General features: G+C 59.4%; 54 protein-coding genes (2 of these 54 running past the window's edge). 24 read left to right on the top strand and 30 right to left on the bottom strand.

The genetic code is table 11. The features are described 5' to 3' along the window. The 4 genes from rlmN to ACR0DX_RS13475 all read right to left on the bottom strand — a co-directional run. Positions 1 to 1096, bottom strand: the 5' portion of a protein-coding gene (gene rlmN, locus ACR0DX_RS13460; protein ID WP_170355448.1) for a dual-specificity RNA methyltransferase RlmN. Its footprint begins 95 nt before the window's first position; only the first 1096 of its 1191 coding nucleotides appear in the window; it begins with the start codon at positions 1094 to 1096; its stop codon lies off the left edge, out of view. Positions 1097 to 1175: 79 nt separating this feature from the next. Continuing rightward, positions 1176 to 1553 (bottom strand): lysozyme inhibitor LprI family protein, encoded by a 378-nt coding sequence (locus tag ACR0DX_RS13465; RefSeq protein ID WP_170355449.1) that lies wholly within the window; start codon positions 1551 to 1553, stop codon positions 1176 to 1178. A 110-nt stretch (positions 1554 to 1663) separates the two neighbouring features. Beyond that, positions 1664 to 1831: a hypothetical protein gene (locus ACR0DX_RS13470; protein ID WP_170355450.1), complete on the bottom strand. Its 168-nt coding sequence runs from the start codon at positions 1829 to 1831 to the stop codon at positions 1664 to 1666. Positions 1832 to 2003: 172 nt separating this feature from the next. Continuing rightward, a complete protein-coding gene (locus tag ACR0DX_RS13475; protein WP_170355451.1) occupies positions 2004 to 2537 on the bottom strand; it encodes an invasion associated locus B family protein in 534 nt (177 codons plus the stop codon). 177 nt (positions 2538 to 2714) lie between these two features. Here ACR0DX_RS13475 and ACR0DX_RS13480 point away from each other — a divergent pair, with 177 nt between their 5' ends. Beyond that, the gene (locus ACR0DX_RS13480; RefSeq protein WP_170355452.1) at positions 2715 to 3713 is read left to right on the top strand and encodes an asparaginase; all 999 of its coding nucleotides are present in this window, start codon (positions 2715 to 2717) and stop codon (positions 3711 to 3713) included. A gap of 3 nt (positions 3714 to 3716) precedes the next feature. Here ACR0DX_RS13480 and ACR0DX_RS13485 read toward each other — a convergent pair whose 3' ends face one another. From ACR0DX_RS13485 to hutI, 8 genes are all read right to left on the bottom strand, one after another. After that, positions 3717 to 4037, bottom strand: a complete 321-nt coding sequence (locus ACR0DX_RS13485; protein ID WP_170355453.1) for a YciI family protein — start codon at positions 4035 to 4037, stop codon at positions 3717 to 3719. Between the two features lie 33 nt (positions 4038 to 4070). After that, positions 4071 to 4499, bottom strand: a complete 429-nt coding sequence (locus tag ACR0DX_RS13490; RefSeq protein ID WP_170355454.1) for an SRPBCC family protein — start codon at positions 4497 to 4499, stop codon at positions 4071 to 4073. Further along, positions 4487 to 4816 (bottom strand): ArsR/SmtB family transcription factor, encoded by a 330-nt coding sequence (locus tag ACR0DX_RS13495; protein ID WP_170355455.1) that lies wholly within the window; start codon positions 4814 to 4816, stop codon positions 4487 to 4489. Before ACR0DX_RS13495 ends, ACR0DX_RS13490 begins: the two co-directional genes overlap by 13 nt. Before the next feature lie 46 nt (positions 4817 to 4862). After that, positions 4863 to 5741 carry a phosphoserine phosphatase SerB gene (gene serB, locus ACR0DX_RS13500; RefSeq protein ID WP_170355456.1) on the bottom strand — a complete coding sequence of 293 codons (879 nt, stop codon included), beginning with the start codon at positions 5739 to 5741 and terminating at the stop codon, positions 4863 to 4865. Between the two features lie 70 nt (positions 5742 to 5811). Beyond that, on the bottom strand, positions 5812 to 7494 hold the full coding sequence (gene hutU / locus ACR0DX_RS13505; protein ID WP_170355457.1) for a urocanate hydratase: 1683 nt from the start codon (positions 7492 to 7494) through the stop codon (positions 5812 to 5814). Further along, positions 7491 to 8288, bottom strand: a complete 798-nt coding sequence (gene hutG, locus ACR0DX_RS13510; protein WP_480846411.1) for an N-formylglutamate deformylase — start codon at positions 8286 to 8288, stop codon at positions 7491 to 7493. Before hutG ends, hutU begins: the two co-directional genes overlap by 4 nt. Next, positions 8288 to 9817, bottom strand: coding sequence for a histidine ammonia-lyase (gene hutH, locus ACR0DX_RS13515; protein ID WP_170355459.1), 1530 nt, complete (start codon positions 9815 to 9817; stop codon positions 8288 to 8290). The genes hutG and hutH overlap by 1 nt, the downstream gene beginning before the upstream one ends. Then, complete coding sequence (gene hutI / locus ACR0DX_RS13520; RefSeq protein WP_170355460.1) at positions 9817 to 11022, bottom strand: imidazolonepropionase; 1206 nt, start codon at positions 11020 to 11022, stop codon at positions 9817 to 9819. The genes hutH and hutI overlap by 1 nt, the downstream gene beginning before the upstream one ends. A gap of 81 nt (positions 11023 to 11103) precedes the next feature. Between hutI and ACR0DX_RS13525 the strand changes: the two genes are divergently transcribed. From ACR0DX_RS13525 to ACR0DX_RS13535, 3 genes are all read left to right on the top strand, one after another. Then, complete coding sequence (locus ACR0DX_RS13525; RefSeq protein ID WP_170527401.1) at positions 11104 to 12456, top strand: formimidoylglutamate deiminase; 1353 nt, start codon at positions 11104 to 11106, stop codon at positions 12454 to 12456. 26 nt (positions 12457 to 12482) lie between these two features. Continuing rightward, on the top strand, positions 12483 to 13187 hold the full coding sequence (locus tag ACR0DX_RS13530) for a GntR family transcriptional regulator (RefSeq protein ID WP_170355462.1): 705 nt from the start codon (positions 12483 to 12485) through the stop codon (positions 13185 to 13187). 81 nt (positions 13188 to 13268) lie between these two features. After that, positions 13269 to 14780, top strand: a complete 1512-nt coding sequence (locus ACR0DX_RS13535) for a malonate--CoA ligase (protein WP_170355463.1) — start codon at positions 13269 to 13271, stop codon at positions 14778 to 14780. Here the strand turns inward: ACR0DX_RS13535 and ACR0DX_RS13540 are convergent. The 3 genes from ACR0DX_RS13540 to ACR0DX_RS13550 all read right to left on the bottom strand — a co-directional run bounded on the left by ACR0DX_RS13540 (position 14773) and on the right by ACR0DX_RS13550 (position 18441). After that, on the bottom strand, positions 14773 to 15498 hold the full coding sequence (locus ACR0DX_RS13540; protein ID WP_170355464.1) for a metallophosphoesterase family protein: 726 nt from the start codon (positions 15496 to 15498) through the stop codon (positions 14773 to 14775). The genes ACR0DX_RS13535 and ACR0DX_RS13540 overlap by 8 nt on opposite strands. A gap of 120 nt (positions 15499 to 15618) precedes the next feature. Then, a complete protein-coding gene (gene serA / locus ACR0DX_RS13545; RefSeq protein ID WP_170355465.1) occupies positions 15619 to 17214 on the bottom strand; it encodes a phosphoglycerate dehydrogenase in 1596 nt (531 codons plus the stop codon). A 72-nt stretch (positions 17215 to 17286) separates the two neighbouring features. Beyond that, entirely contained in the window at positions 17287 to 18441 is a 1155-nt protein-coding gene (locus tag ACR0DX_RS13550; RefSeq protein WP_480846416.1) for a phosphoserine transaminase, read from the bottom strand. A 285-nt stretch (positions 18442 to 18726) separates the two neighbouring features. On the opposite strand from ACR0DX_RS13550, the gene ACR0DX_RS13555 reads away from it, so the two are divergent. The 8 genes from ACR0DX_RS13555 to ACR0DX_RS13590 all read left to right on the top strand — a co-directional run bounded on the left by ACR0DX_RS13555 (position 18727) and on the right by ACR0DX_RS13590 (position 30384). Beyond that, positions 18727 to 19311: an ANTAR domain-containing response regulator gene (locus ACR0DX_RS13555; RefSeq protein ID WP_170355467.1), complete on the top strand. Its 585-nt coding sequence runs from the start codon at positions 18727 to 18729 to the stop codon at positions 19309 to 19311. Next, the gene (locus ACR0DX_RS13560; RefSeq protein ID WP_170355468.1) at positions 19308 to 20480 is read left to right on the top strand and encodes an ABC transporter substrate-binding protein; all 1173 of its coding nucleotides are present in this window, start codon (positions 19308 to 19310) and stop codon (positions 20478 to 20480) included. The genes ACR0DX_RS13555 and ACR0DX_RS13560 overlap by 4 nt, the downstream gene beginning before the upstream one ends. 272 nt (positions 20481 to 20752) lie before the next feature. Beyond that, positions 20753 to 22120 carry a CmpA/NrtA family ABC transporter substrate-binding protein gene (locus ACR0DX_RS13565; RefSeq protein ID WP_170355469.1) on the top strand — a complete coding sequence of 456 codons (1368 nt, stop codon included), beginning with the start codon at positions 20753 to 20755 and terminating at the stop codon, positions 22118 to 22120. A 98-nt stretch (positions 22121 to 22218) separates the two neighbouring features. After that, positions 22219 to 23304: an ABC transporter permease gene (locus ACR0DX_RS13570; RefSeq protein ID WP_170355470.1), complete on the top strand. Its 1086-nt coding sequence runs from the start codon at positions 22219 to 22221 to the stop codon at positions 23302 to 23304. Between the two features lie 5 nt (positions 23305 to 23309). Next, a complete protein-coding gene (locus tag ACR0DX_RS13575) occupies positions 23310 to 24995 on the top strand; it encodes an ABC transporter ATP-binding protein (RefSeq protein WP_170355471.1) in 1686 nt (561 codons plus the stop codon). Positions 24996 to 25001: 6 nt separating this feature from the next. Then, the gene (nirB, locus tag ACR0DX_RS13580; RefSeq protein ID WP_480846420.1) at positions 25002 to 27434 is read left to right on the top strand and encodes a nitrite reductase large subunit NirB; all 2433 of its coding nucleotides are present in this window, start codon (positions 25002 to 25004) and stop codon (positions 27432 to 27434) included. Beyond that, positions 27431 to 27763 (top strand): nitrite reductase small subunit NirD, encoded by a 333-nt coding sequence (gene nirD, locus ACR0DX_RS13585; RefSeq protein WP_170355473.1) that lies wholly within the window; start codon positions 27431 to 27433, stop codon positions 27761 to 27763. The genes nirB and nirD overlap by 4 nt, the downstream gene beginning before the upstream one ends. Further along, positions 27760 to 30384 carry a molybdopterin-dependent oxidoreductase gene (locus tag ACR0DX_RS13590; RefSeq protein ID WP_480846422.1) on the top strand — a complete coding sequence of 875 codons (2625 nt, stop codon included), beginning with the start codon at positions 27760 to 27762 and terminating at the stop codon, positions 30382 to 30384. The genes nirD and ACR0DX_RS13590 overlap by 4 nt, the downstream gene beginning before the upstream one ends. Positions 30385 to 30386: 2 nt before the next feature. Here the strand turns inward: ACR0DX_RS13590 and ACR0DX_RS13595 are convergent, their stop codons facing one another. Further along, on the bottom strand, positions 30387 to 31478 hold the full coding sequence (locus tag ACR0DX_RS13595; protein WP_170355474.1) for a Gfo/Idh/MocA family protein: 1092 nt from the start codon (positions 31476 to 31478) through the stop codon (positions 30387 to 30389). A 12-nt stretch (positions 31479 to 31490) separates the two neighbouring features. Next, positions 31491 to 32201, bottom strand: a complete 711-nt coding sequence (locus tag ACR0DX_RS13600) for a GntR family transcriptional regulator (RefSeq protein ID WP_170355475.1) — start codon at positions 32199 to 32201, stop codon at positions 31491 to 31493. Positions 32202 to 32309: 108 nt separating this feature from the next. On the opposite strand from ACR0DX_RS13600, the gene ACR0DX_RS13605 reads away from it, so the two are divergent. From ACR0DX_RS13605 to ACR0DX_RS13630, 6 genes are read left to right on the top strand one after another with little or no spacing between them, the layout of a single operon-like run. Further along, positions 32310 to 33464, top strand: a complete 1155-nt coding sequence (locus tag ACR0DX_RS13605; RefSeq protein WP_170355476.1) for an LLM class flavin-dependent oxidoreductase — start codon at positions 32310 to 32312, stop codon at positions 33462 to 33464. Beyond that, complete coding sequence (locus ACR0DX_RS13610; protein ID WP_170355477.1) at positions 33464 to 34354, top strand: aldo/keto reductase; 891 nt, start codon at positions 33464 to 33466, stop codon at positions 34352 to 34354. Before ACR0DX_RS13605 ends, ACR0DX_RS13610 begins: the two co-directional genes overlap by 1 nt. Next, positions 34354 to 34869: a flavin reductase family protein gene (locus ACR0DX_RS13615; protein ID WP_170355478.1), complete on the top strand. Its 516-nt coding sequence runs from the start codon at positions 34354 to 34356 to the stop codon at positions 34867 to 34869. The genes ACR0DX_RS13610 and ACR0DX_RS13615 overlap by 1 nt, the downstream gene beginning before the upstream one ends. Before the next feature lie 53 nt (positions 34870 to 34922). Further along, a complete protein-coding gene (locus ACR0DX_RS13620; RefSeq protein WP_170355479.1) occupies positions 34923 to 35510 on the top strand; it encodes a TRAP transporter small permease in 588 nt (195 codons plus the stop codon). Then, positions 35511 to 36800 (top strand): TRAP transporter large permease, encoded by a 1290-nt coding sequence (locus ACR0DX_RS13625; RefSeq protein ID WP_170355480.1) that lies wholly within the window; start codon positions 35511 to 35513, stop codon positions 36798 to 36800. It begins immediately after the preceding gene. A 25-nt stretch (positions 36801 to 36825) separates the two neighbouring features. Further along, entirely contained in the window at positions 36826 to 37887 is a 1062-nt protein-coding gene (locus tag ACR0DX_RS13630; RefSeq protein ID WP_170355481.1) for a TRAP transporter substrate-binding protein, read from the top strand. A 30-nt stretch (positions 37888 to 37917) separates the two neighbouring features. On the opposite strand, the gene ACR0DX_RS13635 is transcribed toward ACR0DX_RS13630, so the two are convergent. Next, positions 37918 to 38388, bottom strand: a complete 471-nt coding sequence (locus tag ACR0DX_RS13635) for a tetratricopeptide repeat protein (RefSeq protein ID WP_170355482.1) — start codon at positions 38386 to 38388, stop codon at positions 37918 to 37920. Positions 38389 to 38472: 84 nt separating this feature from the next. Here ACR0DX_RS13635 and ACR0DX_RS13640 point away from each other — a divergent pair, with 84 nt between their 5' ends. Next, positions 38473 to 39672, top strand: a complete 1200-nt coding sequence (locus ACR0DX_RS13640; protein WP_480846428.1) for a cytochrome-c peroxidase — start codon at positions 38473 to 38475, stop codon at positions 39670 to 39672. 32 nt (positions 39673 to 39704) lie between these two features. Here ACR0DX_RS13640 and gcvP read toward each other — a convergent pair whose 3' ends face one another. The 3 genes from gcvP to gcvT all read right to left on the bottom strand — a co-directional run bounded on the left by gcvP (position 39705) and on the right by gcvT (position 44147). Further along, on the bottom strand, positions 39705 to 42560 hold the full coding sequence (gene gcvP, locus ACR0DX_RS13645) for an aminomethyl-transferring glycine dehydrogenase (protein WP_170724582.1): 2856 nt from the start codon (positions 42558 to 42560) through the stop codon (positions 39705 to 39707). Between the two features lie 108 nt (positions 42561 to 42668). Beyond that, positions 42669 to 43034 carry a glycine cleavage system protein GcvH gene (gene gcvH, locus ACR0DX_RS13650; protein WP_170355485.1) on the bottom strand — a complete coding sequence of 122 codons (366 nt, stop codon included), beginning with the start codon at positions 43032 to 43034 and terminating at the stop codon, positions 42669 to 42671. A gap of 18 nt (positions 43035 to 43052) precedes the next feature. Next, positions 43053 to 44147 carry a glycine cleavage system aminomethyltransferase GcvT gene (gene gcvT / locus ACR0DX_RS13655; RefSeq protein WP_170355486.1) on the bottom strand — a complete coding sequence of 365 codons (1095 nt, stop codon included), beginning with the start codon at positions 44145 to 44147 and terminating at the stop codon, positions 43053 to 43055. Positions 44148 to 44500: 353 nt separating this feature from the next. Between gcvT and ACR0DX_RS13660 the strand changes: the two genes are divergently transcribed. From ACR0DX_RS13660 to ACR0DX_RS13675, 4 genes are read left to right on the top strand one after another with little or no spacing between them, the layout of a single operon-like run. Beyond that, a complete protein-coding gene (locus tag ACR0DX_RS13660; RefSeq protein ID WP_170355487.1) occupies positions 44501 to 45151 on the top strand; it encodes a histidine phosphatase family protein in 651 nt (216 codons plus the stop codon). Between the two features lie 10 nt (positions 45152 to 45161). After that, the gene (locus ACR0DX_RS13665) at positions 45162 to 45776 is read left to right on the top strand and encodes a glutathione S-transferase family protein (protein WP_170355488.1); all 615 of its coding nucleotides are present in this window, start codon (positions 45162 to 45164) and stop codon (positions 45774 to 45776) included. 15 nt (positions 45777 to 45791) lie between these two features. Beyond that, complete coding sequence (locus ACR0DX_RS13670; protein ID WP_170355489.1) at positions 45792 to 46844, top strand: saccharopine dehydrogenase; 1053 nt, start codon at positions 45792 to 45794, stop codon at positions 46842 to 46844. A gap of 3 nt (positions 46845 to 46847) precedes the next feature. After that, entirely contained in the window at positions 46848 to 47990 is a 1143-nt protein-coding gene (locus ACR0DX_RS13675; RefSeq protein ID WP_170355490.1) for a saccharopine dehydrogenase C-terminal domain-containing protein, read from the top strand. A 109-nt stretch (positions 47991 to 48099) separates the two neighbouring features. Here the strand turns inward: ACR0DX_RS13675 and ACR0DX_RS13680 are convergent, their stop codons facing one another. From ACR0DX_RS13680 to ACR0DX_RS13710, 7 genes are all read right to left on the bottom strand, one after another. After that, positions 48100 to 48300 carry a DUF1127 domain-containing protein gene (locus ACR0DX_RS13680; protein ID WP_170355491.1) on the bottom strand — a complete coding sequence of 67 codons (201 nt, stop codon included), beginning with the start codon at positions 48298 to 48300 and terminating at the stop codon, positions 48100 to 48102. Between the two features lie 42 nt (positions 48301 to 48342). Then, positions 48343 to 48579, bottom strand: a complete 237-nt coding sequence (locus ACR0DX_RS13685; RefSeq protein ID WP_170355492.1) for a DUF1127 domain-containing protein — start codon at positions 48577 to 48579, stop codon at positions 48343 to 48345. 403 nt (positions 48580 to 48982) lie between these two features. Next, positions 48983 to 50188 carry an acyl-CoA dehydrogenase family protein gene (locus ACR0DX_RS13690; RefSeq protein ID WP_170355493.1) on the bottom strand — a complete coding sequence of 402 codons (1206 nt, stop codon included), beginning with the start codon at positions 50186 to 50188 and terminating at the stop codon, positions 48983 to 48985. Positions 50189 to 50358: 170 nt separating this feature from the next. Continuing rightward, positions 50359 to 51387 (bottom strand): AraC family transcriptional regulator, encoded by a 1029-nt coding sequence (locus ACR0DX_RS13695; RefSeq protein WP_170355494.1) that lies wholly within the window; start codon positions 51385 to 51387, stop codon positions 50359 to 50361. A 61-nt stretch (positions 51388 to 51448) separates the two neighbouring features. After that, positions 51449 to 52087, bottom strand: a complete 639-nt coding sequence (parA, locus tag ACR0DX_RS13700; RefSeq protein ID WP_170355495.1) for a ParA family partition ATPase — start codon at positions 52085 to 52087, stop codon at positions 51449 to 51451. A gap of 541 nt (positions 52088 to 52628) precedes the next feature. Next, complete coding sequence (locus ACR0DX_RS13705; protein ID WP_170355496.1) at positions 52629 to 53036, bottom strand: universal stress protein; 408 nt, start codon at positions 53034 to 53036, stop codon at positions 52629 to 52631. Positions 53037 to 53093: 57 nt separating this feature from the next. Beyond that, on the bottom strand, positions 53094 to 53543 hold the full coding sequence (locus tag ACR0DX_RS13710) for a phasin family protein (protein WP_170355497.1): 450 nt from the start codon (positions 53541 to 53543) through the stop codon (positions 53094 to 53096). A gap of 216 nt (positions 53544 to 53759) precedes the next feature. On the opposite strand from ACR0DX_RS13710, the gene ACR0DX_RS13715 reads away from it, so the two are divergent. Then, a complete protein-coding gene (locus ACR0DX_RS13715; RefSeq protein WP_480846436.1) occupies positions 53760 to 54899 on the top strand; it encodes a cation:proton antiporter in 1140 nt (379 codons plus the stop codon). Between the two features lie 15 nt (positions 54900 to 54914). Here the strand turns inward: ACR0DX_RS13715 and ACR0DX_RS13720 are convergent, their stop codons facing one another. Further along, positions 54915 to 55322 (bottom strand): c-type cytochrome, encoded by a 408-nt coding sequence (locus ACR0DX_RS13720; protein ID WP_170355499.1) that lies wholly within the window; start codon positions 55320 to 55322, stop codon positions 54915 to 54917. A gap of 160 nt (positions 55323 to 55482) precedes the next feature. Beyond that, positions 55483 to 56564 carry the 3' portion of a Na/Pi symporter gene (locus ACR0DX_RS13725; protein ID WP_170355530.1) on the bottom strand. 523 nt of this gene lie beyond the right edge of the window, so 1082 of the gene's 1605 nt are visible here — the last part of the coding sequence; its start codon lies off the right edge, out of view; its stop codon occupies positions 55483 to 55485.

Raw genomic sequence — 56564 nt, forward strand, 5'->3', positions numbered from 1 at the left:
TGTCCTCGCCCCGAGTCTTGCGGATGGGTGAAGCATAGCCCGCCTGATAGATGATATTCGCAAAAGCCCGGATTCTGTTGTTCGAGCTACGCTTGTACGGCGCACCGGGCCATTCGTTGAACGGGATCAGGTTGATCTTGGCCGGGATCTTGTGGCGCTTGATATGGTCGATCAAGCGATGCGCGTCAGCGTCGCTGTCATTCACACCATCCAGCATCACGTATTCAAACGTGATCCGTTCGGAGTTCGAGACTTTAGGATAGCTGGCCAGCGCCTGAAGCAGTTCCTCAATGTTCCAACGCTTGTTGATGGGGACCAGCACATCGCGGGTCTCATCCGTTGTCGCATGGAAGGAGATTGCCAGCAGACAGCCGATTTCCTCGGCGGTGCGGGCGATTTCAGGGACAACGCCGGACGTGGACAGGGTGATCCGGCGGCGCGACAGAGAAATCCCTTCGGGGTCCATGGCGATCTTCATCGCGTCGCGGACGTTTTCAAAGTTATAGAGCGGCTCGCCCATGCCCATCAGAACGATGTTCGAAAGCAAACGGGTTTCATCCTTGGGCGCACCGGGGGTGGGCCATTCGTCCAGATCATCGCGCGCCATCATCACCTGACCGACGATTTCCGCCGCTGTCAGGTTGCGCACCAGTTTCTGCGTGCCCGTGTGGCAGAAGGAACAGGTCAGCGTGCAGCCCACCTGCGAGGAAATACACAGCGTGCCGCGATCTTCCTCGGGGATATAGACCACCTCGACCTCATGCCCGCCGGCGATGCGGCACAGGTATTTGCGGGTGCCGTCCTCGGACACTTGCCGCGTCACGACCTCGGGGATTTCGATAACGAAATTCTCGGCCAGTTGGGCACGATAGGCTTTGGCAAGGTTCGTCATATCCGCAAAGTCGCGCTTGCCCCATTGATAGATCCACTGCCAGATCTGACCGGTGCGCATCTTGGCCTGCTTTTCCGGCGTGCCATGTTCGATCAAATCCGCACGCATCTGGTCGCGGGTCAAGCCGACAAGGTTCACCTTTCCCTCGGGCAGTTTGCGAGGGAGGGTCAGGACGTCTTGAGTGATCGGCGCTTTGGGCGACATGGGGCTATCTCGGCAGATTCTGGCTTGGGATGCGCCTCTATATAGGACCTAGCGCAAAGATCAAAAGAAATCGTCGCGTTTAATTCGCGTAGCGCAGCAATTCGTCCACACGTGCCCGGCCCAACTCTACCCGACAGGCGGTAATGCCAATGCCGGTACCTGACCCACCACCGAACGACGCGCCAACAGCCTCGCATTGGGCATCGCGGTAAGCCAGCCACGCGGTCTGAGCGCTGTCCAACGCGGGCACCGCCACAACACGTCCGGTAACATCATCCAGTTCTTTGGCCGATTGCATGGCGATGTCGTAACTTGCATCTATCGCCTGATTGACGCGGTCCTCCATCGCGCCCACGCATGCGCCGATCTCTACCTGAGACCCAGCATCCAGACATTCTAGTGCTGGATCGGCACTGGCAGCGGAGGACAGAAACAAAATCAAAAATGCAAAGCGCATCAGGCAGCTCCCTGTTGGTTGCCCAATACTAGCACAGGCCCGGTTTCATCCCAAAGCTACGAAGCCCCAGGCACGACGACATGGCCGTGCCACGATGGGACCCGCATGCGTCAAATGCCCGGTGGCAGGATATTGCAATCCGTTGCGTCCAGCGTTTGAACCGGATCATTCGGCCCGCATTGCTCGCCCGTGACCGGATATGTATCGGCCTCTTTCTCGCAGGCACTCAGGATAAGGGCGGCCATCATCAAGACGGTGGTGAGTAATTTCGTTGGCATTTCGGGCTCCTTCACTAGTTCAGAGCCTTATACATGCAGATATTTGCATTCATTTCTTTGACCGGAATCAAGTCCTGAACACGGGTGCCGCCTCCAGAACGCTGCACAATGCCTTGTCACAATGCAAAAACCCCGCCGAACTGGCGGGGCAGCGGTCAGGCAAAAGCCCAGTTTAGCTAGTGCAGCGCTTTTCCGCGTCTTCAATCGCCGCAGTGAACCCCAGCAATGAGAACGTGTCCTTGGTCTGCGTGCCACGCTCAGAGCGCGCAGTCAGTACAGCCTCGGTCCCGCGTTTCATCGCGGCAACAACCTTCAGATCTTCGCCTTCGGTCGCGGGCCAAGCCCATTCGCCTTCGGTGATCAGCTCGAACTTGCTGCCATCGACATCAAGACTCACGGTTGACCCTGCCGCGAAAGGATAGCCACCCGTAAAGGTAACCTGACCTTTAACCTCGGCGTTGGGGCGGTAGAACACGAACAGCAAAATATCACTGCGGCGCACCGAGACTACGCGACCGCCACGGGTATTCACTGTTTCCTTAGGTGCAGAAACGCTCCAGCACTCGGTCGGGTCGTCTTCGACGAAAACGCTCCAATCGGTTTTGGCGGCCACCCTGTTGGTGCTTGTTGCCTGTTGAGCGGTTGCAGTTGTGGCCAGCCCCGCCACGCAAAGGCCCGCGATTACGCGGACAAGCTTTGATCCCATCGTCCAGCCTCCTAGCTCGACTATTACCTCATACCCACCATCGTCGCGCGCGAACCCTGCCTGGTTCGTCTGTAAGTTGCGTCTTCTGGTGTTTGCCGACATACACACTGTAACGCAGGTTTCGCCACAGGCGAAAGGGCGATTGGCAGAATTTTGCGCATGTTTAGGAGGGTTCGCATGACACAAGCCGTACCAATGACAGAACTGTGGCGTGGACCCCTGTTGGAAAGCCTACATCTTGGGCATGCGGTGATCTGCGACGATACCGGTCAGATCGTTCAAAGTTGGGGGGACTCGAACGCCGTGATCTATCCGCGATCCTCGGCCAAGATGATTCAGGGGCTGCCGCTGATCACCTCGGGTGCTGCGGCGAAATACGGGCTGAATTCGGAACATCTTGCGCTGGCCTGCGCCTCGCATAGCGGTGCACATATCCACACGGATCGCGTCTCGGCCTGGTTGGACCATCTAGGTCTGGCGGAACCCGATCTTCGCTGTGGCCCGCAAGAGCCACAGGACATGGCTGCGCGCGACGGGTTAATTTTGGCCGACGACACGCCCTGTCAGATTCACAACAACTGTTCGGGCAAGCATTGCGGGTTTCTGACCGTTGCTCAGCATATGGGCGCCGGACCGGAATATCTGGAAATCGACCACCCCGTACAACAGGCCTGCCTGTCCGCGCTTGAGGAAACAACGGGCGAGACCAGTCCCGCCTATGGGATTGACGGCTGCTCGGCCCCGAACTTTGCGACCTCGCTGGTGGGGCTGGCGCGGTCGATGGCGTGGTTTGCCAGCGCCGCAGATCGGTCGGACCGGGCCAGCGATGCGGCGCAACAGCTGACGGCCGCAATGATGAAACACCCCGAGCTGGTCGCCGGTGAAACCCGCGCCTGCACCGAACTGATGCGCGCCATGGGTGGTCGCGTTGCCATCAAAACCGGTGCCGAGGCTGTGTTTATCGCAATCCTACCGGAAAAGCGCATGGGCGTGGCACTGAAAATCACCGACGGCGCCACCCGCGCCAGCGAATGTGCCATTGCCGCGATTCTGGTCAGCTTGGGCGTGCTGGAGGCCGACCATCCGGCCACCCGCAAATTTCTGAACGCCACGCAATACAGCCGTCGCGGGCTGGAATGCGGCGTGATCAAACCCGCACCGGGGTTCCCCAGCTAAAGGCTACATCTCAATCTCGTGAATCTCGGCCACTTCGACCGAACCGGATCCGTTCACAACCATCGGGCAGCCCTTGGCCATCTCGGTCGCAGCATCCATGCTGTCGGCTTTGACAACTGTGAAGCCCGAGGCCGGATTTGCGCCGCCATTGTCGACAACACCGCTGCTGCTGACGGTGTAAGACTGGCCAACCGGGTTTCCGGGGATGTCCAGTGCTTCGCCCATTCCGCCAAACCAAGCGCCCCAGGCGGCCATGGTCGCTTCGATTTCTGCGGGGTCGGTCGGGGTATGACCGCCGTGATAGACAAATAGAAACTGTGGCATTTCTTTCCTCCCTTATGCCTTCGTGATGAAAAACTAGGCCAGCTGTGCCGCCAGCTTGTTCAGCGTCGACGTCCAGCCTTTGCTGTGGTTCGCTGCGATTTCGTCATCGCCCAGCTCGCGGTGGTCGATGATCAACTTTGCACCCTCTTCTGCTGCCTCAACTACCAGCGTCACATGGCTTTCGGCTCCGCGCTGGTCCTGATCGTCATGCCAGCCCCATGTGAACCCAACCGATTTGGGCGGATCCACATGCGTCACATGACCCGAAACCTTAAACCGCTGCCCTTCGCCATTTTGCATCACCGAATACCACGGCCCCGTGCGAGAGAAATCCAGGTTGTGCTCGGGCACATGCATCCCTTCGGGTCCCCACCACTGCAGAAGCCTGTCGGGGGTGCTGATCCACGCATACAGATCGTCCGGTGCAAGCGGGTAAGCGCGCTCCAGTTTCAAATCGGCCATGAGGTCTCCTTTTCGATTGCATCACCCAAGCGGTCCAGGCTGCTTTCCCAGAATTGACGTTTCGAGATGGTCCATTCCGCAATCGCCCGCAGCCCCTCGGGGCGGATCGAATACATCCGCTGGCTGCCCTGCACGCGCTGATTTATTAGCCCCGCTTCCCGCAGCAGTTTCAAATGGCGCGAGATCGCAGCGCCGGACATGCCGCGCCCTTCGATCAGGTCTCCGGCGGGCAATTCGCCATCCTGCATAAGCTGCTCGACGATCGAGAACCGTGTGGCGTCAGACAACGCGGAAAATGTGGTCAGAAGAGTGTTCATAACCACTGTTTAACAGTTTTGTTAAATAAAGGAAAGCCGCGTTGTGTTAACCGGCCGCAAACTCAGATCGTGCATAGCCCTGCAGGAACAGCAAAGCCGAAAGATCCCCGTGGTTTACCCGCACTTCACACTGTTCCGCGACCGAGGGCTTGGCGTGCAGCGCCACCCCGGTTCCAGCCCGGCCCAGCATACCCAGATCATTCGCGCCATCGCCCACGGCGATCACATCCGATTCGGACAGACCCAACCGCGCGGTAATCTGCTCCAGAGCATCCACCTTGGCCTGACGTCCCAGAATGGGACGCGCGACATCGCCGGTCAGCTTACCGCCCTCGGCCAGCAGCGTGTTGGCGCGGTTCTCATCAAAACCCAATTCGGCCCCGACCTTGGCCGTAAACGCCGTGAACCCGCCCGAGACCAATGCGGCATAACCACCATTGGCCCGCATCGCACCGACCAGCTCCCTACCGCCGGGCATCAGGGTAATACGCTCGGCCAGCACCTTGTCGATCACGGCCTCGTCCAAACCTTTCAGCAACCCGACACGTTCGGTCAGAGCGCCCTCGAAATCCAGCTCGCCGTTCATGGCGCGTGCGGTGATATCCTTGACGCGTTCGCCAACGCCCGCCTCATCGGCCAGTTCGTCGATGCATTCTTGCTGAATCATGGTGCTGTCCATATCGGCCAGCAGCATCTTTTTGCGGCGACCGTCGGCGGGTTGGACCACCAGATCGACACCCATGTTCTGCAAATCAGCCCACACGTCCCACTGATTATCCGGCAGGCCCGCCAGAGAAAACTCTGCGGCCTCATCCGGGCTCAACCACTTCACATCGCCGCCGCCCCAGGCATTACGCAAGGAATCGACCAACGCCTGATCAAACGTGTTCTTCTCGGGGTTGGTCAAAAGGGTGGCAACGTACATCTTCAATCTCCGGCAAGCTCACCTGCGGGATATCGCAGGTGCAGCATTTTCACCAGAGGACAGATGCGCCCTAGCCCAGAATACCCGGCAACCGCAGCCCATGCGCACGGGCGCAATCCTTCGCCGCCTCATACCCGGCATCCGCATGACGCCACACGCCCGAGGCCGGATCGTTCCACAACACCCGCTCGAGCCGCCGCGCGGCGTCCTTGGTCCCGTCAGCGCAGATCACCACACCCGCGTGCTGACTGAAGCCCATGCCAACGCCGCCGCCATGATGCAGCGACACCCATGTCGCCCCGCTGGCCGTATTGATCAACGCATTCAGCAAAGGCCAGTCACTGACCGCATCCGAGCCATCCAGCATCGCCTCGGTCTCGCGGTTCGGGCTGGCGACCGAGCCGCTGTCCAAGTGATCCCGCCCGATCACAACTGGGGCCTTCAACTCACCATTGGCCACCATCTCATTGAAGGCCAGCCCAGCACGATGCCGATCCCCAAGCCCGATCCAGCAGATGCGCGCGGGCAAACCCTGAAACGCGATGCGGTCCTGCGCCATATCGAGCCAGCGGTGCAGGTGCTCGTTCTCGGGGAACAGCTCTTTCATCTTGGCGTCGGTCTTGTAGATATCTTCGGGGTCGCCAGACAGGGCGCACCAGCGGAACGGGCCGATCCCTTTGCAGAACAGCGGACGGATATACGCAGGGACAAAACCGGGGAAGGCAAAGGCGTTTTCCAGCCCCTCATCCTGCGCCACCTGGCGGATGTTGTTGCCGTAATCCAGTGTCGGGACGCCTGCATTCCAGAAATCAACCATGGCCGCGACATGCTGTTTCATAGACGCACGTGCGGCTTTTTCCACCGACTTAGGCTCTGTTTCGCGCTTTTCCCGCCACTGTGCCATGGACCAGCCGATAGGCAGGTATCCATTGATCGGGTCATGGGCGCTGGTCTGATCGGTAACGATATCGGGGCGCATGCCACCCTCGGCCATGCGACGGTAGATCTCAGGGAAAACCTCGGCGGCATTGCCCAGCAGACCGACGGATTTCGCCTCACCGGCTTTGGTCCAGCGGTCGATCATCTCAAGCGCTTCGTCCAGCGTCCCGGCCTTTTCATCCAGGTATTTGGTGCGCAGGCGGAAGTCGATACTGTCGGGGTTGCATTCCACCGCCAGACAACAAGCCCCGGCAAAGACGGCCGCCAGAGGTTGCGCGCCTCCCATACCACCCAAGCCGCCGGTCAGAATCCACTTGCCGGTCAGGTCGCCGCCATAGTGCTGGCGTCCGGCCTCGGCAAAGGTCTCATACGTGCCCTGAACGATGCCCTGCGTGCCGATATAGATCCACGAACCGGCCGTCATCTGGCCGTACATCATCAGGCCCTTCTTATCGAGTTCGTTGAAGTGATCCCAGTTGGCCCAATGCGGCACGATGTTGGAATTGGCGATCAGAACGCGTGGTGCGTCCTTATGGGTGCGGATGATGGCCACGGGCTTGCCGGACTGGACAATCAGAGTCTCGTCCTCTTCCAGATCCTTCAAGCCCTCTACAATAGTGTCGAAATCCTGCCATGTACGTGCGGCGCGACCAATCCCGCCATAAACCACCAACTCATGCGGATTCTCGGCCACGTCCGGGTGCAGGTTGTTCATCAGCATCCGCAAAGGCGCTTCGGTCATCCAGCTTTTAGCGTTCAGCTCTGGCCCAGTCGGCGGATAGATATCTCGCGTGTTCTTACGGGGATCGTTCATGGCGTAAGCTCCAATACTGTGTCTTGGATGGCATCCAGAATATCGCGCAACCACTGGCGCAGACGGTCGGCCTTGGCAGTGTCATAGCGCCACGGCGCGCGCTCGGCGGTTAAGTACGCGGACTGCGCAATCTCCATTTGAATGGCGTGTACACATTCGCTCGGTCGACCGTAGTGCCGAGTGGTCCACCCGCCGCGAAAACGTCCGTTCAAAACGGTGCTATACGGCGACGAATCCGCAAATTCGTACGCAACAGCCTCGATTTCCGGCGCGCAGGTCGTTCCGCCGTCTGTTCCAATGTTCAAGTCTGGCTGAACACCGTCAAACAGGAACGGAATACGACTGCGGATCGAATGGCAATCAAACAGGACCGCCACGCCATGTTTGGCCCTGACGCGATCCAGCTCTGCCGCAAGCGCCGCGTGGTACGGCGCGTGGTATGCGCTGCACCTTTTCTGGACCTCATCGGCTGAGGGCACCTGACCGGCTTGCCAGATCGGCTGACCGTCAAAACCCGTCTCGGGCACGAGCGTTGTCGTATTCTGCCCAGGATAAAGCGAGGCACCTTCGGGATCGCGATTTGCATCAACGACATAGCGGTGGATATGAGATTGCACCACGGTCGCGCCCGGCAATAGCCCGTCATAGAGCCTGTTTATATGCCAATCCGTATCTGTCAGCGCAGCGCCCGCTGCGTTCAATCGCCCAGCTATTTCGTTCGGAACAAACGTCCCGCCGTGTGGTTGGCCCAGCACAACCGGGCTGTCACCTTGTTGGACACCAACAACCTGCATCAGCGCAACTCTGGCATCGGGTTGCCAGCCGCCTTCAGAATGTCACCGCACGATACCAGTGCTTTCGCGGTCTCAAGGTCTGGCGCCATATAGCGATCCTGATCCAATGTAGGCACCTCGCGGCGTAGTCGGTTGATGACTTGCTGCAGCGGGGCGCTGGTCGCCAACGGCGCGCGAAACTCGACGCCCTGCGCGGCGCACAACAATTCTACCCCAAGGATGTAGGTCAGGTTTTCGACCATCTGTCCCAACCGCCGCGCCCCATGCGCAGCCATCGAAACGTGATCTTCCTGATTTGCAGAGGTCGGCGTGCTGTCGGTGACGCATGGGTTGGCGAGATGCTTGTTCTCGCTCATCAATGCGGCGGTGGTAACTTCGGCGATCATAAGGCCCGAGTTCAAGCCCGGATCGGGTGTCAGGAAGGGTGGCAGATCAAAGCTCAGCGCAGGGTCCACCATGAGGGCAATCCTGCGTTGCGCGATCGCGCCGATCTCGGACAGCGCCAACGCGATCATGTCAGCGGCAAATCCAACGGGTTCAGCGTGGAAATTCCCACCAGAGACTATCGCATCTTCAAGAACCAATGGGTTGTCAGTGGCGGCATTTGCCTCGATTTCCAAAGTCGCAGCGGCCTGACGTATGACGTCCATCGCCGCCCCCGTGACCTGTGGCTGGCATCTGATGCAATAGGGATCCTGCACGCGACTGTCTCCCTCGCGATGACTTTCGCGAATCTCTGACCCGGCCAGCACAGCGCGCATGGCGCTAGCGGCTTCGGTCTGGCCGCGATGTCCGCGCAGGGTGTGGATTTCGGGCCGCAAAGGGGCCGTAGATCCCATGATCGCATCAGTAGATAAGGCCGAAATGACGAGCGCAGTTTGCGCCGCTTGCCAGGCTTCGAACATGCCCGCCAAAGCGTAGGCTGTCGAAAACTGAGTGCCGTTGATCAAGGCCAACCCTTCTTTTGGGCCCAGCGCAACAGGTTCTAACCCTGCCGCTTTCAACGCGTCACGCCCCGGCATCATCTTGCCGTTCCAGTCGGCCTCACCCTCGCCAATCAGGACTGCAGCCATATGGGCCAAGGGTGCCAGATCACCAGACGCGCCGACCGACCCCTGCGCCGGAACGACCGGGATAACATTGTGTGCCAGCATGTCTTGCAACAGCGCAATCAGTTGCCATCGAACGCCCGACGCGCCGCGGCCGAAGGACAGCAGTTTCAGCGACATCATAAGCCGAACGATACGGCGCGGGACAGACGGCCCAACACCGCAACAATGGCTGAGGATCAGGTTGCGCTGCAAAACCGCAGTATCCTTGGAGGCGATCTTATGGCTGGCCAGCTTCCCGAACCCGGTGTTGACGCCATAGACGGCCACGTCGCCCTCGGCGGCGTGCTGAACGCGCTGTGATGCGCGCTGCACGGCGGCTTCGCAGGCAGGGTCCAGTCGCACAGATGGCTGGCTCCAGTAGATCTCGGCCAATTCCGCAAGGGTTACGCTTCCGGGTGTTACGGTGAGGTGCGCCATCACATCCCTCCGAAGATTCGCTGGTGGAGGGGATTGAACCCGATCCGATACGCCAGTTCAGCCGGGTGCCGCACATCCCAGACAGCCAGATCCGCCCGTTTGCCCACAGTGATTTCGCCCGTGTCCTGTAAGCCCAGCGCACGCGCCGCATTCCGGGTCACACCAGCCAGCGCCTCTTCGGGCGTCAGGCGGAACATGGTGCACCCCATATTCATCGTCAGCAACAAAGAAGTCAGCGGAGACGACCCCGGATTGCAATCTGTCGCCAATGCCATCGGCACGGATTTGTCTCGGAGTCTGTTCACGGGCGGAACCTGAGTTTCGCGTAGCGTGTAAAACGCGCCCGGCAAAAGCACGGCAACCGTGCCCGCCTCCGCCATGGCCGCGACACCGTCCTCATCCAGATACTCCACATGATCAGCCGACAGGGCTCCGTAACTGGCAGCCAATCTGGCCCCGCCAAGATTGGACAGTTGTTCAGCATGCAGCTTGACCGGCAGACCAAGAGATTGCGCCTCATCAAAGACAAGCGCCATCTGGGCGGGGGTGAATGCAATACCCTCACAGAAACCGTCAACCGCATCCACGAGCCCTTCGGCGTGGGCTGCGTGCAGGGTCGGGATGCAAACCTCGGTCAAATAGTCTTTGGGGCGGGACTTGTACTCGGGCGGAACAGCATGCGCGCCCAGAAAGGTAGTCTTCACGCGCATCGGGCGCAGTTTTTCTATTTTTCGTGCAACCCGAAGCATTTTCAGTTCGGTTTCTACGTCCAAACCGTATCCCGATTTCACCTCGACACAGCTGACACCTTCAGACACCAAAGCATCAGTACGGGTCAAAGCGTCGGACAACAGCACCTCTTCGGATGCTTCACGGGTGGCGCTCACAGTCGACAGAATGCCCCCTCCGGCGCGCGCGATCTGTTCATACGATGCACCGTTCAACCGCATCTCGAATTCAGCCGCCCTGTTGCCCCCGAACACCAGATGCGTATGCGCGTCGATCAAGGCCGGGGTCACCAGCCTTTCACCATAATCCGTGACCTCCCAACCCGAGAATCGCTCGGGCAACTCATTTTTCGATCCGACCCAGACAATTCGACCACCCTCGATCGCGATCGCTGCGTCCACGCACAAACCGTAGGGCTCCCGGTCGCACTCCATGGTTGCGACATTTCCCGCAAAAATGACCATATTTGTCATCATCGAAGCTCTTTTCGGTTTCCGTGGTTGTTTATTTTTAAGTATACTTATAAAAATTTAAAGTCTACACAAATTGGATATGCCATGACGATCCACGCGAAGACAGCCTTGTTGGGAACGGGATGGGCTAAGAACATACGAGTCCACGTTCGGAATCGCCGGATATCCGGACTTGAAACCGGCGCGGCAGTCTCTGGGGATACCTGCGTCGACCTTTTGCTGCCGGCGCCGGGAAACCTGCATAGCCATGCGTTTCAACGCGCCATGGCCGGCATGACCGAAACCCGAGCAGCAGGGCGCGAAAGTTTTTGGACCTGGCGCACCTTGATGTATCGATTTCTCGACAGGCTAACGCCCGATCAATTCCAGGCCATAGCTGCGCTGACGTATGTGGAGATGCAAGAGGCCGGCTTTGCCGCAGTTGGTGAGTTCCACTATGTCCATCACCAGCCCGGCGGGCAGCCCTATGACACGCTGTCCGAACTGAGCCAACGAATCTTTGCCGCAGCGGATCAAACTGGGATCGGCTTGACGCACCTGCCGGTCCTTTATTCCTACGGGGGCGTACAGCAACAGGCTTTAGAGGGCGGGCAGTTGCGATTTGGGAACAGCTTGGACCGCTATAGTGACCTGACCGAAGAGTGCCGCACGATCCTGCCGCATGCAGACAGCAGGATCGGTGTTGCGCCTCATTCGCTGAGGGCGACCGCGCCCGGTGACCTGAAACAGCTGATGCAACTGGACCCAACTGGCCCGGTCCACATCCACATCGCTGAACAGGTACAAGAGGTTACCGATGTCGAGGCCGCATTAGGCCAACGCCCTGTGGCTTGGCTGTTGGACAATATGGATGTCGACCAAAGATGGTGTCTGATCCACGCCACCCACATGACCGATGCCGAAACCCGCATGCTGGCGCGATCCGGGGCTATTGCAGGGCTGTGTCCGATAACCGAGGCGAACCTTGGCGACGGTATTTTCAACGGCTCCGCCTTTATCAACGAAGGGGGTCGGTTTGGTGTTGGTTCCGACTCTAACATCAGAATTTCACTGCCCGCAGAACTGCGAACGTTGGAGTATTCACAACGCCTGCGCGACCGCGAACGCTCTGTTCTGGTTCGCGGAGAAGGGTCCGTGGGCCATGCGCTTTATACAAGCGCCACCAGCGGAGCAGCGCAGGCGTTGGATCGGGATTCTGGTTCGATAGCCATTGGTAAGTTGGCCGATCTTGTGGCCTTTGATCGTTCTCATCCGTCCTTATGGCCGCTGACCGATGATCAGGTACTGGACGGGCTGTGTTTTGCCGGCCCCGATGGCTTGGTCACGGATCTTTGGTCCGCCGGGCGGCACATGGTGCGCGAAGGCCGCCATGTCGCACGCGACCGCATTGTAAATACCTACCGCGCTGCAATTGCCGAGCTGCTGGCTGACGTCTAAAACGAATCCCTGAAAGCAGGACGCATATGACCCGGACATCCGAGACCACCAGCTACAAGGACATCAAGAGCACGGTCCTGTCTCGTATTCGGTCCGGGGATTGGGGGCCGGATTCTCTGCTGCCCAACGAACAGGATCTGGCCGCCGAGTTTTCATGCACCCGCACCACAGTGAACCGTGCCCTGCGCGAACTGGCCGACGAAGGATATCTTGAGCGTCGTCGCAAAGCAGGCACGCGGGTTCTGAGCGCCCCTCAAAGGCAAGCCAGATTTACCATTCCGATGGTCCGAGACGAGGTTGAGGCCCTTGGCGGGACCTATCGCTATGCGTTGGTCTCTTCGGCACGGGAAAACGCGCCCGACTGGCTGGCGGCCCGGCTGGCATTGCGTACAGGGCAACCGGTGATGCATGTCAGGTGCATGCACTTTTCAGGCAACACGCCATTTCAACACGAAGACCGTTGGATCGTCGTCGATAGCGTTCCGCAAGTGATGCAAGCGGATTTCTCGCAGATCGGACCTAATGAGTGGCTGATCCAGACAGTACCTTTCACAAACGTCGAACTGACGTTCCTGGCCAGCCGTGCCGACACAACGGTTGCCGGATTTCTGGACGTCCCTGAAGGCGAGCCCGTTTTCACCGGTGAGCGCATCACCTGGCTGGAAGGCCAGCCTGTAACCTTCGCAAAGTTGTATTTCGCGGCCGGCTACCGCATGACGACGCAGTTCTGACTTCGTCAAGAATTGGCTTTACCGTCCTGCCGATCCGCGCCAGATTTCCACGAAATTGATCTGGCGAAAGGAACATCTGTCATGAGCAACCCGCTTTACGATCGCTTGTTCGGCATTCACGCGGGCAAAGACACACCGTTCCTGCATCTTCCGAACGGTCAGACTGTGACTCATGCCGATTTTCTGGACATGGCAGCCCGGCTGGCCAATGCGCTGATCGGGTATGAGCTTGAGCCAGGTGACCGTGTGGCCGTTCAGGTCGAAAAATCCCCCGAGGCACTGGCGCTGTACGCCGCCTGCGCGCAGGCAGGACTGATCTTTTTGCCTCTCAATACCGGCTACACCACGGCCGAGCTGCAATATTTCATCGAAAACAGCGAAGCCGCGCTGGTGGTTTGCGATGACGCGAAATCCAAGGGTCTGGCCCCCATTGCCGCTGCCCAAAACGCCCGGCTGGAAACACTGAACGCCGATGGATCAGGCAGTTTGATGCGACGCGCGCTTGGGATGCTGCCCGCGTTTGAACCCGTGCGCCGGTCCGAGGAAGATCTGACCGCCTTACTGTATACCTCAGGGACAACCGGGCGCTCCAAGGGAGCGATGCTGTCGCAGGCCAACCTGCTGTCGAACGCGGAAACGCTGGTGCGGGAATGGCGGTTCAGCGCAGATGATGTGCTGCTGCACGCCTTGCCGATTTTCCACACGCACGGGCTGTTTGTGGCGACGAATGTGGTGCTGGCCTCGGGTGGGTCTATGATCTTTCTGCCGAAGTTCGATCTGGATGACATGCTGCGCCTGATGCCGCAGGCGACGTCAATGATGGGGGTGCCGACCTTCTACACCCGCCTGTTGGGGGATGATCGGTTCACCGGTGATCTGGCCCGGCATATGCGACTGTTCATCTCGGGCTCGGCCCCCTTGCTGGCGGAAACCCATGAGCGGTTCGAAACCCGTACCGGCCACCGCATCCTTGAACGCTATGGCATGACTGAAACCAACATGAACACCTCGAACCCCTATGACGGCGAGCGCCGCGCGGGCACAGTTGGCTTCCCCCTGCCCGATGTCGAATTGAAAGTGACCGACCCCGAAAGCGGAGAGACCCTGCCGCAGGGTGAGATCGGCATGATCGAGGTGCGCGGTCCGAACGTCTTTCAGGGTTATTGGCAAATGCCCGAGAAAACCACCGCTGAGCTGCGCGAGGATGGGTTTTTCATCACCGGCGATCTGGGTCGAGTGGACGCCGATGGCTATGTCCATATCGTCGGGCGCGGCAAAGATCTGATCATCTCGGGCGGGTTCAACATCTATCCAAAGGAACTTGAGATGCTGCTGGACGATCAGCCCGGCGTGTTGGAAAGCGCGGTGATCGGCGTGCCACACCCGGACTTTGGCGAAACGCCTGTCGGCCTGCTGGTGGCGGAACCCGGCGCAACACCTGATCTGGACGCGATCATGGCCCGTGCGCAGGCCGAGTTGGCGCGGTTCAAACATCCCCGCAAGCTGATCCTTCTGGACGCGTTGCCGCGCAACACGATGGGAAAGGTGCAGAAAAACGCCCTGCGCGAGCGTTTCGCCGAACTCTTCACCTAAGCGGCACGCGTCCCGTCGGGGTCAAAAGCCGGCACTTGCGATCCTCAAATACCGCCGTGGCCAAGGGGCGGCCATAGCCTGCGCCCGCATCCAGATTTACCCGGTTGCCGCAATGCTCGGCCTGATCGACGGGCGTGTGGCCATGGACAATCAGCCACGGATGCGGCGCGGCTTCGATCAGGAATTCGTTGCGGATCCAGATCAGGTCATTCTCGGATTGCTGCTCCAGCGGAAGGCCCGGCCGGATACCCGCGTGAACGAACAGCATTTCGCCCTCTTGGTGATAGTTCGGCAGAGCATTGAGGAAATCCAGATGCTGCGGTGGAACAGCTTCGACCGCGCGTTGATGGACATGGACGATGCGGTCATTGTCGGTGACATCCACACCGTAAGAGGCCAATGTCTCGCGCCCGCCCAAACGCGGATGCAACCAACTGAGCGTGACCGGCAAGTGGCTGTCCGCGACCTCGCAATCCTGCACGAACCGCGCCATCATCCGGTCGTGATTGCCCCGGACCATGACCCAGTTACGCCCCGCACGCTGACCTTCGATCAACAGGTCAAGAACGCCGCGACTGCTCGGCCCGCGATCCACGTAATCGCCCAGAAACACGACCCGCGCATCCGGACCTCCATCCTGTTCGATCCGGCGCAGGGCAGTTTGCAGCATCTCAAGCTGACCGTGAATATCGCCAATGGCGTAGATGGGGGGCGTCATAAAAAAACCTCGGGTCCAAAATTCACTTTGCTTGTGACGGGAAAACCGCCCATGGCAAAGAAAATACCCGCGCCTTGGACGGCGCGGGCTGGGATTGTCTCAGAATTTCAACACAGATGGTTAGGAGACGTCGAATTCCAGCGGTTTGATTTGCGTGAACAGCCCTGTCTCAGCCAGTTTGGCTCGAGCCTCTGCCGGAACGGGTTCATCCACATATAGCAGCGCGATCGCCTCGCCCCCGGCCTCAGACCGACCAAGGGTAAAGTTCGCGATATTCACATCGTTCTCGCCCATCGTCTGACCCAGCGCACCGATGATGCCCGGCACGTCTTCGTTGGTGGTATAGAGCATGTGCGCCCCGACCTCGGCGTCGATATTGATGCCCTTAATCTGGATGAAACGCGGCTTGCCATCGCTGAACACCGTGCCACCGATCGAACGCTCCCGCTTATCAGTAACAACAGTGACTTTGATATAGCCTTCGAACGCGCCGGATTTGTCCTGATTGGTGGTCGAGATATTGATACCACGCTCTTTCGCGATCACGGGCGCGGACACCATGTTCACATCAGGATTGACCTTTTTCATGATCCCCGCAACGGCGGCACAATTCAGCGCAGCAAGGTTCATCTCGGCTGCGACCCCATCATAAAGGATGTTGATCGCCTTGATCGGTTCATCGGTCATCTGGCCGATGAAGCTGCCCAGATGACCGGCCAGCTTGATCCACGGCCCCATGACCTTGGCTTCCTCAGCAGTCACGCTGGGCATGTTCAGCGCGTTCTCAACAGCCCCGGTCAGTAGGTAGTTCGAGATCTGCTCGGCCACCTGCAGCGCCACGTTTTCCTGCGCCTCGGTCGTGGCAGCACCCAGATGCGGTGTGCAGACGACGTTGGGCAGGTTGAACAGAGCGTTTTCCTTGGCCGGTTCCTCGCTGAACACGTCAAAGGCCGCACCGGCCACATGGCCCGATTGCAGCATCTCGGCCAACGCGTCTTCATCGACCAGACCACCACGGGCACAGTTGACGATGCGCACGCCCGGCTTGGTTTTCGCCAGATTCTCGCGGCTCAGGATGTTGCGCGTCTGATCGGTCAGCGGCACGTGCAGGGTGATGAAATCGGCACGTGCCAGCAATTCGTCCAGCTCGACCTTTTCGACGCCCATCTTTGCGGCTTTCTCTTCGCCCAGGAACGGGTCATAGGCGACGACCTTCATCTTCAGGCCCAGCGCACGCTCGCAAACGATACCGCCGATATTGCCTGCGCCAATGACGCCCAGCGTCTTGTTGGTCAGCTCGATCCCCATGAACTTGGACTTTTCCCACTTGCCCGCATGGGTCGAGATGCTGGCCTCGGGGATTTGCCGCGCCACGGCGAACATCATCGCAATCGCATGTTCGGCAGTGGTGATCATATTGCCGAACGGCGTGTTCATAACGATCACGCCCTTCTTCGAGGCCGCTTCCTTGTCGACATTGTCGGTGCCGATCCCGGCGCGACCGATGACCTTCAGATTGTCGGCTTTTTCCAGCAGTGTCGGCGTAACCTTGGTGGCGGAACGGATGGCAAGACCGTCATATTGGCCGATCAGTTCGGCTAGCTTGTCTTTGTCCTTGCCCAGATCGGGCATGAAATCCACGTCAATGCCGCGATCACGAAAGATCTGCACGGCGGTTTCGCTGAGCTTGTCAGATACGAGTACTTTGGGAGCCATATCTCTGGTCCTTGAATTTTGGGGAAGTATCCGGGCCACAAGCGGGCCCAGGTTTTTCGTCGAAAAATCTTGTCAGGCGGCTGCCGTTTGCGCAGCGATCTCGGCCTCAAAGGCCCATGCCAGCCAGGGCAGCATGGCCTGAATGTCAGAGGTCTCAACCGTGCCGCCGCACCAGATGCGCAGGCCCGCAGGCGCGTCGCGATAGGCACCGATATCCAGCGCGATATTCTCGGCCTCCAGCCGTTTGGCAACGGCTTTGGCGAATGTCGCGCCATCCTGAATACGCGGATCGGTGAATTTCAGGCAGACCGACGTATTCGACTGCGTCTCCGCATCCTCGGCCAGATTGGCGATCCAGTCGTTCTGGTCACAAAACGCATGCACCGCACCGGCATTGGCATCGGCGCGGGCGATCAACCCCTGCAGACCTCCGACCGAACGCGCCCAGTCCAGCGCAAACAGGTAATCCTCGACCGCCAGCATCGAAGGCGTGTTGATCGTGGCCCCGGTGAAAATGCCATCAATCAGCTTGCCGCCTTTGGTCAGGCGGAAAATCTTGGGCAGCGGCCATGCGGGGGTGTAGCTTTCCAGTCGCTCCACCGCACGCGGGCTGAGGATCAGCATCCCATGCGCTGCTTCACCACCCAGTACCTTTTGCCAGCTAAACGTAGTCACATCCAGCTTGTCCCACGGCAGGTCCATCGCAAAGGCAGCCGAGGTTGCATCACAGATCGTCAGACCCTGACGGTCATCCGCGATCCAGTCGCCATTGGGTACCCGCACGCCCGAGGTCGTGCCGTTCCACGTAAACACCACATCGTTGACGAAATCGACCGAGGCCAGATCGACGATCTGTCCGTACTCCCCCGTTTTCACCTCGGCGTCGATTTTCAGTTGCTTGACCACGTCGGTGACCCAACCGGCACCAAAGCTTTCCCACGCCAGCATCTCGACCTTGCGTTCGCCCAGCAGCGACCACAGCGCCATCTCGACCGCGCCGGTGTCCGATGCGGGAACGATGCCGATTTTGTAATCCGCCGGAATACCCAGCACCTCGCGCGTGCCTTCGATGGCCGCTTTCAGCTTGTCCTTACCCACGGCTGCACGGTGCGACCGGCCCAGCGCAGCATCGGCCAACTTGTTCAGATCAAATGTGGGGGGTTTGGCGCAGGGGCCCGAGGAAAAACGCGGATTCGCCGGCCGCGTCGCCGGTCGTTCAATGCTCATGTGTATTACCCTTCCAGATACACGCCCCTCGTTGGGGAGGGGTGTCCCGCCGCCACACCTAGAAACCCCTCGGCAGTGCAGCAAGCAGAAAAGACGTTTGAATGCCGAAAAACGACATCACTTTTCGCTCCGCACACGGTCGTAGGTTTCCGATAGGCGAAAAGATTTGCGCGCCATGAACATTCACGCGGCGGGTTTGACTGTTTTTTAGGCACCCAGTCCCGCGCCCCGACGGAAAAGCCACCGAACTCTTGAGATCGCGCGGCCACCCGGTGAAAAGGTGCCATGCCAGACACCCTGACCATTGTCGTCGTAGAGGAAGACCGCGAGCGTGCGATTGCCATCGTCGATGCCCTTCGGGCGTCCGGGGCTTATGATGTGCACGTGATCGGCAACGTCTCCAGCCTTGCGCGCAAGATTGCCGCCTTGATTCCGGATGTGGTGCTGATCGATATCGACAACCCGACCCGCGATATGCTTGAGGAACTGACGCTTGCATCCGGGCCTCTAGAACGGCCCGTGGCCATGTTCGTCTCGGGCGCAGCCGGAGATCTGGCCTCGACCGCGATTGAGGCGGGCTTGTCGGCTTATGTGGTTGACGGAATGCAGCCGGATCGGCTGAAGCCCGTGCTGGATGCGGCCATCGCGCGGTTCCAGATCGTCCGTCAGATGCGCCGCGAACTGGCCGAAACCAAACGTGCGCTGGAGGAACGCAAGGTGATCGACCGCGCCAAGGGTCTGCTGATGAAGGCGCGCGGGGTCGAGGAAGAAGAGGCCTATGCCCTGCTGCGCAAGGCCGCGATGGATCAGGGCCGCCGCGTCGCCGACGTGGCCGAGGCGCTTGTCACCGCCTCGGGGCTGTTGTCATGAACGCTGTGACCCTACCCGTTGCTTATGTACCGCTGGTGGACGCCGCCCCCCTGATCGTGGCGCATGAGATGGGTCTGGCCCGGGCTGAAGGGATCGAACTGGACCTGATCGCCGCGCCCTCATGGTCATCCGTGCGCGACATGCTGGCCTTTGGGCGGGTGGATGCCGCGCACCTGCTGTCGCCGGTCCCTGTTGCCATGGCCTTGGGGCTGGGCGGAGTGACACAACCCTTGTCCGCCGTGTCGGTCCTATCGGTAAACGGCGATGTGATCGGTGTTAGCCGCGCGTTGGAGATCCGCTTGCGCGACGCAGGCTATGAGTTCGATTTCCGCGATCCGTTCAAGGCCGCTACTGCGCTGGCCTCGGTCGCCGATGGGCCTTTGGTATTTGGTGTGCCTTTCCCCTTTTCCCTGCATGTGGAATTGCTGCATTGCTGGCTTGAGGCTACCGAACTGTCCAAAATAGGGGTCGAGGTGCGCACCATCCCGCCGCCGCTGATGGCGCAGGCTTTGGCCGAGGGTGATGTGGATGCTTTCTGTGTGGGTGAACCCTGGGGTTCGGTCGCTGTGGAATCGCAGGCGGGGGCGTTACTGCTACCCGGTCAGGCAATCTGGGCCTTTGCGCCGGAAAAGGTACTGGCCGTGCGCACCGACTGGGCGGATACCGAGCCGCATCTGCTGGGCAAGCTGATGCGGGCCGTCTGGCGCGCCGGGCGTTGGCTGGGCCAACCGGGCAGCCACACCGCCGCCGCAGAAATCCTTGCCCGAGACACCTATCTGAACCTGCCTTCGGAACTGATCGACCGGGCGCTCTCGGGGCGCTTTACCATCACAGGCCACGCCGAACAGCGCGAGGTGCCGGGATTTGTCGAGTTCCACGACGGGGCCGCAAACTTCCCATGGCGCAGTCAGGCCAAGTGGATCGCCCACCGTCTGGCGCAACGATACGGTCTGGACCCACATCTGGCGCTGGCCCAAGCGGGCAGCGTGTTCCGCAGCGATATCTACCGCAATCAACTAGCAGGATTGGGGGCCGATCTGCCCGGTGCGTCGGAAAAGCTGGAAGGCGCGATTCGTGAGACCACGCCCGTTGCTTCCCATAACGGGCAGCTGTCGCTAAAGCGGGATGCGTTCTTGGATGGGCGCATTTTTGATCCTCAGGATATCTGACGCCTAAGAATTAGGCAGACGCGCGCGCAACACCGCGCGATTGCAGCATTTAACGCCGCGTTGCAGCAAAATCGCTTGATCGGCAACGGCGCATTTACCACTCTGAACCTATCGGCACGCAAAGGCGTGTGCCGCAAGAATTTATCCCAAAGTTTGGGAACGACTGAGCAAAGCCGCTCACTCTCTGGTCACCTCCTCCCGGCCAGAGCGTGCAGCGGCTTTTTGTTTTTCACCCCCCCGGTTGACCGGGACCAAGAAAGGGACAAACCCACATGAAGAAATTGCTTGCAGGCCTTGTCGCCACCACCGCCCTGATCAGCCCCGCGCTGGCCGAAACGCTGGAGCTGGAGAAGGACGAGCTGACCTTTGGCTTTATCAAACTGACCGACATGGCCCCGCTGGCTGTGGCCTATGAGAACGGGTACTTCCTGGATGAGGGTCTGTTTGTGACGCTGGAAGCGCAGGCCAACTGGAAAGTGCTGCTGGACGGCGTGATCGACGGACAATTGGACGGCGCGCACATGCTGGCCGGTCAGCCGCTGGCCGCAACGATCGGGTATGGCACCGAGGCGCATATCATCACCCCCTTCTCGATGGACCTGAACGGCAACGGCATCACCGTATCGAACGAGGTCTGGGAAGAGATGAAGCCGAACATCCCGAAAATGGACGATGGCCGCCCGCAGCACCCGATTTCGGCCGAAGCTCTGGCGCCGGTGGTCGAGAAATACAAATCCGAAGGCAAGCCGTTCAACATGGGCATGGTCTTCCCCGTTTCGACCCACAACTACGAACTGCGTTACTGGCTGGCCGCTGGTGGCCTGCATCCGGGCTATTACAGCCCCGAGAACGTAACCGGCCAGATCGGCGCGGATGTGTTCCTGTCGGTGACGCCTCCGCCGCAAATGCCGGCCACGTTGGAAGCGGGCACCATCTATGGCTATTGCGTAGGTGAGCCGTGGAACCAGCAAGCCGTGTTCAAAGGCATCGGCGTGCCGGTCATCACCGATTATGAGCTGTGGAAGAACAACCCCGAAAAGGTCTTTGGCATCAATGCCGAGTTCGCCGAGCAGTATCCCAACACCACCCGCGCCGTCACTAAGGCGCTGATCCGCGCCGCGATGTGGCTGGATGAAAACGACAACGCCAACCGCCCCGCCGCGGTCGAGATGCTGAGCCAGCCGGAATATGTGGGTGCCGATTACGACGTGATCGCGAACTCGATGACGGGTACGTTCGAATATGAAAAGGGCGATAAGCGTGAAGTGCCCGATTTCAACGTCTTCTTCCGCTACAACGCGACCTACCCGTTCTATTCGGACGCCATCTGGTACCTGACCCAGATGCGCCGCTGGGGTCAGATCGCCGAGCCACAGGCCGACGCGTGGTATGACGAAGTCGCCAAGTCCGTCTATCGCCCCGACATCTATCTGGACGCCGCCCGGATGCTGGTCGACGAAGGCCTGGCGAATGAGGCCGACTTCCCCTGGGACAGCGACGGCTACAAGGCCCCCACGCCCGCCGAGGATATCATCGACGGCATTCCCTATGACGCCCGTCAGCCCAACGCCTATCTGCAAAGCCTGCCGATTGGCTTGAAAGGCGAGCAGGTCGTCATCGGCACCGAAGTTCAGGGTTAACTCCCCTGCCTCCCAGCCCTTGGTGGCTGGGGGGCTTCCCCATTGATACAGAATTCCACCCCGCCCGGCGCTGAACGACCGGGCCAGGAGACCGCAAGATGACAGCCATCGACCACGATACGCTATCCGCTGATGCTGAACGCGAGGCCCGACGCGCCCGCCTGTTCACCCGGATCAACGCCGCCGATAAATGGTTTCAGGTTCTGGGCCTGGCCTGGATCACCCCCATCCTGAAGGCCGGTGCAGGCGACAACCCGCGCGCCCAGATGGGCGAGATTTGGCGCCTGCTGGTCGTGCCGCTGCTGGCCATTTTCGCCTTCCTTCTGATGTGGGGCACGCTGGCACCCAAGGTGCAAACCTCGCTGGGCGCAGTGCCTGGTCCGGCGCAGGTCTGGTCCGAAGCCATTAGCCTGCATCAGGACGCACAGGCCAAGGCCGCCAAAAAGGCCAAGTTCGAGGCGATGGTCGAAAAGCGCAACCAGAAGTTCATCGACGCGGGCCAGCCCCAAAAAGTCAAAGAGGTCGCATATACCGGCGCGCCGAGCTATTACAACCAAATCTGGACCTCGATCAAAACCGTGTTCTTCGGTTTTCTGATCGCCACCATCGTTGCTGTTCCGCTGGGCATCGCTGCGGGCCTGTCGCCCACCGCAAATGCGGCGCTGAACCCGCTGATCCAGATTTTCAAACCCGTCTCGCCGCTGGCCTGGCTGCCAATTGTGACCATGATCGTCTCGGCCGTTTACGTCACCAATGACGGCTGGTTCGCGAAATCCTTCCTGATCTCGGCCATCACCGTGACGCTGTGTTCGCTGTGGCCCACGCTGATCAACACCTCGCTGGGTGTGGCGTCGATCGACAAGGATCTGGTGAACGTCTCCAAAGTTCTGAAAATGAACACCTATACCAAGATCACCAAGCTGGTGCTGCCCTCGGCCCTACCGCTGATCTTCACCGGCTTGCGTCTGTCGCTTGGCGTTGGCTGGATGGTTCTGATCGCGGCTGAAATGCTGGCGCAGAACCCCGGTCTGGGCAAGTTTGTTTGGGATGAGTTCCAGAACGGCTCGTCCAGCTCACTCGCCAAGATAATGGTTGCCGTCTTTACCATCGGCATCATCGGCTTCCTGCTGGATCGCGTGATGTATGCGCTGCAGTCGCTGTTTACCTTCTCGAACAACCGGTGACCCAAATGGCTGTGATCGACTTCAAGAATGTCAGCAAATCTTTTGGCACCGGCACCGCTGCGACGGATGTGCTGAAAGACATCAACCTCTCGGTTCAGGAAGGTGAATTCGTGGTACTGCTGGGCTTTTCCGGCACCGGCAAAACCACGCTGATCAACCTGATGGCGGGGATCGAATTCCCCTCCAAGGGCAGCGTAACCTTTCGCGACAAAGCCATCACCGGCCCCGCGCCGGAACGGGGGGTGATCTTTCAGAACTACTCGCTGATGCCGTGGCTGACGGTGGCGGGCAATGTGCGGCTGGCCGTGGACGCGGTCTTTCCCAAGATGCCCAAGGCTGAGAAAGAGGAAAAGGTTGCCCATTTCATTAAGATGGTTGGCCTCAGCCACGCTGCCACCCGCCGCCCTGCCGAACTGTCTGGCGGCATGCGTCAACGGGTGAACGTGGCCCGCGCACTGGCGATGGACCCCGAGGTTCTGCTGCTGGACGAGCCCCTGTCGGCGCTGGATGCGTTGACCCGTGGCAATCTGGCGGAAGAGATCGAAAAGATCTGGGAGGCCAACCGCAAGACCTGTGTCCTGATCACCAATGACGTGGACGAAGCGATCCTGCTGGCCGACCGCATCATCCCGCTGAACCCCGATGGCACGTTGGGGACCGAGTTCAAGGTCTCGATCCCCCGCCCCCGCGACCGGTCCGCCATGAACCATGATGAGACGTTCAAGGCGCTGCGTGGCGAGGTCACGAAATACCTGATGGATGTGGGCATCGAGGCCAAGGTTGAAGGCACCAAGACCCTGCCCGACGTCACCCCGATCCACGGTGTCCCGGCAGCGGTGAAAGAGGCGCAATCGGGTCTGATCGAAGATCGCTATCTGGATTTCAGCCAGTTGCACAAGGTCTACCCCACACCCAAAGGCCCGCTGACCGTGGTCGAGGATTTCAACCTGAAACTCAACCGTGGCGAATTCATCTCGCTGATCGGCCACTCGGGCTGCGGCAAGTCCACGGTGTTGACCATGGCCGCTGGTCTGAACGAAATCTCCAAGGGTGCGATCAAGCTGGATGGCCGCCACGTCGAAGGCGCGGATCCGGAACGCGCCGTTGTGTTTCAGTCGCCCTCGCTGTTCCCATGGCTGACCGCCAAGGAAAACGTCTCGGTCGGCGTGGACCGCGTCTATCCACGCGCCAGCCAGGCCGAGCGGCAGGATGTGGTGGAATATTACCTTGAACGGGTCGGTCTGGCGGATGCGATGGACAAATCCGCCGCTGATATGTCGAACGGGATGCGCCAGCGTGTGGGCATCGCCCGCGCCTTTGCCCTGTCGCCGAAACTGTTGCTGCTGGATGAACCCTTCGGGATGCTCGACAGCCTCACCCGGTGGGAGCTGCAGGAGGTTCTGATGGAGGTCTGGTCGCGGACCAAAGTCACCACCATCTGCGTCACCCATGATGTGGACGAGGCGATCCTGCTGGCCGACCGCGTGGTGATGATGACAAACGGCCCGCAGGCCACCATCGGCAAGATCACCAATGTCGACCTGCCGCGCCCGCGCACCCGCAAGGCGCTGCTGGCCCATCCTGATTACTACGAATACCGGCAAGAGGTGTTGGATTTCCTTGAGGAATACGAGCATGGGGCCAAACCCAAGCCCAAATCCCCTGCCCCCAAAGCCATTGCCGCGGAGTGAACTGATATGAAACAGAAATTGGTTGTCATCGGAGCCGGCATGGCCTCGGGCCGGGTGCTGGAGCACCTGACCGACGCTGCCCCCGATGCGTTCGACATCACCCTGTTCAACGCCGAACCGCGCGGGAATTACAACCGCATCATGCTCAGCCCGGTTCTGGCAGGTGATCAGACTTACGAAGAGATCGTGACCCATGACGACGCCTGGTATTCCGAACGTGGGATCACATGTCGGTTTGGCGAGAAAGTGGTCAAAATCGACCGCGAGTTGAAAGTGGTCGAAGGCGAGAACGGTCATGTTCCCTACGACAAACTGATCTTCGGCACCGGTTCGAACCCCTTCATGATCCCGATGCCGGGACATGATCTGGACGGCGTCATCGCCTATCGCGATCTGGAAGACACAGAACAGATGATGGGCATGGGCGCGGGCAACAAGGTCGTCGTGATCGGTGGCGGCTTGCTGGGGCTTGAGGCCGCCGCAGGCATGGCCGCGCGCGGGGCTGATGTGACCGTCGTGCATATCATGGGCCACTTGATGGAACGTCAGTTGGACCCTGCCGCAGGGTACCTGCTGAAGAAATCTCTAGAAGAAAAAGGCATCACCGTTCTGCTGAATGCCAAATCGACCGAAATCGCGGGCAAGGATGGCAAGGCCCGGGCGCTGCTGTTGGAGGACGGCACGGAATTGCCCTGCGACCTGTTGGTGATGGCTGTGGGCATCCGCCCCAACACCGGGCTGGCGCAGGAAACGGGCCTTGCCGTGGGTCGGGGTATTCATGTCGATGACCAAATGATCACCTCGGACGCCGATATCTATGCCGTCGGTGAATGTGTCGAACATCAGGGCGAGGTCTTTGGCCTTGTCGCGCCGCTCTACGATCAGGCCAAGGTGCTGGCGCAGACCCTGTTGGGTGAGGACGCGGCGTTCAAACAGCGCTCGTTGTCGACCAAACTGAAAGTCACCGGCTGTGATCTGTTCAGTGCAGGCGACTTTGCCGAGGGCGAGACCCGCGAGGACATCGTGTTCCGCGATCCAGCGCGCGGCGTCTATAAACGGCTGATTCTCGAAGGCGATAAGCTGGTCGGTGCGGTTATGTATGGCGACACCGGCGACAGCAACTGGTTCTTTGGCCTGATCCGCGATGGCGAGGACGTGTCCGAGATGCGTGAGACGCTGATCTTCGGCCCGGCCTATCAGGGGGGCGGCTCTGCGGACCCTCTCTCAGCCGTTGCAGCATTGCCGCCTGAGGCGGAAATCTGTGGCTGCAACGGCGTTTGCAAATCCGACATCACCACCGCTATCGAAGGCGGCGCAACCGATCTGGGCGCCATCCGCGCGACCACCAAGGCCAGCGCCTCCTGCGGAACATGCACCGGACTGGTCGAGCAACTGCTGCAGGTCACACTGGGCGATGACTTCCAGATGCCCACTGCACAGCCGATCTGCGGCTGCTGCGACCTGACCCACGAAGACGTCCGTCGCCTGATCAAATCACAAGAGCTGAAAAGCCAGGAGGCCGTCTGGCAGGAACTGGGCTGGAAAACGCTCAACGGCTGTCATGTCTGCCGACCTGCGGTGAACTACTACCTGCTGGCCGATTGGCCGGTGGAGTATCAGGACGACCCGCAAAGCCGCTTCGTCAACGAACGCAAACACGCCAACATCCAGAAAGACGGCACGTTCAGCGTTGTGCCGCGCATGTGGGGCGGCATCACCAACCCGGCGGAACTGCGCGCCATTGCCGACGCGGCCGAGAAATACGATGTGCCCACGGTCAAAGTCACCGGCGGGCAGCGCATCGATCTGTTGGGCGTGAAAGGGGCGGACCTGCCCTATATCTGGTCCGATCTGAACAAGGCCGGGCTGGTCTCGGGCCACGCGTATTCCAAGGGTCTACGCACGGTGAAAACTTGTGTCGGCACCGATCATTGCCGTTTTGGGACGCAGGACAGCACGGGCCTCGGCGTGAAGCTTGAGAAAATCCTGTGGGGTTCATGGACGCCGCACAAGCTGAAGCTGGCGGTCTCGGGCTGCCCGCGCAACTGCGCCGAGGCAACTTGCAAGGATATCGGTGTGGTCTGCGTGGACTCGGGCTTCCAGATCAGCATCGGCGGCGCGGCTGGCATGGATGTCAGGGAAACCGAACTGCTGGTGCAAGTCCCCACCGAAGACGAGGCGATTGAGGTCGTCATGGCCGTCACCCAAGCCTATCGCGAGGGTGGTAAGTATCTGGACCGTTTGTATAAATGGATGGCGAAGGTGGGCCTCGACTGGATCAAGGAGACCGTGGTGGATAACCTCGAAAACCGCCGCGCGCTGGTTGAACGGTTTGAACTCAGCCAGTCCATCTACCGCAAAGACCCATGGGCCGAGCAGGCCAAAGAGGCCCCGCGCTTTGCGCCCATGGCCGATCTGACATTGGAGGCCGCAGAATGAGCTGGATCGACATCGGACATATCGACGACATCCCCCTGCGCGGCGCGCGCGTGGTGAAAACGCCCGTGGGCTGCATCGCCCTGTTCCGCACTGCCAAAGATGAGGTCTTTGCGGCCTCGGACACCTGCCCCCACAAGGGCGGGCCGCTCTCCGAAGGCATCGTGCATGGCCAATCCGTCACCTGCCCGCTGCACAATTGGGTGTTCGACCTGAACTCGGGTCAGGCACAAGGCGCGGACGAAGGCCAGATCGCTACCTACCCGGTGCAGTTGGACGGCGATCGCATCCTGCTGGACAGCACCTCGCTGGGGCAAAGGAGCGCCGCGTGATAGACCTGAGTGCCTGCACCACACGCTCAACCTGCCCTTATTGTGGGGTGGGCTGCGGTGTTCTGCTGCAACCGGATGGCGCAGGTGGCCTGACCGTCACCGGCGACCCAGATCACCCGGCCAATCAGGGGCGGCTGTGTTCCAAAGGCTCGGCTTTGGCAGAAACAGTGGGTCTATCGCAACGGCTGCTAGCGCCCGTGGTTGCGGGCGAAGAGACTGGCTGGGACGACGCGCTGCAACTGGTCGCCGACCGGTTCCGCGACACGATCGCCGAACACGGGCCGGATTCAGTGGCCTTTTATGTCTCGGGTCAGTTGCTGACCGAGGACTACTATGTCGCCAACAAGCTGATGAAAGGCTTCATCGGCTCGGCCAATATCGACACGAATTCGCGGCTGTGCATGGCCTCGACCGTTGCGGGCCACAAACGCGCTTTTGGCACTGACACCGTGCCCGGCACCTATGAGGATCTGGACGAGGCCGATCTGGTCGTGCTGGTCGGGTCCAACCTGGCGTGGTGCCACCCGGTTCTGTATCAACGCCTGATGGCGGCGAAGCAGGCGCGCGGGACCAAGATCATCGTGATCGACCCGCGCCGGACGGCATCGTGTGACAGTGCCGATCTGCACCTGCCGCTGGCAGCAGGCAGCGATGTGGCGCTGTTCAACCATCTGCTGACGCAGATCGACGCAACCGGGCTAGTGGATACGGATTTCCTGCCCCACACCACCGGCATTCAAGCGGCGCTGGACAGTGCGCTGGCCGATGATGTCTCGGTCACCGGTCTCGACACCGACGACATCGCGCAGTTCTGTCAGATGTGGTTGAGCACTAAAAAGGTTGTGACGATCTTCAGTCAGGGCGTGAACCAATCCAGCGCGGGCAGTGACAAGGTTAACGCGATCCTGAACTGCCATCTGGCCACGGGGCGGATCGGCAAGCCCGGCTGCGGGCCTCTGTCGGTCACCGGTCAGCCCAACGCGATGGGTGGGCGCGAGGTCGGCGGTCTGGCCAATATGCTCGCCTGTCATCTGGATATCGAAAACGCCGATCACCGCGCCGCCGTGCGCGATTTCTGGTCGGCCCCGACCATGCCCGAGGCCCCGGGCCTCAAGGCCGTGGACCTGTTCCGCGCCGTGGGCGACGGGCGCGTCAAGGCGCTGTGGGTGATCCACACGAACCCCGTGGTTTCAATGCCCGAGGCCGACGCGGTGCGCGATGCCATCGCGGCCTGCCCGTTCACCGTGGTCTCGGATATCACCGCCCGCACCGATACGGCGCGGCTGGCCGACGTGCTGCTGCCTGCGGCCGCGTGGGCCGAAAAAGACGGCACAGTCACCAATTCCGACCGCACGATCAGCCGACAACGTTCGGTCCTGCCCGCACCGGGACAAGCGCGCGCGGATTGGGACATTCTGGCCGAGGTCGGACGACGGATGGGATGGGCCTCAGCCTTCGATTATCAAACGCCCGGAGAGATTTTTCGTGAGTATGCAACCCTGTCCGGCATTGCCGCCAAGTTCGGGCGCGATTTCGATATCTCGGGCCTCAGCGACTTGGATGCTGTGGGTTATGACGCTCTGCAACCGACGCGCTGGCCTGTCACCGCCACACGGCAGGGCGGGCGGTTCTTTGCGGATGGGCAATTCTATCACCCCGACGGCAAGGCGCGGCTTTTACCAGTTACATGGCGCGCGCCTGCAGCCAAAACAGAACCGCGCTATCCGTTCTGGCTGAACACCGGTCGGCTGCGCGACCAATGGCACACGATGACCCGCACCGGTCTGTCGGCGCGGCTGTCGGCCCACCTGCCCGAGCCGTTTCTGGACATTCACCCCGGTGATGCGCGCGCCACGGGGATAAACTCCGCCGATCTGGTGCGGGTCGCAAGCCCGCATGGAACATCCGTCCTGCGGGCCCGGATTACCAGCGATGTCACACAAGGACAGGTCTTTGCGCCTATACACTGGACCGGAGAAACCGCCCCTTCAGCCCGGATCGACGCCGTGGTCGCGGCGGCGACCGACCCTGTATCCGGGCAGCCTGAAAGCAAAGCCTCCGTGGTGAACGTCACCCGCTTTGACGCCAAATGGTACGGGTTTGCGGTGTCACATCGCGAAATGAAACCGGTTTGCGAGTATTGGGCGCAGACCCCCACAAAACTCGGCTATCGCGCTGAACTGGCCGGGATGGGCACAATAAATGACTGGCAAACCACCGCGCGTGATCTTTTCGGATTGCCCGAGGCGCAGACAACCATAGTTGAGGACCCGGCGCGCGGCATGGCGCGGCTGGCGTTTCACGAACACGGACAACTGGTCGCTGCACTGTTCATTTCGCCCGAGCCCGTGGCGGTGATGCGCGACTATCTTGCGACTCTGCCACAGGTGCCCGACCTGCTGTCAGGCCGCGCGCCGGCCGACCGGCCCGATCCCGGTCCGGTCCTGTGTTCCTGTTTCGACGTAGGCGTGAACACCATCCTGACCGCTATTGAGACCAAAGGGCTGATGACCGTCGAAGCCATTGGCGAGGCGTTGCAGGCCGGAACGAATTGCGGCTCATGCCGCCCGGAACTGGCGACACTGTTGGCGTCAGCACATCAGAAAGAGGCCGCTCAGTAGTTCTAGAACCAAACCGCCTCTCCGGTCTCCAGCGCCTGTTGCGCGGCCAGACCCATGCGCACAGCCCACATCCCGTCCTGCAGGGTCACCTCGGGAGCGGGTTTGTCGCCCCGCAGGACGGCTAGGAATCCTTGATGCTGATAGAAAGTAGACCCGTTATGGTCACCCGCGGCCAATAGCGTTGGATCAACGGGGATGTCCTTGGCGACCGGTCCCTTGGGCGCACGTGGGCTAACGATCAGTTGCGGCACCGGCGCATCACCAAGATGCTCGGGCCAGAAACGGCCGGGTCCGGGCACCTGCGCTTCAATCTTGGCGTCTGGTCCGACGGCCGAGATCTCCTCCTGATACCGCGCGCCTTCGGCGAACATACACAGCTCCAGCATTGCTCGCGCGCCCGAGGCGAAATCGACCATTACATAGCCATGGTCCAGAATGTCGGGTGTTTCTCCGTCATACGCCTCGTCCAAATGATTGACAGCCTGCCCTCCGCTGGCCGTCACGCGCACCGGGTCCGATTGCAGGATCAGGCGCATGAGGTCGAAGAAATGGCAGCATTTTTCGACAAAGGTTCCGCCTGTATTGCGGTTGAAGCGATTCCAGTTGCCGACCTTTTCCAGAAAGGGAAAGCGGTGCTCCTTGATGGTCAGCATTTTAACGCCGCCGGTCACCTGCGCCCCCTCAATCAAGGCTGCGATGGGCGGCATATAGCGATACTCCATCGCCACCCAGATCGGATGAGGGTAGTCGCGCTGGATGGAGTCAAGCCGCGCCGCATCTGCAGGGTCGGTGAACAGAGGTTTCTCGACCAGCAAAGGCAAAGGTCGCACCCGCGCGATCTGCTCGATCTGATCCACGTGCAGATGGTTGGGGCTGGCAATCACGATGCAATCCAGATCATCCACGGCCAGCAGATCTTCGACCGAACCCACCATCTGCGCATCCGGTACAATCGTCTGCGCTGCCTTGGCCATCGCGGCGTCGGGTTCGAAAATCGCCGAGACGCGCGTACCTTCTAGCAACGCGATGTTATGCAGGTGTTCCTGCCCCATCATGCCGCAACCGATCAGCCCGTAATGGATGGTCCGGGTCATGCGTTTTTCCTTTTATTTCAGACGTTGGACATAGGTGGCCCGATCCGGGTCGAACCACGTTTTTGAAAACTCGACTGGTTCTGGCCCCTCGGACCAGCTGAACCGCTCAATATAACCGGCCGTTTCGCCAGCGGGTTTGGTGAAGGTCGCAGGCGTCCACGCAGGCAGCGCACGGACCGAAACCCGATCCTCAGCCCGCGTGATCCAGAATCCAAGCTGATGCTGGTAATAGCGATAAAGCGAATCCGACAGCAGCGCCTGATCGACCTTTCCGGCGGAATCATCCAGCCAGATTTCCTCGACCGCGATGATTGTGTCATTCAAATAGCGCATCCGGCGCACTCGCGACCCCTTGGGCGATGTACCGAATTCCGGCAGATCTGAGGGCTTTTCCAGATGATCCACCGACAGGATATCCGCGCGCGGAAGACCCCCGCCCTGGGGCAGTTCCAGCCTGAACATCGCATAAACGCTGTTCTGCGTCCCGGTCTCGCGGATGTAATTGCCCGAGCCCTGGATACGCTCCAACATCCCTTTTTTCTCAAGCTCCGCCAGCGATTTTCGCAGCGTCCCGACCGAGACATTGAGGTTGGCCGCCATGTCCCGTTCGGGCGGCAAACGCTCACCATCGATCAATCGGCCCGCGGCGATGTCGCGGATCAGAAGCTCGGCGATCTGCACATAGATCGGCAGCGCGTTGGGGTTGCGGCTGTTGGCAGTCATTTTCGAGGTGCTTCACCGAGTCGCGGAAAAAATTGATACACTATTGATCTACATCAAAGTGATTGCTACGCAAGAGGAAAGTCAAAAGATGCACGGAGAACGAATCAAATGACCATCGTCCCCATCACATCCCCCGATCTGGATGCGGCCGAGGTTTCGTGGTTCGCCGCGCTGTGCTCAGACGATTATCAGTTTCTGGGTGTCCCAGATGGTGACTTGCGGTCGAGTTGGGAGCATTGTTCCGGCATCGTCCGCGAGGCCGAGGCGCAAGGGTTCCGCAACATACTGTGCCCGTCTTCCTATCAGGTCGGTCAGGACACGCTGAGTTTCGTGGCTGGCTGCGCGCCGATCACCGACAAGATCAATTTGCTGGCCGCCGTGCGCTGTGGCGAGATGCAGCCGATCATGCTGGCGCGTACAATTGCAACGCTGGATCACATGCTGCAAGGGCGGCTGACGGTGAACATCATCTCGTCTGATTTCCCCGGCGAAAAGGCCGACAGCGCGTTCCGCTATCAGCGGTCCCGCGAGGTGGTCGAGATCCTCAAGCAAGCTTGGACTCAGGATGAGATCAACCATGCGGGTGAGGTCTATAACTTCTCTGGCCTGACCACTGACCCGGCCAAGCCCTATCAGACTGGGGGTCCGCTACTGTATTTCGGAGGCTACTCCCCTTCTGCGCTCGATCTTTGCGGCGAGCATTGCGATGTCTACCTGATGTGGCCGGAAACCAAGGATCAACTGGCCGAGCGGATGAAGGCCGTTCACGCGGTGGCTGAAAACTACAACCGCACGCTGGATTACGGTCTGCGCGTTCACATGATCGTCCGCGATACCGAGGCCGAAGCGCAGGAATATGCGGACTACATCGTTTCGAAGCTGGATGACGAATATGGCCGTGCGATCCGGGAGCGGGCGCTGGATTCGACCTCTCTGGGCGTGGCGCATCAGGCCAAAAACCGTGATCTGGCGGATGAGTATGGCTATGTCGAGCCGGGCCTTTGGACAGGTGTGGGCCGCGCGCGTTCGGGCTGCGGCGCGGCTTTGGTCGGATCGACCGACCAGGTGATGTCCAAAATCGAGGAATATCAGAAGATGGGTATCCGCGCTTTCATCTTCTCGGGCTATCCGCACATGGATGAGGCCAAGCATTTCGGGGCCCGCGTTCTGCCCAATCTGAAAACCTGCTCGCTGCCTGAAGAATACGGGCGCTTGCCTGCAAAGACCCCGGCCACCCCGCTGGGCAATGGAGTTCGTCGCTGATGCACCGTGTGAAACTATCCGACACGCTGGAACTGAGCCGCATTGTATATGGTATGTGGCGCATCGGGGATGACGATGACACCTCGGCCGCGCATGTCGAGGCCAAGATACAAGCCTGTCTGGATCAGGGTATCACCAGTTTCGATCAGGCGGATATCTACGGCGACTACACGGCCGAAGGCATTCTGGGTGCCGCCCTGCGCGCCAGTCCGACCCTGCGGTCAAAGATGGAGATCGTCACCAAATGCGATATCGTCGCGCCCTGCGGACGGTATTCGGACGCGACGGTCAAGTACTACGACACCTCGCGCGCGCATATCCTGAAATCGGTCGATACTTCTTTGACCGAGATGGCCATCGACCATATTGACCTGTTGCTGATCCACCGTCCTGATCCGTTCATGAACCACCATGAAACCGGCGCCGCACTGGATGAGGTGGTCGCCAGCGGCAAAGTGCGCGCTGTCGGCGTGTCGAACTTCCGTCCCTGGGACTGGAACCTGCTGCAATCGGCGATGAAGACGCCGCTGGTCACCAACCAGATCGAGCTGTCTCTGGGTCAGATAAGCCCTTTCACCAATGGCGATCTTGCCTTTCATCAGCAGCACGGCCAGAACGTTATGGCGTGGTCTCCGCTGGGGGGTGGGTTGCTGATGGCCGGAAACCCTCCGGTCGGCATAGTTGCAGATGAGATAGCTGCCGAATTCGGCGTGGATCGCGCGGCAGTCGCCATCGCTTTCCTATTGGCGCACCCAGCAGGAATTCTTCCGGTTATGGGCACGAACAATCTGGACCGGATCAAAAGCATCTCGGACGCATTGAAAGTAAATCTGGATCGCGAAAGCTGGTTCCGCCTGTACGAGGCGGCGCTGGGGCATGAGGTACCATGATGAACGCAATCTCAAAGGACATCACTCACACATTCGTCCCGCATAAAGATGACACCCGCACCTTGCGGGACGCTTTTGGCAAGTTTGCGACCGGCGTGACCATCGTCACCTGTGACAGCGACGATGGCCCGGTCTGCATCACCGCCAACAGCTTTTCATCGCTGTCGCTGGACCCCCCGTTGGTGATGTGGGCAGGCGACCGCAATTCGCGCCGGTTCCCCTATTTCCACAAAGCGCGCCATTTCAGCGTGCACGTGCTATCGTCGGAACAGGCCGATCTGTGTTTTGGCTGCTCGAAAGACGCATTCGCCCTGCGGGATATCGACCACGACCGCTGCGGGAACGGAACACCTCTACTGCCGGATTGTCTGGCGCGGTTTGAGTGCGAACAGCACGCCTATCACGATGCAGGCGATCACGTGATCGTGGTGGGCAAAGTCCTGAAAGTCAGCATGGCGGACGGAGACGCGCTGACCTTTTACGCCGGGAAACTCGGCCAATTCGCGCAGCACTAGGCGTGATTTGACGACCGCGGTACAAACCTGCGGCTGAACAAGGGAGGATCCGCATGGGCGGACTGGCAACGGCGCTTGCGCCGATTGCATTCGTGAACGAAACCGTGCTGCGTTTGGGCCGCGCGGTCGGTGTCGTTGCGATTGCATTGATGGTGATCGCAATCCTGATTCAGGTGTTCTTCCGATACGTTTTAGGCAACGCCCTACCCTGGCCAGATGAGGCCGCGCGCTTCTGCATGTTGTGGATGACCGGACTGATGGCCCCCACCGCGTTCCGGCGTGGCGGGTTTGTGGCGATTGATATGCTGCCCATGATGCTGCCGCGCGTGCTGGGGCAGGTGTTGATGCTGTTTCTGCTTTTCGTCTCGCTGGCAGTGTTGGCCGTCGCCGTGAATATCGGCTGGTCCGAGGTCACGGGTTTTGGCGGCCGCTTCGCCACGGCGGCGCTCTATATTCCGACCTCGCTGGGGTTTGACGAGTGGTACCGCGTCCCGCGCAGCTGGATGATGGCATCGTTGCTGGTGGGGGTCATCCTTCTGCTGGTCGTCAATATCGAGCTTATCCTGCGGTCGATCGTCAAGATGATGGGCGGCGGGGACTTGCTGCCCGAAATCGCAGATGCACCGGTGGGGGCTGAATAGATGCTGATCTGGTTCCTGCCCACCTTCCTGATTTTCCTGATGATCGGCCTGCCGGTCTTTTTCGCGCTTTTGGCCGCGCCCGGCATTCTGCTGTGGCTGAACGGTCAGACCGCCGACATCACTCTGCTGTACCGGAACGTCTACAACGGTATGGACAGCTTCCCGTTGATGGCCATTCCCTTCTTCATGCTGGCCGGAGAGCTGATGAACCGTGGCGGCATCACCATTCGTCTGGTCGAGTTCTCGCAGGCCCTGATGGGGCACCTGCGCGGCGGTCTGGCCCACGTGAATGTCCTGAGTTCGATCCTGTTTGCAGGACTATCGGGCTCGGCGGTCGCAGATACCTCGGCACTGGGGTCTATGCTGATCCCGGCGATGGAAAAACAGGGCTATACCCGCCGCTTCGCCGCTGCGATCACAGCGGCCAGCTCGGTGATCGGGCCAATCATTCCGCCCTCGGGCATCATGATCATCTATGCCTATGTGATGGGTGAAAGCGTGGCCGCCCTGTTCCTTGCGGGTATTGTGCCGGGTGTGATGGTGGGCGTTGGCCTGATGCTGATGATCAAAGTGATGGCCGACAAATACGACTTCCCCGTCGCCAGCCGCAAATACACATGGGGCGAGCGTCGTCAGGCCAGTCTCAAGGCGTTCTTCCCGCTGCTGACCCCCGTTATCATTCTGGGCGGGATCCTCGGCGGCATCTTTACTCCGACCGAGGCTGCTGCGGTTGCTGTGGGGTACGCCTTCATCATCGGCTTCTTCGTCCTGCGCACACTGACCCTGAAAGAAGTGCCCGAGATCCTCAGCAACGCGGGCCTGACCTCGGCCGTGGTTTTGCTGCTGGTGGGCGCGGCGATGGCATTCAAGACCGTTGTCAGCCTTAGCCATGCGCCTGAACAATTGGCGGCACTGATCCTTGGCCTGTCAGAAAACCCGCTGATCTTGCTATTCCTGATCAACCTGTTGCTGTTTGTCGTGGGCATGTTTCTGGACGCAGGCCCGGCAATCATCATTCTTGGTCCCATCCTTGGCCCGATCTTTACCAGCCTCGGCGTGGACCCGATCCACTTTGCTATTATCATGAGCGTTAACCTGACCGTCGGTCTGGCCACTCCGCCTATGGGGTTGGTGCTGTTCGTGGCCGCCGCCGTATCGCGCGAAAAGGTCGAAACCATTGCCAAGGCGATCCTGCCGTTTCTGGCTGTCGAAATCATAGTGATCTTCCTGATCACCTATGTCCCCGCACTATCCATGACGATCCCGAGTATAACGGGATTTGCAAACTGAACTGAGTATCACAGGGAGGAAACGAATGCTCAGAGACTTCATCAAAACCGCTGCGGTGGCCACCTCGCTGGTGGCCGCATCCGCACTTGCCGCCACCGCCGCAGATTATACCCTGCGCGCGACAGCCAACTCGAACGAAAACGACGAAGACTATGATGGTTTGATCGTCTTCAAGAACTATGTCGAGGCCGCCTCGAACGGCGCCATCGAGGTCGAATTGTTCATCGGCACGCAGCTGTGCTCGAACGGGGCCGAGTGCCTGCAAGGCGTGGCTGACGGTACGATCGACATCTATATTTCGACCTCGGGCGGCGCGTCGGGCATCTTCCCCTACGTGCAGGTTCTGGACCTGCCCTATCTGATGGCCGATGACCGCGTGGCCGAGCATGTCTTGTCCGGCGATTTCACCCGCAAGGTCCGCGACATGGCGCTTGAGGATTCTGGCGGCGCGATCCGTCTGATGACCATTGGCAACACCGGCGGCTGGCGCAACTTTGCCAACACCCAGCGTCGCATCGCCGAACCTGCGGATATGGAAGGTCTGAAAATCCGCACCGTGGTCGCTGACCTGCCGCAAGAGCTGGTCAAGGCACTGGGTGCATCGCCCACCCCGATCCCGTGGCCTGAACTGTTCACCAGCTTCCAGACCGGTGTGGTTGAAGGGTCCAAGAACGGGATCACCGACATCATGGGGATGAAATTCCCCGATGCCGGTCTGCAATACGTCACGCTGGACGGCCACGCCTATATGGGCGCGCTGTGGTGGATGAATAACGCCAAGTTCCAGGAGATGCCCGAGGACATGCGCCGCGTGGTGGTCGATGGGTTCTATGCTCTGCAGCAGGCCACCTTTGCCTCGCCCAAGCGCAAGTCGATCCAAGCCTATGAAGATTTCGTCGCCGGTGGCGGGGATCTCTATGTGCCGACACCCGACCAGAAAGCTGCGTTCAAAGAGGCCGCAACGCCGGTTTATGACTGGTTCCAGTCCAACGTGGCCCGCGGGGATGAGGTGTTCAACGCCCTGACCGAAGCGGTTGCTGCAGCCGAGGCAGATATCAACGCCTCTCGCGATGCGGATCTGAACTAAGCGAAAGGGGCCGGGCGCTGAGTCCGGCCCTTACCGAAACGGGTACATCCACCCTTTGTAATCATTCACCAGCACATGCGCCCTTTCAATCTGCTCCGGCGACATTTTCTTGACCACTTCCTCAAGGCTGATCGCCGCATCGGGATCACCGCCAATGGCACTGAGCGTGTACCACATATACGCCCGCACCAGATCGGGCGCAGGCATGCCCAGACCCAGCTCATAGTACCAGCCGACACCCGACTGCGCCCCCGGATGCCCCTTCATCGAGGCACGCAGATACCAGTCAAATGCCCGCTCGTAATCCTGCTCGACCCCCAGCCCAAGGCCGTACATGACGCCGATGAGTTCTTCGGCCTCGGCATTGCCAGAGCGCGCGGCTGGCAGCAGTTCCTCACGCGCGGCCTCAAATTCGCCCGCTTCCATCATGTCGCGCGCTTGTTCCAATTCGGCCAGCGCCGGGGTCGCAAAAAGGCAAAGGGCAAATACAAGCTGGCGCACGGGGTTTTCTTCCTTTTCGTCGGAGCGGCTGCGGCTCAGGACTTGCCGCGCCCGCTGACAGATGATGACTTTATCCTATTTGATATGGAACAGGCTGCCATCGGTCATCAACTGTTTTACGACCCCATTCTGTCGGGCAATCAGAACATTTCCTGTGCCCACTGCCATCATCCTGATTTCGGCACCTCGGACGGGTTATCGCTGGGTATTGGTGAAGGCGGGCAAGGCTTGGGGCCAGATCGGACACCGGGCGTAGGAGCCGATAAGATTCGCAAACGCATCCCTCGTAATTCACCGGGACTGTGGAATCTTGGCGCGAAAGAGATTCACACCGTATTCCACGATGGCCGCCTGAGTATCTCGGATGTCTACGGCAACGGGTTTAACTCTCCGGCACAGGAATGGTTGCCTGAGGGGCTGAACTCGCTGCTCGCCGCACAGGCGCTGTTCCCGCTGACCTCACAATTCGAAATGGCCGGCAATGTCGGCGAAAATCAGGTGACCGGAGCGGTTGCCGACCGAATTGATCTGGGCTGGCCGATCCTTGCCAAGCGCGTGCGCACCGATCCGCGCTATGGCCCGGCCATGGTCGCTGCTTTTGATGAGGTCAACACGACCGAGGATATCACAATCACCCAGATCGCCAACGCCTTGGCCGCGTTCATGGCGGTTGAATGGCGCAGCACCGACAGCGCGTTTGATCAATACCTCGCGGGTGACTCCTCGGCGCTGACGGCAGAGCAGAAAGATGGGCTGGATCTTTTCTATGGCGAAGCGCAGTGTTCCATCTGCCATTCCGGGCCGCTGATGTCAGATCAGGAATTTCACGCCTTGGCCTTGCCCCCTTTTGGGCCGGGCCGCACGCGGCAATGGGACCCCTATGTGCGCGACGTTGGCCGCATGGGGGAAAGCGACCGGCTGGAGGACGCCTATCGCTTTCGCACGCCGATGTTGCGCAACGTGGCCTTGACGGCGCCCTATGGTCATAACGGAGCTTTCTCCGACCTCGAGGGTATGATCCTCCATCACCTGAACCCCGAAAACAGCCTGTCGAAATGGAATCGTGATATGGCTGACCTGCCGAACGTTCCTTGGTTGCACAAAGCCGATTTCGTCGTCTGGGACGACCGGTTGGAAATGGCGCGTGTGCGCGGCAAGGTAGACATCACGCCATTGGAATTGTCCGAAGCTGAAATCGCAAGTCTCGTGGCATTCCTCAACGCACTGACGGGATCCAGCGTGGACTCTCCACCATTCGGGGTGCCTAAAGGCTTCGTTCCCTAAGAAAAACCCCCGCCAAGGCGGGGGTTTTCTGTTTATTCCGCTGCTTCCGCGTATGCGTCCATTGGCGGACATGTGCAAACGAGGTTGCGGTCGCCATAAGCGTTGTCGACGCGGTTGACGGGGGACCAGTATTTGTCGACGCCCATCGAGCCAGGAGGGAAACAGGCCTGTTCGCGGCTGTAAGGCCGGTCCCAGTCACCAACCAGATCGCGCACCGTGTGGGGGGCGTTCTTCAACGGGTTGTTCTCCGCGTCGATCTTGCCGTCGATGATATCCTGCGCCTCGGATCGGATCGAGAGCATGGCGTCGCAGAAGCGGTCCAGTTCGTCCTTGGGCTCAGATTCCGTGGGCTCGACCATCAGGGTTCCGGCCACCGGCCAGCTCATCGTCGGGGCGTGAAAACCTGAGTCGACCAGACGTTTGGCAACGTCATCGACGGTCACATGCGCCTCGGCGTCCAGCGGACGGGTGTCGAGGATGCATTCATGCGCGACCCGACCGGTCTCGGAGGTGTAGAGGATCGGATAGGCTTCCTGCAGACGCGCTGCGATATAGTTGGCGTTCAGGATCGCCACTTTGGTCGCCTGCGTCAAACCCGCACCACCCATCAGCAGCACATAGGCCCATGAGACCGGCAGGATCGAGGGCGAGCCAAAGGGCGCCGCCGAGACCGGCCCCACGGCGGTGCCGTATTCCGGGTGACCAGGCAAGTGCTCTTCAAGGTGTGCCTTGACACCGATTGGGCCCATGCCGGGGCCGCCACCACCATGCGGGATGCAGAAGGTCTTGTGCAGGTTCAGGTGGCTGACGTCACCGCCAATATCACCGGGACGCGACAGGCCGACCATGGCGTTCATGTTGGCCCCGTCGATATAGACCTGACCGCCGTGATCATGGGTGATCTGGCAGACCTCCTGCACGGTGGTCTCGAACACGCCATGGGTCGATGGGTAGGTGATCATGCAGCCGGCCAGATGATCCGAATGCTTCTCGGCCTTGGCGCGGAAGTCATTCAGGTCGATATTGCCGTTCTCATCCGATTGCACCGGCACCACCTGCCAGCCCACCATCTGCGCCGAGGCCGGGTTGGTCCCGTGTGCCGAGGTCGGGATCAGGCAGACATTGCGGTGCCCTTCACCGCGGGCGAAGTGATAGTTGCGGATGGTCAGTAGACCTGCGTACTCGCCCTGCGCGCCCGAGTTGGGCTGCTGGCTGATTGCGTCATAGCCAGTGATCTGGCACAGCTTGTCGTTCAGATCGGCAATCATCTCGTGATAGCCCTGCGCCTGATCTTCGGGGCAGAAAGGGTGCAGATTGCCGAACTCGGGCCATGTGACCGGGATCATCTCGATCGTGGCGTTCAGCTTCATGGTGCACGAGCCCAGCGGGATCATCGCCCGGTCCAGCGCCAGATCGCGGTCGGCCAGACGGCGCATATAGCGAGTCATCTCGGCCTCGGCCCGGTTCTTGTGGAAGATCTCGTGGGTCAGATACGGCGTCTCGCGCAGGGCGTAATCCGGCAGACGGTAGGCGACGTTCGAGCTGTCATCCTGACGGTCGATGCCGAAGGCGCCCCAAACCGCCTCAATCGTCTCGGCGCGGGTCTGTTCATCCAGGCTGATGCCCACTTTCGTCTCGCCGACCTTGCGCAGGTTGATGCCACGTGCAACGGCGGCCTCCATGACGGTGGTCTGCAAGTGGCCGACCTCAACAGTGATGGTGTCAAAGAACACTTCAGGTTCGACCGAGAAGCCCGCCTCTTCCAGACCGGCGGCCATACGCGAGGTTTTGCGGTGAACAGATTGCGCAATCGCCTTGATGCCGTCGGGACCGTGATAGACAGCGTACATCGAGGCCATCACCGCCAGCAGCGCCTGTGCGGTACAGACGTTCGAGTTGGCTTTTTCGCGGCGGATATGCTGTTCGCGGGTTTGCAGCGCCAGGCGATAAGCCTTGTTGCCACGGCTGTCGATGCTGACACCGATGATCCGGCCCGGCATCGCGCGTTTCAGCTTGTCGGTGGTCGCCATATAGGCCGCGTGGGGCCCGCCATAGCCCATCGGCACGCCGAACCGTTGGGTCGAGCCGATGGCGATATCCGCGCCCATCTCACCCGGCGACTTCAGCAGCGCCAGCGACAGGATGTCGGCGGCGACAATGGCAATGGCTTTGTGTTCATGCAGCGCCGCAATCTCGGCGGTGAAGTCGCGCACATGGCCGTGGGTGCCGGGGTATTGGAAGATCGCGCCAAAGACGGCGCCCGCGTCCAGTTGGTCTGGGTCGGCCACCTGCACGTCGATGCCCAAGGGCTCGGCGCGGGTTTTGATCACAGCGATGGTCTGCGGGTGGCAGTTGCGGTCGACAAAGAAAGCCGCGTTGTTGGCCTTGGATCGGCCGCCGCGCTTGGCCATCGCCATGGCTTCGGCTGCGGCGGTGGCTTCGTCCAGCAACGAAGCATTCGCCACGTCCAGCCCGGTCAAGTCGCTGACCATAGTCTGGAAGTTCAACAGCGCTTCAAGCCGGCCCTGGCTGATCTCGGGCTGATAGGGCGTATAGGCGGTGTACCAGGCCGGGTTTTCCAGAATGTTGCGCAGGATCGGCGCCGGCGTGGTGGTGCCATAATACCCCTGCCCGATCAGCGAAGTCAGAACCTTGTTCTTGCTCGCCACCTCTTTCATGTGGAACAGCGCATCGCGTTCAGTCATCGCCGGACCCCAGTCCAGCGGCTCTTTCTGGCGGATCGCGGGCGGGACGGTGGCGTCGATCAGCGCGTCCAGCGTCTTGAAGCCGATCACCTTGAGCATGTCGCGCATCTCGGTCGGGCTGGGCCCGATATGGCGGCGATTGGCAAAGTCATAGGCTTCGTAGTCGGTCAGTTTGAAAGCCATTGCAGCGCTCCTATGAATAAGTCAGACACGGCGGAGGCTGCGGGAGCCTCCGGCGGAGGTATTTTTAGCCAGATGAAGGGCGGATCCGTGTAAAGATCCGCCGTTGAATTAACCGATGAAGTCCTTGTAGCCGGCCTCATCCATCAGATCTTCGAGCTGCGACGCGTCCGTGATCTTGATTTTGTAGATCCATGCATTGCCTTCTGGGTCTTCGTTCAGCGCGCCAGGATTGTCGGCCAGCGCCTCGTTCACTTCGATGATTTCACCATCAACCGGAGCATAAAGCTCGGACGCCGCCTTGACGGATTCGATCACGCCAATCTCGCCGTCCTTGGCGAATTCTTCGCCGACTTCCTGCTGTTCCACGAAGACCACATCGCCCAGCTGTTCAGCCGCGTGTTTGGTGATGCCCAGAGTGGCGGTGTCACCATCGACGTCAATCCACTCATGCTCTTCGGAATAATAGGTTGCCATTGGGTTTTTCTCCTGACTTCAACGCTTGTAATTCTGGGTAACGAAGGGTAGCGCCACGATCTGCGCCGGTTGCGGCTTGCCCCGAATGATCAAGTTGACCACCTCGCCCGGTTCGCCATGGCCTGCGGACACATAGCCCATTGCCACAGGGCCACCGACCGTGGGGCCGAACCCGCCAGAGGTTATCTGACCGATGGTGTTGCCTTCCGTGCACTGGATCTCAACACCCTGACGGGCGGGCGCGCGGCCTTCGGGTTTTATGCCGACCAGTTTGCGTGCGGCGCCCTCAGTTAGTTCTTTCTGGATGCGGTCGGCACCGGGAAAGCCGCCCTCTTCCTTGCGGCGCTTCTGGATTGCCCAAGCCAACGAGGCTTCGATCGGAGAGGTGCTCTGGTCAATGTCATTGCCATAAAGGCACAGCCCAGCCTCCAGCCGCAGGCTGTCGCGCGCGCCAAGGCCCGCCGGTTCACAATCGTCATGCGCCAGAAACGCGCGGGTGATCTCGATGGCCTTGTCCTCGGGGATCGAGATCTCGTACCCGTCCTCACCGGTGTAACCCAACCGCGAGATACGGCATTCAACGCCGTTGATATCCGCCACAGTGGTTTCCATGAATTTCAGATCCCGCGCCACAGGGCAGAGCGCACCCACCACATCCTCGGCCCTGGGTCCCTGCACCGCAACCAGCGCACGGTCGAAAATCTCGATCACTTCGACGCCGTCCAAATGTTCGCGCATATGCGGAATATCCTGATGACGCAGCGCCGCGTTCACCACCACGAAGTAGTGATCCCCTGCATTCGACACGATCAGGTCATCCATGATCCCGCCTTCCGGGTTGGTAAAGAACCCGTACCGCGCCTTGCCGTCCTTCAGCGTAGCATAAGCCTGCGGGCAGAGCGTTTCCAGCTTCTCGCCCACATTCTCGCCGCGCAGGATCACCTGACCCATGTGGCTGACATCGAACACCGCCACCTTTTCGCGACATTGCTTGTGTTCCCCCATGATCCCCAGTGGATACTGAACCGGCATCTCCCAGCCCGCAAAATCAACCATCTTGCCGCCCAACTCAACGTGCAGATCATACAAAGGCGTGCGCTTAATCTCGGTCATGGGTGGTCGCTTTCCTAAGCCGTTGTCACAGACTGTCGCAAACGCCCCGTCCTGCAAAAAGGCGGTGTTCCGCCAGCTTCCCACTCCTTTGCTGTAAGTCAACAGAGTTAGACACGTGTTCCACGCCAGAGTGGGCTGCAGTACCTTCGGGAATGGTGTATACACCCGCATGCCACAGCTTGGTTTCCTATAGGAAACTTTTTTTCGTAGCGCAATAGAAAACCCCCCTGTCCTGCGTAAAAAACTGACCATGGGGAAAGCTTCGAACGGCCAAGATTTTGCAAACAGAATTCCAAACGCCTCTGGTCCCGGCCCACAACCTGCCCTAAGACTTTGCGGCAAGAGGGACAACCATGTCACATATTACACTGGTGCGTCACGGGCAGGCCAACACCGCCGCGCGAGACGAGCAAAGCTATGACAAACTCAGCGATCTGGGTCATCAGCAAGCACGCTGGCTGGGCGGGCATCTGCAGGACACCCGCGCGCACTATCCCCGTGTCTACAGCGGCACGCTGACCCGGCATGTGGAAACAGCAGCGAGCATGGGCTTGCCGGAGCCGATCCGCGATCCGCGTCTGAACGAGATCGAGTATTTCACCCTCGCGCAGCTTTTCGAACAACAGCACAACGTTATGGTTCCCACCGACCGTGAGGGATTCGTCGACCACCTGCCCCGGACATTCACGGCATGGGCCAATGGCCAGATCACCGACGCGCCCGAAACCTTTGCCGCGTTCGAGGCACGCGTCGCAGACGCCTTGCACGATATCGGAACCGAAGGCGGGCCGGCGATTGTGGTGACCTCAGGCGCGCTGATTTCGATGGCAGTGCGGCAGGCGATGGGGCTGGACATTCCGGCGATGGCGCGGGTGGCGCTTGCCATCATGAACACGTCGATGCATCGTCTGCATCCGATTGGCAGCCAGTTGAGTCCGGTATTGTTCAACGCGGTGCCCCATCTGGAAGCGCCCGACCGGCACTACGCCCAAACCCACCTGTAAGGAGGCCCCAATGCAGCTTTATTACGCCCCCCGCACGATTTCGGTCGCTGTGGCCATCGCTTTGGAAGAAGCCGGGCTGGAGTACGAGGCGATCAAGCTGGACTTTGCGGGCGGTGAGCAGACCAAACCTGCCTACAAACAGATCAACCCCAAGGGCCGCGTGCCTGCGTTGGTGGTGGATGGCGGCATTCTGACCGAGACCGGCGCGCTGCTGGATTACATCGCGGCGGTTGCACCACAGGCCGGGCTGGTGCCGTCCGACCCGATCATGGCCGCGCGGATGCGCGAGGTGATGTATTACATTGCCTCGACCATGCACGTGAACCACGCCCATAAAATGCGCGGAGAGCGATGGGCCGACAAAAAATCCAGTTGGCAGGATATGCAGGGCAAAGTCGCGCAAACGATGACCGCGTCCTGTGACTATATCTGCTCGAACGGGCTGCGGGGGCCATTTGTGCTGGGGGATGAGGTCTCGCTGGCGGACGTTTACCTCTATGTGGTTTGCAGCTGGCTGGAAGGTGACGGCGTCGACGTCGCAGCCTTTCCCAAGATTATCGCGTTCCGCGAAGCGATGGAGGCACGGGCCTCGGTTCAGGCCGTACGCGCCGCCGGAATGCTCTGAACATAAGGAACTGACATGACACATCTCTGGGTCCGGGCAGAACAGCGCCCGAACGAGGAACGGGTAGGGTTGACCCCCGAAGGTGCCGCCGCCCTGATCGCCGCAGGCATTCGCGTGACGATCGAGGAAAGTTCCGTGCGCGCCATTCCGCTGCAGGGGTACAAAGACGCAGGGTGTGAGATCGCAGCCGAGAATGCATGGCCCGAGGCCCCGCTGGATGCGATCATCTTTGGCCTCAAGGAACTGCCCGAGGACGGCACACCCCTGCCGCATCGTCATATCATGTTCGGCCATGCCTATAAGGGGCAGCATTCCGGGCGCGCGTTGTTGGAGCGGTTCAAGGCCGGCGGCGGCACGCTCTACGATCTGGAATATCTGGTGGGCGAAGACGGCCGCCGGGTCGCCGCCTTTGGCTATTGGGCCGGTTACGCAGGTGCGGCGGTCACGCTGAAAACATGGGCTGCGCAGCAGCGCGGGCAGGAATGCCCTCCGGTCGGAGTGTACCCAAACAAAGATGCGCTGAACGCCGAACTGCTGGCCGAGCTGGATGCCACCGGCACCCGCCCCCGCGCAATCGTCATCGGCGCTTTAGGCCGCGTTGGCACAGGCGCGGCCGATATGTGCGAGGCGATGGGCGTTTCCGTCACCAAATGGGACATGGCCGAGACTGCCAGCGGCGGGCCCTTCCCCGAAATCCTTGACCATGATCTGTTCCTGAACTGCATCTTTGCCCGCCCCGGCACGCCGGTCTTTGTCCCGCGCGAGGCGCTGAACGCACCGCGCAACCTGACCGCCATTGGCGACGTGGCCTGCGACCCGGACAGCGATTACAACCCGGTGCCGGTCTATGACCGCGCAACCACATGGGACGCGCCCGCCCTGCGCGTGGCAAACGATCCGGTGATGGACGTGATGGCCATCGACAACCTGCCCTCGATGCTGCCGGTCGAAAGCTCGGAAGACTACGCCGCGCAACTGCTGCCCTCCCTGCTGACCCTGACCGATCTGAACAGCGACGTCTGGGGCCGGGCTGAGACAACTTACAAAACCCATATTGAAGGGATCTGAGCGATGACAATTCACTGGTGTGGCACCGGCCTGTCGGCCATCCCCGGCCTGCGCCGCTTGATCGAGGACGGACATAAAGTCACTGTCTGGAACCGGACCATCGACAAGGCCCGCGCCGAGGTCGGAGACCTGACCGACGACATCCGCGCCTTTGACATCGACGCCTTGGGCGCGGTGCTGGAACAGGGCGACGTGATCGTCTCGATGCTGCCGGGCGACTGGCACGTGCCGCTGGCGGAACTGGCGATATCGAAGCGCGCGAACTTCGTGTCTTCGTCCTACATCGCCCCCGAAATGCGCGCGCTGAATGACAAAGCCCGCGAGGCCGGTGTTGCACTAGTCAATGAGGTCGGGCTGGACCCGGGCATCGACCACCTGATGGCGCACGCCTTGGTGGCCGATTATCGCGCGTCTGACGCGTTCGATGCGCAAAACCACCTGAGCTTTATCTCCTATTGCGGTGGCATCCCGAAAAACCCCAACCCGTTCCGCTATAAATTCAGCTGGTCGCCTCTGGGCGTTCTGAAAGCCCTGCGGTCGCCCTCAAAATCCATCCGGGACTACGCCCCGCTGGATGTGGCCCGCCCGTGGGACGCGATCACCAGCTATGTCGCGCCGCTGCCCACACCCGAAAGCTTTGAGGTTTACCCAAACCGCGACTCGATCCCCTTCATGGCCGAATACCAGTTCGAGGATCACTGGCCGGTCAAAGAATTCGTCCGCGGCACCCTGCGCCTGAACGGCTGGGCCGATGCGTGGTCGGATGTGTTCACCGAGATCGAGACCCTGTCCGGCCCCGAAGGCGACGCGCGTCTGAAACAGATGTCGGACCAGTTCTGGGATGAGAACGCCTATGATGAAGGCGAGCCCGACCGCGTTGTTCTGTGCGTGGGCCTGAAAGCCGAGAAAGAAGGCGTCGAGACCTGGCACAAAACCTATGTCATGGATGCATGGGGTGACGCGCGAGGCACGGCGATGGCGCGTCTGGTCTCGATCCCGGTATCCTTGGCAGTTGAGGCGGTTCTGAACCGCGCGATCCCCGCCGGAGTGCATGCCGCCCCCAGCGATCCGAAACTGGTGCAAGCCTGGATGGCCGAAATCGACAAGCTGGCCCAACATCTGCAAGTGGTCGATCACCAGGCCTGACCACACCACAAACCTTCATGCGAATAAAAGCCGTTCTGAAACCCTCAGAGCGGCTTTTATGGTTCTCTCGCGTCCTACATCTTTGTCGGCAAGGGATGGGGCAGGCATCTCAGATATACCTTGCGATCATCTCGTCTATATCCGTGCGATTGATCCCCATCTCAGAAAGCTGACGATCACTCAGGCAGTTCAGTTCTTGCGCGGCTCGAACGATATCGGCGCGGATAGCATGGATTTTCATTGCCCGGTCAAACAGCACCAAAGCGCTCGTGCTTGGGGTTGCGCCCGAGCAAGTATGTGTATCAAGCATCATATCCCTCCACCTTCACATCCAGTTTCAACAATGCGACGCTTATTGCACGCGGTGGTCATACGGCATCTGGTGATAGACGCTTTGATACGCGCGCTGCTTTATCTCGCTCCGGGGGATTCCGATGTCCTCCAGCTGTTGATCGCTCAGCTTCTCCAAAACGCGGACTGTATTGCCATAAATTTTGCGGCGAAATTGTTCGACGCGCGCTTCTGCATAGTTCGAAAACAAGCTAAAAAACAAACCCTTCCGAGGGCTGGCTGTCTGTGCGTAGTCCATCTTCTCCTCCTTTATCATTAAGGTGATGTTGCGGGGTACACAGTCGATAAAGGTTGGCCCGATTAACGAATGTCTGACGGAGAGTTAAACTTTGTTAATGTCAGTAACTCTGCTATCGAGGCGCAAAATCCTATGCAAACCCAGCGCGACGCGGACGTGACCTCAAATCAGCAATTCCACTGGGGAAGTTCGCGACGCGTCCGTCACCTCTTCGCAATCTAAACCCAAGGCACCGAAACCATGGTGATGGCTAAGTGAGCGCAGCAGTCCCCGCGAACCTTTAAAAAGTGTCGCGCAAACCAAGAGATTGATCCGACCCGGACTTGCGCTCAAGCAAGAAACCCAGCCTTCTTTCGAAAGCTGGGCTTTGCAGTCTTGTGCCGGCAGGCACGCCGCATCTGACTTATTCGGCCGCAACGGATGGGCTGGCGTCGTCAGTTTCTCCGAACCCTTTAGGCACCGGAAGATCAGGCAGACCAGCAGCGCGTTTCTGCAGCGCCCGGCCGATCACAACCCGGCTGATCTCGGTCGTTCCGTCCACAATACGCAGCATCTGCGCCAGACGTGACAAGCGATCAAGCCCGTAGGGTTGCAGCAGGCCCATTCCACCAAGAACCTGTGTACAGGTATTGGCCGCCTTGACCGCCGCATCCGGCACGAACCGTTTGGCATGGGCTGCCATCAACGGGCCTTCGGGCGTTCCCAGCGCCTCTGCCGCTTTGCGGTACAGAAGCTTCGAGACTTCAAGCTCGGTCGCGACCTCACCCAGCATCCATTGAATTCCATCCAGCTGAAGGTTTGTGCCACCAAACATCTTGCGGTTTTTCGAATAGGATAGCGCGGTATCCAACGCCGCTTGCATCAGCCCGCAACACCCCGAAGCAATCGAAACCCGGGCTATATCGATCGCCATCAATGATCCCTGAAGTCCCTGACCAACCGGCAAAATGATGTTGTCTTCGCTGACAACAACCTTGTCGAGATACATTTCACCAATCGGGAGGAAACCGTAAGAGGGTGTGTCGTACAATGGCCCGAAGCTGACACCCGGTGCGTCAGCGGGAATCGCGATCATCGCCATGTCCGTGTGGCCTGGCGCGTCGCTTGTCTTGACGACAGTGAAATATACATCCGCCTCAGTCGCCAGGCTGACCCATGCCTTGGCGCCGCTGATCGTCCACGTACCGTCCCCGTTGATGGTCGCTCGGGTGTACATCTTCATGGGGTCAGACCCGGATTGAGGCTCGGTCAACGCGAAGTTCGCCAATTTGCGCCCCGAGGTCAGATCACGTGCCCATTTTTCCTTGAATGCATCGGTCCCGTAACCACATCCGGCGAAAGTGCAGATGTTATGCATGGACAATGCAAAAGCATAGGCGCCATCGCCAAGCCCCAGTTGTTCGTAGACCTGAATGCCTTTTGACATAGGAAGACCCTGACCGCCCCACTCCTCAGGAGCGTACAGGCCCGTCAACCCGACAGCACCCGCCTTGTCCGAGGCGTCACGAGGCCAGGCCCGCGCCGCGTTCCACGAATCCACGTTGGGTGCAATGACATCCTCGGCATGCTGGCGCGCGGCCTCAAGGATTGTGGCGAGTTTTTCTGACATGAGAAGTCCTTTCACAAGCAATATTGCCCGAAATCGTCAATCCACCGACCACCCCAGAAGCAAGAGAATTCGGCACACTGAACGTTTCATTTATTTTTAAGGGTTCTATCCGCGCGTCAGGATGCTCGCCATCTCATGAGACGACAGACAATTGTCCAAAAGTGACAAAATTATCGAGATCCAATCGGCGAGCGCCTGTAGGCACTCGGAGCAGCCCCTGTCCATCTTTGGAACGCTTTGTGAAAGCTGGCCGACGACGAAAACCCAAGATCCTGAGCGATCGCCTCAACGCTTTTGCGCCCTGCCTGAAGGTGCCCAATAGCAATGTCCCGGCGCAGTGCGTCTTTGATCGCCTGAAAGGATGTGCCGTCTGATTCCAATCGGCGCATCAAGGTACGCGGTGTCATATTCATTGCTTTCGCAGCCGCCGACAGGTTCGCGTGATCCCACCCCGCTTTGGTTAGGAAACTGCGCACCCGCAGAGACTGGGTGTGTTCACTTGATCGCGTGAATATCCAATCTCTTGGCGCATTTTCCAGAAACAGGTCTAGGTCGCTCGTCTGGCGGGCATGAATCGGACCCAATACACTTGCGTCAAAAGAAATGAAGGAGGCCGGCTGGGCGAAATATACCGGCGCAGGAAAGATAACCGAATAATCCTCGTCAAAGACCGGACGGTCGAACGAAAACCCCACGGCTTTGACAGGCACTTCACCTCGGGCCAGCCAGGACATGAGGCCGTGGGCCAGCTTTAGGATCAACATATGACCAAACCGCTGGGCCTCGACCTCGTGCACAGGCATAAGCGCCAGTTCGACGGCTTGATCGGCCTCGGTCAATTTGAACTGATAGTCGTCCAGTAACAGGTTCCAGAAGGTTGAGAACCGATAGAGCGCCGATGACAATGACGTCGCTTCGCGAACAGACGTCAGCAAGTGCTGCAAAGCTCTGGGTCTAATCGGCCGCGACCAAAGACCCATCATCTCGTCTCCGGTTTCAACAGCCGCCAGCTGATACAGGTCGACAATCTGATCCAGCGTTACCCGGTCCTGACGTGTATCGCCCGCCGACGGCAGTTCGGACCGTTCCAATAACGACCCAAAATGTGAAACCGTGCAAAGTGGCTCCAACGCCGACAGCCAGTCGGCGATAAAGTCACTCGAAACCGTCGAAAACAGATTGGGCGATTTTTCGTTCATTCACGCTCTCTGCCACAGACGATCCAAGACCGCAAAATTCCAAGTGAGCGGCTTTCAGGGGTCAGCCATTCAAAAGCCCCGCGACCTCATCCGCAAGCGCGCGCACCTCTTCTGCAGCGGAACTGGCGCGCTTCGCCTCAAGCACACCCAGCCCTTGACCTAAAGCTTCTGCATATATCACCCTGTTGGCCAATGAGGATTGAAACTGCGCCGCGCCAATCTCGCTAAGGGATTTCGCAACATCTTCGCCGACGCGAGTGCCGGCCCGGGTTCGGTTCAAAACGATTTGCGTCGGCTTCCCGATACGATCAGCCAGATCCAGAATATCATGAGTTGCCCAAACATCTGCCTGACTGGCCGAGACCGGCACCAACACAAGGTCAGACTCGCGCAGGACCCACCGGACGTCACTGTCGGCTTTGGGCGGCGTATCGACAAGCACGATATCAGCATCCCCGCCGACGCCACGAATTGCCCGTGAAATTCCATATGCGGTCGCCGTCGAAAATCGAAGGTCTGCGTTCTCGCCAAACGTTTCTTCGCGCACGTCCAGCCATTTTCCAAGACTTCCCTGCGGATCGGTATCCACAAGCGCGACGCTTTTCCCTTCTTGCAGGAAGGCGATTGCCAAGTTCGAGACAAGCGTCGTCTTCCCCGCCCCGCCCTTTTGCTGCGCCACACAGATTATACGACCACCCATAGATCAAGCCTCCAACAGCCATTCTGCACCGCAGAATAGCGTGTCAGACAGGGAAAGGCGATAGGAGCGTTTGGGGATCATGTCCGGCCAACAAGGCACCGTCAAAAATCAATGGCAACAACGAGTTTGTTGCGGCGTTCGCCTCAGTGTGAGTTCGCTCCTGTTTGCTTCCACAGTGCTTCCAGTTGTGATGGCACAAATAGAAACAATGCCCGAAGGCGGCGCTAGAGCTTTGCTATCTGCCTAGGATTATTGGTTGCGCGAGCAGGATTTGGCCTTCATCGAACAACCGTCCTTCAAAGAAAAGGAAAGTAGACTACGTCTCGAAACACAAACTGAGGCTCCGAGGCAACTCAAGTGTCGAAAGCCTCCAAGCGACCGACCAGCAACTGCTCCGCACAATAAAGTAATCCAGCATTCCAATAAATTCGAAACCGCAGGCCAGCTGCAGTCCAAGGGTTCTTTGGCTCAGCGGTCAATTCTCTCGATCTGATTTGGCGCACGGGCCACTCAAAAAGGAAGCCACACCGCTAACACTGGCTCAACGAATTACATGAACCGAGCACCTGGCGTGATGCACGACTCTGTTCGCAGTGGAACCTAAAAATATGTCCTCAAAACCAGGCTTGTGCGAAGCCAAGACGATGCAATCCGACTCGTTCTCATTTGCGAAGTCGACAATAGCCCTGCCCGCGTGCCCAGAGATAAGCCGAGCCTTCGCGCCCGGAATTTCAGAAGCAGTCTGATGCAGGTTTTCCAGGGTTTCATGCCGCGTATTGGCAAGTACCTCGCTGGGAATCTGAGACCCTACATACGCCGGAATTGGTTCTTGGACGTGTATCACGGTGAATACAGCTTCCGCATCAGCCAATTGGCGCGCGGCTTCAAACGACGCTTGTGTATCGTGTTCTTGGTCCAGAGCAACCGGGATCAGGATGTTCTTGTACATTTGACCTCCTATCTACTGCTCCGATGATTTCAGTTTGGTTTTTCGGCAGCACAAACCTTAAACAGGCTCGGACTTTGAAGATTTCCCCGCGCTCTTTGTAGCGGCTGCAACATCACCAACTGTTTTCTCAACAGCTGCAACTTCGGTTTCAGTGACATAAGATGCACAACGGGACACGGTTTCGAACCATTCCTGCGCGTCAGCAACCAACCGCTCAGCCGAATGGCGCTGCCATTCCGTCATACTCTGAAGCGCTTTCGTTGGATCGGACGGGTTCGCAGAAGACACTTTGCGTGCAGCTTGTAGAGCCGTCCGAACCGCCTCGTGACGCCGTTCGAACCAATGCTGCGCAAAGGCCTCTGTTTCTTCGAGCAATTTTTCTTGCGCGTCCCAAAATTGTTCGATCTGGGCGCCGAAGGCCGGATTGCCAGACATGGGCGGCTGCATTTGCTTGAAAACATCCACAAGTGAGGTCGGGCTATTTGTGCTAGATTTCTTTGTCGGCATCGAAAATTCCTCCTCGTTTCCTGAATGAGCTATTGTGCCACCTGCTGCGCGCTTTCGCCTTAATACAGATCAATATCCCTATTTTTAGGATCTTCAGCTTAGGCTGCGAGTGGAATTTGCATTCTCTCCGACACCGGTTCCTAGCAGGCAGTGTTGGAGTTAGAGTAGTCTAGACAAGAACTTAACGCTTGGTTTTCTATGCACATTGCCGGCTTTTTGATTACCCTTGGCATCCTCTTCCTTGCCGGATTGGCGGCTGACCAACTTGGCCGGGCCACGCATCTTCCTCGTGTTACAACCTTACTTTTCCTCGGTCTGATCGCAGGGAACGCCGGAATTGGTTTGATCCCACTAGAAGTTGCAATGTGGTTCGACGAGATTTCCATTGTGGCCTTGACGATGGTCGCGTTTCTTCTTGGAGGTTCTTTGACCCGCGAGAACCTGGTTAGGCATGGTCGAGCCATCCTTACGATTTCAATTTCAATCGTGGTTGCAACCCTTGCTATTGTGTCTGCTGGACTGACCGCAATTGGCGTGCCCTTCGGGTTGGCGTTGGTGCTGGCGGCAATTGCTACGGCTACAGCTCCGGCCGCCATGACAGACGTGATCAATCAATCTGGGGTGTCCAACAGCTTCACCGAGACATTAAAGGGCGTCGTCGCAATTGATGACGCTTGGGGTCTGATCGTTTTCAGCATCGCCTTAGTTCTGGCCGGTCATTCGGATGGCTGGGCCACAGTCACGACCACAGCGATGTGGGATTTCGGAGGGGCTATTTTGTTGGGTGCCGCACTAGGCGTGCCATCCGCTTACCTGACCGGCCGCTTGAAACCGGGAGAGCCGATGCAGGCAGAAGCAGTGGGTATAGTCTTTCTGACAGCGGGCCTCGCGCTTTGGCTGGAGGTTTCATTCTTGGTAGCAGGCATGGTTGCGGGCGCAGCTATCGGGAATCTTGCCCGCCATCATGACCGTGCTTTTCATGAGATCGAGCACATCCAGTGGCCATTCATGATCCTTTTCTTCCTGTTGGCGGGTGCCACGTTGGATATCGAAGCCTTCGGCTTGATGGGCTGGGCTGGTGCACTTTTCCTGATCTTGCGCGCCGTGGCCCGTCTTGTTGGAGGGTATTGCGGAGCGAGACTGGGCGGCCTGCCTCACCGTCAAACCGCTTGGTTCGGCCCCGCTTTGTTACCACAGGCCGGTGTTGCGGTCGGAATGGCTCTTGTCGCCGGAGAGCAATTTCCGAATTGGGCCGCGTCCATCATGGCCTTTACTATTGCCAGCACTGTGGCCTTCGAAGTGTTGGGGCCGCCACTGACTCTCATGTCAATCAGACGCACGGCTGATACAGATTAGCAGATTGGCCCGTGGCTATTCAGCCTGAATCGATTCCAAAAAGGCGAGCAAGTTCGCCAACGGCAGGCCTACCATCATTGGTTGCCCACTTGGCAAAGCCACCGCGATTTGTTGGTCTGTCTCAAACACCGCACCAAAGATTGGCATTTCGCCCCCATGGGCGAGCAATTGCGAACGGCCGTCAATCTGTTCAGCTATGCGATCTATCGGAAACACACCGTCGTTTTTGCCTGCCAATTTGGTGAGGTCAGGTGTTCGAATAGCCAGCATTTCCGCCGTTGGCCCGTCTCCGGTTGCTTCGAAACCGTGACATTGCCAGCAATACGTCCGGTACAAATCACGTCCCTCATCGACGCTGACCTCCTGCGCTAGTACGGGCCCCGTGACGAACAGTGCCAGTAAAATCCCGCGAACAATCTGCATACGCTCCTCCAATTAGCTACCCCGGATGCAGATCTTATTAATGCGCATCCTTAAGAAACTTCTTTGACCTTGCTCATGTTGCACCCTTCAGCACGAAGATTGGCGTTTAGGTCAAATAGGGCTTGAGCAAGTGCCGAATCTAATCCAGGTCAGCCTCCAACTACGCCACGCCGTCAGTGACCTCACCACCCTTGCGCCCAGACGGCACTCCTTCCAATGCGTTCATGTGCCAGCGAATTCGCCAGAGGTGATAAGACACACGATGCAACCATCTGAGGGCATCCAAGCGAGCCCAGACCACTTCATCCGGCAGACTGTCAGTCGCAGCGTCGGAGATGAGCAAGTCTCTACGAAGTTTCCTCTGTCGCCGCAGAAAACGGCGAACGCGGTTCAGCGAACTTTCACACTGCACTGGATTGTCGACTTCCAAGTAACCATCAGTTGCTGCAATCATCACCGAAGCAAGCCGTTTCAAACGCCGGTCTTTTGGTAACTCGCTTATCCGATCATCTTGGCTACACCGGTAAAGCAGCCGGTCAAGATGGTCGAGCACATGGTACATACCCTTGATTTTGGATAACTCTACATCGGACCTGCTGGACGGTTCTATCTTGTCTAGGTACGAGCGCGCTTCCGATACAGCTGTCTCAATGCTGTCCCGTCCATAATCGGGTCCGCTTGGCTGAGATGCCCCGATACATGACCGCAGGTGCGCCACTTCGGCCCTCACAATTTGTTCGACTGCGGCTTTTGCTGCATCCACCGCTATTTCCGGCATCCCGAGGACGAGAGGATCCAGAGGTCTCGTTAACTCAGCCCCTTTGTCGGGTACGAGCGCCTCGACAAATCTGGCGAAGGGCTTCGCGAATGGCAAGATCAGCGCCACGCCTATGGCGTTGAAGAAGCTATGGAACGCGACAAGCGCAGTCAGAGAGTTTCCAGCCGCCGTCCCGCTTACAAAGACCGCAGTAAACGGCCCCAGCAGGAAAAATGCCATTGCCCCTGTCATCACGTTGTAGATCACATGAGCAAAACCGGTGCGGCGCGCCATCGTGCCCCCACCCAAGGTGGCCAGAACAGCGGTGAAAGTTGTCCCTACGTCCATTCCTATGACCAGAGCCGCTGCTTGAGGGAAGTTCACAGCACCGGCGCTCAAGGCAGCCAATGCCGTTGCAACGCCAGCGCTCGAAGACTGCGTCACCATGGTGATAACGACACCGATCAATACAAGCTTCAGCCTGC

The organism is Ruegeria sp. D3 (genome assembly GCF_056534465.1).

What these genes read in the sequence shown, in the direction of transcription:
- ACR0DX_RS13465 (WP_170355449.1), bottom strand. Translation starts at nt 1,553, where the DNA reads ATGCGCTTTGCATTTTTGATTTTGTTTCTGTCCTCCGCTGCCAGTGCC.
- ACR0DX_RS13470 (WP_170355450.1), bottom strand. Translation starts at nt 1,831, where the DNA reads ATGCCAACGAAATTACTCACCACCGTCTTGATGATGGCCGCCCTTATC.
- ACR0DX_RS13475 (WP_170355451.1), bottom strand. Translation starts at nt 2,537, where the DNA reads ATGGGATCAAAGCTTGTCCGCGTAATCGCGGGCCTTTGCGTGGCGGGG.
- ACR0DX_RS13480 (WP_170355452.1), top strand. Translation starts at nt 2,715, where the DNA reads ATGACACAAGCCGTACCAATGACAGAACTGTGGCGTGGACCCCTGTTG.
- ACR0DX_RS13485 (WP_170355453.1), bottom strand. Translation starts at nt 4,037, where the DNA reads ATGCCACAGTTTCTATTTGTCTATCACGGCGGTCATACCCCGACCGAC.
- ACR0DX_RS13490 (WP_170355454.1), bottom strand. Translation starts at nt 4,499, where the DNA reads ATGGCCGATTTGAAACTGGAGCGCGCTTACCCGCTTGCACCGGACGAT.
- ACR0DX_RS13495 (WP_170355455.1), bottom strand. Translation starts at nt 4,816, where the DNA reads ATGAACACTCTTCTGACCACATTTTCCGCGTTGTCTGACGCCACACGG.
- serB (WP_170355456.1), bottom strand. Translation starts at nt 5,741, where the DNA reads ATGTACGTTGCCACCCTTTTGACCAACCCCGAGAAGAACACGTTTGAT.
- hutU (WP_170355457.1), bottom strand. Translation starts at nt 7,494, where the DNA reads ATGAACGATCCCCGTAAGAACACGCGAGATATCTATCCGCCGACTGGG.
- hutG (WP_480846411.1), bottom strand. Translation starts at nt 8,288, where the DNA reads ATGCAGGTTGTTGGTGTCCAACAAGGTGACAGCCCGGTTGTGCTGGGC.
- hutH (WP_170355459.1), bottom strand. Translation starts at nt 9,817, where the DNA reads ATGGCGCACCTCACCGTAACACCCGGAAGCGTAACCCTTGCGGAATTG.
- hutI (WP_170355460.1), bottom strand. Translation starts at nt 11,022, where the DNA reads ATGATGACAAATATGGTCATTTTTGCGGGAAATGTCGCAACCATGGAG.
- ACR0DX_RS13525 (WP_170527401.1), top strand. Translation starts at nt 11,104, where the DNA reads ATGACGATCCACGCGAAGACAGCCTTGTTGGGAACGGGATGGGCTAAG.
- ACR0DX_RS13530 (WP_170355462.1), top strand. Translation starts at nt 12,483, where the DNA reads ATGACCCGGACATCCGAGACCACCAGCTACAAGGACATCAAGAGCACG.
- ACR0DX_RS13535 (WP_170355463.1), top strand. Translation starts at nt 13,269, where the DNA reads ATGAGCAACCCGCTTTACGATCGCTTGTTCGGCATTCACGCGGGCAAA.
- ACR0DX_RS13540 (WP_170355464.1), bottom strand. Translation starts at nt 15,498, where the DNA reads ATGACGCCCCCCATCTACGCCATTGGCGATATTCACGGTCAGCTTGAG.
- serA (WP_170355465.1), bottom strand. Translation starts at nt 17,214, where the DNA reads ATGGCTCCCAAAGTACTCGTATCTGACAAGCTCAGCGAAACCGCCGTG.
- ACR0DX_RS13550 (WP_480846416.1), bottom strand. Translation starts at nt 18,441, where the DNA reads ATGAGCATTGAACGACCGGCGACGCGGCCGGCGAATCCGCGTTTTTCC.
- ACR0DX_RS13555 (WP_170355467.1), top strand. Translation starts at nt 18,727, where the DNA reads ATGCCAGACACCCTGACCATTGTCGTCGTAGAGGAAGACCGCGAGCGT.
- ACR0DX_RS13560 (WP_170355468.1), top strand. Translation starts at nt 19,308, where the DNA reads ATGAACGCTGTGACCCTACCCGTTGCTTATGTACCGCTGGTGGACGCC.
- ACR0DX_RS13565 (WP_170355469.1), top strand. Translation starts at nt 20,753, where the DNA reads ATGAAGAAATTGCTTGCAGGCCTTGTCGCCACCACCGCCCTGATCAGC.
- ACR0DX_RS13570 (WP_170355470.1), top strand. Translation starts at nt 22,219, where the DNA reads ATGACAGCCATCGACCACGATACGCTATCCGCTGATGCTGAACGCGAG.
- ACR0DX_RS13575 (WP_170355471.1), top strand. Translation starts at nt 23,310, where the DNA reads ATGGCTGTGATCGACTTCAAGAATGTCAGCAAATCTTTTGGCACCGGC.
- nirB (WP_480846420.1), top strand. Translation starts at nt 25,002, where the DNA reads ATGAAACAGAAATTGGTTGTCATCGGAGCCGGCATGGCCTCGGGCCGG.
- nirD (WP_170355473.1), top strand. Translation starts at nt 27,431, where the DNA reads ATGAGCTGGATCGACATCGGACATATCGACGACATCCCCCTGCGCGGC.
- ACR0DX_RS13595 (WP_170355474.1), bottom strand. Translation starts at nt 31,478, where the DNA reads ATGACCCGGACCATCCATTACGGGCTGATCGGTTGCGGCATGATGGGG.
- ACR0DX_RS13600 (WP_170355475.1), bottom strand. Translation starts at nt 32,201, where the DNA reads ATGACTGCCAACAGCCGCAACCCCAACGCGCTGCCGATCTATGTGCAG.
- ACR0DX_RS13605 (WP_170355476.1), top strand. Translation starts at nt 32,310, where the DNA reads ATGACCATCGTCCCCATCACATCCCCCGATCTGGATGCGGCCGAGGTT.
- ACR0DX_RS13610 (WP_170355477.1), top strand. Translation starts at nt 33,464, where the DNA reads ATGCACCGTGTGAAACTATCCGACACGCTGGAACTGAGCCGCATTGTA.
- ACR0DX_RS13615 (WP_170355478.1), top strand. Translation starts at nt 34,354, where the DNA reads ATGAACGCAATCTCAAAGGACATCACTCACACATTCGTCCCGCATAAA.
- ACR0DX_RS13620 (WP_170355479.1), top strand. Translation starts at nt 34,923, where the DNA reads ATGGGCGGACTGGCAACGGCGCTTGCGCCGATTGCATTCGTGAACGAA.
- ACR0DX_RS13625 (WP_170355480.1), top strand. Translation starts at nt 35,511, where the DNA reads ATGCTGATCTGGTTCCTGCCCACCTTCCTGATTTTCCTGATGATCGGC.
- ACR0DX_RS13630 (WP_170355481.1), top strand. Translation starts at nt 36,826, where the DNA reads ATGCTCAGAGACTTCATCAAAACCGCTGCGGTGGCCACCTCGCTGGTG.
- ACR0DX_RS13640 (WP_480846428.1), top strand. Translation starts at nt 38,473, where the DNA reads ATGGAACAGGCTGCCATCGGTCATCAACTGTTTTACGACCCCATTCTG.
- gcvP (WP_170724582.1), bottom strand. Translation starts at nt 42,560, where the DNA reads ATGGCTTTCAAACTGACCGACTACGAAGCCTATGACTTTGCCAATCGC.
- gcvH (WP_170355485.1), bottom strand. Translation starts at nt 43,034, where the DNA reads ATGGCAACCTATTATTCCGAAGAGCATGAGTGGATTGACGTCGATGGT.
- gcvT (WP_170355486.1), bottom strand. Translation starts at nt 44,147, where the DNA reads ATGACCGAGATTAAGCGCACGCCTTTGTATGATCTGCACGTTGAGTTG.
- ACR0DX_RS13660 (WP_170355487.1), top strand. Translation starts at nt 44,501, where the DNA reads ATGTCACATATTACACTGGTGCGTCACGGGCAGGCCAACACCGCCGCG.
- ACR0DX_RS13665 (WP_170355488.1), top strand. Translation starts at nt 45,162, where the DNA reads ATGCAGCTTTATTACGCCCCCCGCACGATTTCGGTCGCTGTGGCCATC.
- ACR0DX_RS13670 (WP_170355489.1), top strand. Translation starts at nt 45,792, where the DNA reads ATGACACATCTCTGGGTCCGGGCAGAACAGCGCCCGAACGAGGAACGG.
- ACR0DX_RS13675 (WP_170355490.1), top strand. Translation starts at nt 46,848, where the DNA reads ATGACAATTCACTGGTGTGGCACCGGCCTGTCGGCCATCCCCGGCCTG.
- ACR0DX_RS13680 (WP_170355491.1), bottom strand. Translation starts at nt 48,300, where the DNA reads ATGCTTGATACACATACTTGCTCGGGCGCAACCCCAAGCACGAGCGCT.
- ACR0DX_RS13685 (WP_170355492.1), bottom strand. Translation starts at nt 48,579, where the DNA reads ATGGACTACGCACAGACAGCCAGCCCTCGGAAGGGTTTGTTTTTTAGC.
- ACR0DX_RS13690 (WP_170355493.1), bottom strand. Translation starts at nt 50,188, where the DNA reads ATGTCAGAAAAACTCGCCACAATCCTTGAGGCCGCGCGCCAGCATGCC.
- ACR0DX_RS13695 (WP_170355494.1), bottom strand. Translation starts at nt 51,387, where the DNA reads ATGAACGAAAAATCGCCCAATCTGTTTTCGACGGTTTCGAGTGACTTT.
- parA (WP_170355495.1), bottom strand. Translation starts at nt 52,087, where the DNA reads ATGGGTGGTCGTATAATCTGTGTGGCGCAGCAAAAGGGCGGGGCGGGG.
- ACR0DX_RS13705 (WP_170355496.1), bottom strand. Translation starts at nt 53,036, where the DNA reads ATGTACAAGAACATCCTGATCCCGGTTGCTCTGGACCAAGAACACGAT.
- ACR0DX_RS13710 (WP_170355497.1), bottom strand. Translation starts at nt 53,543, where the DNA reads ATGCCGACAAAGAAATCTAGCACAAATAGCCCGACCTCACTTGTGGAT.
- ACR0DX_RS13720 (WP_170355499.1), bottom strand. Translation starts at nt 55,322, where the DNA reads ATGCAGATTGTTCGCGGGATTTTACTGGCACTGTTCGTCACGGGGCCC.